We start from the raw sequence: 53,797 nt of genomic DNA, 5'->3' as shown, positions 1-53,797 counted from the left end.
CCCTCTCCCCAACGAGGGAGAGGGCCAGGGAGAGGGGGAGCGCCCGCAGGGCGCCATGGGGAAGCAGGAAGGGCTGACTGGCTAGCCGGCCATGGCCAGCTCGGCATCCAGGTCGATGCCGAAGTCCCGCATCTGGGCGAGCTTGTAGCGCAGGGTCCGGGGGCTGATGCCCAACTGTTCCGCGGCACGGTTGCGGCGGCCCCGCTCACGCTTGAGGGTGTCGATGATAATGCGGAACTCCCGGCGGCGGATTTCATCTCCCAGGGAGCCACCATCGTCCTCCAGTTCCGGCGGTGTTGCGGCGACTGTCTCCACAGGCGTCACGGAGCCCGTGTCGGCCACGTCGGTTCCGGCATGGGCCGGTTGTGACGGTGCCATGGCCGCCGAAGGCCGGGGCGAGCCACCAAGGCCGGTAATGCCCATCTCCAGGCACAGGTCCTCCGCCTGGATCTCCGCGCCCTGGTGCAGTACCAGGGCCCGCTGGATGGCATTATCCAGTTCCCGCACATTGCCAGGCCAGGAATGCTGCCGCAGTGCCTGGCGTGCATCTGCCCCCAGGCTGACGCCGGTGAGCTTCATCTTGCGGCTGTGCTGGCGCAACAGGTGTTCCGCCAGGGGCAGGATATCCCTCGGGCGGTCCCGCAGCGGGTGCCAATGCATGGGCAGCACGCTCAGGCGATAGTACAGGTCCTCCCGGAACTTGCCCTCTCGCACGTACTCCGCCAGGTCACGGTTGGTGGTGGCCAGGACACGGACATCCAGGTTGATGGTGCGGCGTCCGCCGACCCGCTCCACTTCACGTTCCTGCAGCACCCGCAGCAGTTTCGACTGCAGGCCCAGGTCCATCTCCGAAATCTCGTCCAGCAGGATGGTGCCACCATTGGCCTGCTCGAACTTGCCCGGTGACGAGGCATGGGCGCCGGTAAACGCCCCCTTCTCGTGACCGAACAGGATGGCCTCCAGCATGTTCTCCGGAATGGCCGCGCAGTTGATGGCCACGAACGGCTGATCATCACGGCTGGAGTTCTGGTGGATAAACCGCGCCAGCACTTCCTTGCCGGTGCCGCTCTCCCCGGAGATCATCACCGTGGAGTCGCTGGCGGCCACCTTCTTCGCCAACTGGAACAGACGCTTGCTGATGGGATCTTCCGCCACCGGGTCGTCGCTCCGACGGTTACGGCGGGCACCGGCACCGATCACCTTCTCCACCGCGTCCACCAGCACCTGGGGTTCGAACGGCTTGACCAGGTAATCGATGGCACCGGTCTGCATGGCGTTGACGGCATCACTGATCTGACCGTAGGCGGTGATCAGCATCATCGGCAGGCCGGGATAATGCCGCAGCACTTCCGCCAGCAGATCATGGCCGGACATGCCCGGCATGTTGACGTCGCTGACCACCATATCCACCGGCCCGCGGGCCAGTTCTTCCAGGGCCTTTTCACCGGTGGCGGCTTCCCGCACCCGGAAACGGGCCAGCTCAAGGGTGGTGACCAGCGCTTCACGCAGGTCGTGGTCGTCTTCAACGATAAGAATCTGGGGTCGGGCCATGACGTCCTCCGACTATCCTTCCTGTCAGGAATGTGTGGTCTGGTTATTGGGCGCGGTAGTGGTACGGGCCGCCGGCAGCCGGATCGACGCACAGGCGCCTCCCCGGGGCATGGCAGCCAGGCTGAACTGCCCGTTGTGGGCCTTGACCACTGCCTGCACCACGGCCAGCCCAAGGCCGGTGCCGTGGGACTTGGTGGTGTAGAAGGCTTCCATCAGTTCGTTGACCTTGTCCCCGGGAAAGCCCGGGCCATCGTCCACCACGGCAATCTCCAGCTCGTCCCGGGTACCCACCAGGGTCAGGGCCACCTGCTTCGCGCCGGCTTCCAGGCTGTTGTTCACCAGGTTGATGCAGGCCCCCACCAGGGCCTCGCGGTTGCACATCAGGGGGACCTCCGGACCGTCGGCGCTGACCATGACCTGTTGATCATCGGCCAGTTTCAGCCCATCCACCGCTGCCTGCAGACCTTCCGCCACCTGCCCTGAGGACAGTGCCTCCGCAAGACGGGTCTCACCCCGGGCAAAGGTCAGCATGTCCCGCACCTGGGACTCCAGGTGGGTAAGCCGGGACATCAGGCGGTCGGCACAGCGCTGGCGCAATTCCTCGTCCAGGTCCGGCTGGGACAGGTGTCCACCGTAGAGGATCGCCGCCGACAGTGGAGTACGGATCTGGTGGGCCAGGGAGGCGACCATGCGGCCCATGGCCGACAGTCGCTGGGCATGGGCAAGCTGGGCCTGCAGCTGGCGGGTTTCGGTCAGGTCGGTCAGCAGGATCAACTGGCCCGGCTCATTCTCCATGGTCCGGATCTCGATGCTGACGCGACGGCCATCCTTGAGGGACACCTCATGGCCATCGTCCCGCCGGGGGGCAAAGCAGCGCTGGATAACGCTCACCCAGCGTTCGCCTTCCAGCGGCTCCCCCAACAGCGCCACCGCTGCGGGATTGCACTGGGCCACGGCGCCCTGGCTGTCCAGCACAATCACACCGGCGGGCAGTGCGGAAAGCAGCGTCGACAGGCGATCCGCCAGCCGCTCCTTCTCCTCCAGTTCGTGCTGGCGCTGGCGGGTCTCCGCGGTCAGTTCACCGGAAAGCTGGTTCACCCGGGACTCCAGGGTGCGGTAGGAGTCGGTAATCTGCCGTGACATCTGGTTGAACAGGTCCAGAGCCGTATCGACGGCGGCATCCTCATTCTGCGATGGAAACAGCGCGGTTACCTTGTCATTGGCTTCGGCCGCCGCGTTGGTCGCCGAGCCGGACTCCCCGGAACGGGAGGCAGGTATTGCCGTCTGGAACTGTCTCATGCTTCCCCCTGACCATAATGTAATGAATCAGGGGCGAATTAGCAGGAGCCGTGCCAGGTAATATTTCTTCTTTATTTACAATGGGTAAGAAGAGAAAAATAGAATTGGAACCGGATTGAGAGAGGAAGCTGACAAAAAACCGTCAGCCCTCTTCTTCCTCCCGGAGACCGTACTTGCGAACCTTTTCCACCAGCGTGGTCCGTCGGATACGCAACTTCTCCGCAGCCCGGGCGACCACCCCGTTGGTCTCGTCCAGGGCCTGCTGGATCAACTGCTTTTCCAGGTTCGACAGGTAGTCCTTCAGGTCAATGCCGTTGACCGGCAGCAGCGCCGGGGCGTCCAGGCCCACCAGGCCCGGCACGCCCGATGGCATGGTGCTGTCCTCCATGACCGGCGTCTCGTCATAGTCATCCACGTAGCGGAACTTCTTCGGCAGCTCCTGCACACCGATCACGCCAAAGGGATGCATGATGGCGAGGCGCTCCACCAGGTTGGCCAGCTCCCGCACGTTGCCGGGCCAGTCATGGCGACACAGGCTCAGGATGGCGGCGGAGTTGAGTCGAAGGGAGCCCCGCTTTTCCTTTTCCATGCGGGCAATCAGTTCGTTGATCAGTAGCGGAATGTCCTCCGCCCGTTCCCGTAACGCCGGCATCTCGATGGGAAAGACATTGAGCCGGTAGTAGAGGTCCTCCCGGAAATCCCCCTTCTCGATCATGTCCTCAAGGTTCTTGTGGGTGGCGGCAACAATCCGCACATCGGCACTCTGGGTACGGTTGCTGCCCACCTTCTCGAAGGTGCGCTCCTGCAGGACGCGGAGGATCTTCACCTGCATGTTCAGGGGCATGTCGCCGATTTCATCCAGGAACAGGGTGCCCCCTTCCGCCAACTCGAAACGCCCGACCCGGGCAGTGATGGCGCCGGTGAATGCCCCTTTCTCGTGGCCAAACAGCTCGCTCTCCAGCAGTTCCGCCGGTATCGCGCCACAATTGACCGGGACAAAGGGCTTTTCGCGGCGGGGGGAGTGGTAGTGCAGGTTGCGGGCCACCACTTCCTTGCCGGTACCGGACTCGCCGGTGATCAGCACGCTGACGTCCTTGTCCGCCACCTGCGCCATCAGTTCCCGCACGCCCTTGACGCTGCGGGAGGTTCCCACCAGGCTGCGGAACAGCATGATGCCCCTTTGCTGCCCGGGGCCGCGACCACGGCTGCGCAGGTACTGGTCACGGAAAATCTGGGCGCGGTACAGGGAATCCACGAACTTGGTGTAGTTGGGTGGCCACTCAAGGCGCGCAATGACCCGCTCCCGGCAATCGTCGTCCAGGGCCTCCAGGTCCGGATTACCCACCACCAGGATCGGCAGGCCAGGTTCCGCACTGCACACCATGCCGATGTCATCAACAACATCCGCCGGCTCCTCGCTGGCAATAATCGCCACCCCAAGGTCGGCCCGGGCCTGCTCATCATCGGTGGTCAGTAAATCGCGGGAAGGCCCGTCATCCAGGACGGTTTCCTCGCCCACAAATTCAAGAATGGTCTTCAGATCTCTGGCTCGTGACGCGTCCTTGCTCAATACCAGCACAGTATCGGTCATCGACATGCAGATGAAATCTCTTGGTCAGCGCAGCGTTGTGGTTCCGTGCGGGTACACCTGTCGGGGACGGCAGTTTCCGCACGCTCTTCTTCCGGCGCCTGTGAGGCTACGGAGTCTTGATTATTTGTGCGGTATTTAAGACGTTAACGGAGAGAGAGTCAATTTTATGACGCAAAGGACCAGTGCGGATCTGTCACCGCTCCCATCCCGACGGGTACCCGACCTCGCCAAGGAATGCGGATCACCGGTTACGGCTCGACACCCTGGCATAGGCATTGGCCGCCTTGCGGTTCTGGCCCGCCTGCTCCAGCGCATCCCGGGCTTCGTCCCGGGCCTCCCGGGCGGCGGCATCGGCTTCCCGGACAAAGCCGTCCAGTTCGGAGAGCCGCTGCTGGACCGCCTCCAGCGGCAACTGCTCCCGCTCCAGGGCCTTCATCACCGGATCAACGAGATTGCGGACATCACGATTCAGATCCGCCAACCGGTCCCAGTCACTGGCCTGCAATGCCTCCCAGAGGTCGGCAATACGCTGATCAAGGCGCGCCAGCGCCTGATTGGCTTCATCGGACATGACATCTCCCCTTGCTGGTTCTGGAATCCGGTTATATCCGCGAGTATACAGGCCGGCCTCCGCAAAAGTCCTGACCTTTCGACCGTACAATAACACCCGATAACGAAGAAATTCCCTCCACGTTCTGGTAAACTTGGACGTTTATTCCGCATCCAGGTCACACGACAGACACACGAGGGTTGGTACGTCATGTCATCACAGTGGCAGTCCCTGGTATCCCAGAAAATCTACCTGGCCACGCAGTTGGCCCGGTCCGCCCGGAATCAGGCTTCCACCACTGAGCGGGAGGCCTGTATCCAGGGGGCGATCGAACTGTCCCTGCGCGCACGGCAGTTGCTGCTTGCCCTGGTAGCCCGCTATCACCAGGACAAGCACGCCATGCCGAGCTCCCTGGCAGAACTGTCCACGCTGATCGCGGATACACCGGACGCCGAGGTCCTGGGCGAGCTGTCCCGTACCCCCGATAGCTGGTGGCACCACCTGGATCAACTGGAACTGTCCCAGAACCAGCCGCCAAAGCAGCAGAAGAACGTATCGGAGGATAACGTCATCGCGATATCCGCGGCCACCGGCCCGGATCGTTCCGCGGAGGGCTTGCTGGACACCCTGGCAGCCATGAAAACACTTGTTAACGACCTGGGTGAGCGGCACGCCGAGTGGTAACCGCCATCCAAGCCTGAAGTAAGGATTCTATGTCACCTTCATTCTTTGAAATCGTACAACTGAACAACGGCGACTACGCCCTCAAGCGCGTGGATGACGACTCAGCGCCCCTGGTCCGGATATCCTTCTCCCAGGAGGCCCGTGAGTTGATGGAAAACCGGGATATGACCGTTGCCCGCGCCATGATCGACGCCGGCATCCAGGCGGTGGGACAGATCAACGACGCCGTCGAGTGGGAGGATGCCGATCCGGAAGATTTCGAGCCTCACGCCCACCATACCCTTCACTGAATGGCAGGCGCCCGGGGCGCGGTCGGGCCATGCTACATCCTGACGCCCCGAGGCACGCTGCTTCCCCGCAACGCAACGGCTACCGGGTCCGGAGGATGACTCCGTGGCTCTGCCCCTGCGCCGACGCCTGCTCCAGGGCGCCGAAATCATGACTGGACAGGCGGCTGGTCCACATCACCACGGCGTGGCAGGTGCCGGCGCCCAGGGCCCGTTCCGCCAACTCAAAGGCTGAATAGTCACGGGAGGACCTCAGTACCAGCAGCTCACTGGCGACAATGCCGTGCATGGTCTGCCATTTGCTGACCAGCTCCTGAGGTGGATCAATCCATGCCAGCCACCGACGCTCCTGGTTCAGTTGCGTCAGCATTGGCAGCAGCAACTGGAAGTTCTCCACCTGACCCGGCGGCAGGATGACTTCCGTCACATTCGCCCGGGGCGTGCCGGTTGCCGGAGCCTGACCGGACGCCTCGACCCGGGCCGGACCGGAAGAAACCGGTGACCCATCGGCATGCAACCGCCGGGGCCGCACCGCCGCCTGCGGCGCCATCGCGCCGGTTGCAGGCATGGCGGCCATATTCATGCTCAAACCCAACTGTTCCATGAGATCCTCCCGGATTCGCTGCGGCCCCTTGCCCGGGGCCACTGTTTTATTCGTCTGGTGCAGGTTTAATCGTCTAGTGCAGGTCGGAACGGCGAATCACGCCGACCCCGAGCCCTTCAATCACCAATTCCTGCTCACGCAGGTCCACCACAATCGGCTCGAATTCCTCGTTCTCGGCGATGAGCTGCACCTGGGGGCCTTCGCGGCGGAAACGCTTGACCGTCACCTCTTCCCCCACCCGGGCGACCACCACCTGACCGTTGTGGACGTCCTGGGTGCGATGCACCGCCAGCAGGTCACCGTCCAGGATGCCGATATCCTTCATGCTCATCCCCCTGACCCGCAGCAGGTAATCCGCTGACGGATGGAAGAACTCCGGCTGCAGGCTGCAGTAGTCCTCGATGTTCTCCTGGGCGAGGATCGGGTTACCCGCCGCCACCTGGCCGACCACCGGCAGGCCGGGGTCTTCCTCCTCCTCGGGCAGGCGAATGCCACGGCTGGTGCCGGGTACCATCTCGATGGCACCCTTGCGGGCCAGTGCCCGCAGGTGTTCCTCGGCGGCGTTGGCGGAACGGAAACCCAGTTCCAGGGCAATTTCCGCCCGGGTCGGCGGATAGCCGGTCTCATCCACGTAGCGGCGAATGATATCCAGTACCTGGCTCTGTCTTGCAGTCAGTTTCATGGCGCTTTCTCTCCTGTGGCAGTTCCCTGCCCCGGCCTTCCTCCGGCACAATCTCCGGTACCATTTCTGGCACAATGGCAGGACTGGTGTCCGCCGATGCTGGGGTTATATACAGTAACCAAGACTTTATACAGTATTTTATCCAGTGTAAACCCCTGTATGCTCGAAGCCGGCATGTCCTTCACGGCGGAGCGTCTTTCAAAGCAACAGACCACCCCGGCCACCGGGATGGACAGACTAACCACCATCAACCCAAACTGGGGAGCAATGCCCATGGCCAGTCGCTGCAGGATGCCCGACGTGATGACCACTCGGGACGGAAAGACCAGAAGAGTGGGAGTGGAGATCGAAATCTCGGGCCTGGGCTACGAGAAGCTGGTATCCCTGACCGCGGACATCCTGGATGGAACCGCCCGCAACAGCGGCCGGTACGTGAGCAAGGTGGACACGCCGCTGGGGGAATTCACCGTTGAGCTGGACTCCGACCCCATCAAGGACCTGGACCTGCGGGATGAACGGGTGCCGGAGTCCCTGCGGGAGCTTGGCGGCCATGCCATGGAAATGATCGACTACGCCGCCGAACGCCTGGTACCCCTGGAGATCGTCTCGCCGCCGGTGCCCTTTGACCAGCTCGATACCATCGAGGTGCTGTCGGACCGGTTGCGGGAAGCCGGAGCCGTCGGCAGCCGGGAGGCCATCCTCTACGCCTTCGGCCTCCAGCTCAACCCCGAGCTGCCGAACCTGGATGCGGATACCCTGCGCCGCTACCTGCAGACCTTCGCCGCCCTCTACGACTGGCTCAAGGGCCGCCACCAGCTGGATTTCAGCCGCAAGCTCACCAACTATATCGAACCCTGGGCCGGCAGTTATGTGGACCGCCTGATCGCGGAGGACTATTCGCCGGACCTTGAGGGCCTGATGCGTGACTACCTGGAGGACAACCCCACCCGCAACCGGGCCCTGGACCTGCTGCCACTGTTCGCCCACCTGGATGCGGACCTGCTTGCGGAGTACGTGGACGACCCCCGGATCAAGTCCAGGCCAACGCTTCATTATCGGCTGCCGGACTGTGATATCGACAACCCGGCCTGGCACTTCTCCACGGTCTGGAACGACTGGGTGGTGCTGGAGCAGATCGTGTCGCACCCCAAACAGCAGAAGGAACTGAACGACCTGTTCCGTGAGGGCCGGACCCTGTCCTTCAGGAACCTGACCAGCACCTGGCGCAGCCGCTGTCAGCAATGGCTGGAGAACCGGGGCTATGTCTGACCCTCATACCGACGACGACCGGGAGGTGCCGGGGCTGACCATTGGCATCAGTGGCCCCGCCCGCCGGCGCACCTCGGACCGGCTGATCAGCCTGGGGCTGCGGCTTTACGGGGCCCATACCCATTTCATCCGCCCGGGACGCGACATTGACGTGTCCCTGCTGGATGGCATCGTGCTGTCCGGCGGCACCCATATCCACCCCGACCTGTATGGCCAGCAGCCCCAGGTTAAGGCCCGGTACGACCGCAAGCGGGACCGCACTGACCAGATGCTGCTACGGGAAGCAGAACGACTGCATCTGCCGGTACTGGGGATATGTCGTGGCGCACAACTGATCAACGTGTATCGGGGCGGCTCCCTGTGCCAGGACGTGACCCCGCTAAGGGTTCATACCCGCCATCGACCACTGCTGCTACCCTTGCAAAGGATTCGCGTGGTGGAACCAACCCGGCTTGGCAGGATCATAAGGTCGCGAAGTATCGGCGCCAACCGCATCCACAGCCAGGCCATCCAGTGGCTTGGCCGTGGGCTCAGGGTCAGCGCCCTGGACGACGACCTGTTTGTCCAGGCGTTTGAGAACACCCACGGGCAATGGCTGATGGGGGTGCAATGGCACCCGGAATACCTGCTCTACCACGGCCCCCATCGGCGCATTTTTTCGGACTTCGTGCATACCGCCGAGCAACTCAAACTTGCCCGCCTGGTCCGGGAAGACTTGCCCGAACCGACGGACTGATTGTCGACATCATTAAGGAGAAACCGATGACCCGCAGTATCACCCGCCTGATTGGCACCCCAGCCCTGGCCGCCCTCCTGGTCCTGCCGGTGGCACCCGCCCTGGCCGCCCCCGCCGAGGTCAGCCTGACCGGCGAGGGAAAGGTAAGGTACATACCCGACAGCGCCCGTCTAAGTTTCACCGTCACCGCGGAGCACGAGGATTCCGACAAGGCTATCAGCGAGGTGCGGGCCGTGATGGAACGCTGGCGTGAGAGCATTACCGATATCCGCGACCAGTTGGTGGACTACAGCGACGCCTCGGCCCACCTCTACCAGCGGCAGCACCATCCCCGCAATGGCGAATCGGAGGAACCGAAGACCATCGCCGTCGCCAGTCAGACCGTGAGCTTTGAGGTCCATGACCTGACCCTGCTGAACCCGGTGCTTACCAGGGCTCAGGACCTGGGTATGAACTACAACCTGGGCCAGCACCAGTTCTTCCATTCCGACGAGGAGCAGCTCCAGCAGGATGCACTGGCCAAGGCCATCAGCAACGCCCGGGACCGCTGCCAGTTTGCGGCGGAACAGCTCGGCATGGACTGTGGGGAGGTCAAGTCCCTGAACCTGCAATCGTCCGGTGGCGGCCCCATCATGATGCGCATGCAGGAGGCCTCGGCAACGGCGGATACGGTCAGCGAAGTCGGGCCCCGGGACATCAATGCCACGGTCCAGGCCACCTTCACCATGGAATGAGCCGGGCTCAGAAGTCCCGGTTGTAGAAGATGTCCAGTGAGGCCGCCAGTCCGCTGGCGGCCTCGATGTAGAAATAGCGCCCGAGGTCATAGCGCAGAGCCACGGTCGTCACCGGCTCGAACAGCCCCACCCCGTAGCGGATACTCAGGTCCTCGGTCAGGTAGCCGCTGGCCACCACCGCCGAATCCTCGCCTGACCCCTCCGCCTCCAGGGTCAGGTCCTTGATGCCGAACGCCTCACCGAGACCCCGGGTGATTCCGCTGGCACGGTTCAGGCCCAGGGCCAGCGCCATGCGGCTGACCTGGTTCTGGTCTCCCTGGCTCTGCAGGGGGCGCCCCAGGATCAGGTACGACAGGGCCTCGTTCTGGGACATGGCCGGTTCCGAGAACACCTCGGTCTCCGGCTCCCGGGCCGGGCCGGACAGGCGGATGCCGGCCACCACATCGTCCACCTCGCGAATGGCTTCAATATCCAGGTAGGGCTCGCTCACCGGCCCCAGGAACACCAGGCGCGCCCGTCGTATCTCCAGCTCCTGGCCGAAGGCCTCGTACTGCCCATCCACCAGTTGCAGGGAACCCCGGGTGTCCATGTCGTTGCCGATATTCAGTTCCCCCTCCAGGTCCCCGGTCACACCGAAGCCCTCGAAGCTGACCTTTTCCTCCCCCACAACCACGGTCACGTCCATATTCAGCGACAGACCGCCTTCGGATTCCGCTTCATCGCCGACGATCACTTCATCATCGGATACCGCGACCGCCTGCTCGGGCAACTCCCGGACCTCGATACGCCCCCTGGGGATGGCAATCCGGCCGGCAACACTCAGTCCGCCGTCAGCCATTCGGATCTCCAGGTCCGGGGAGACCTCCAGGTCCGCGTAGGGTTCGTAGTGCAGGGGCAACCTCTCGCCGTTCAGGGTCACGGTGAACCGGGGCTCGCCGGACCAGTCCACGCTGCCACCAATCTCGCCCCGCCCGGTGCCATTGCTCTGCCAGCTTCCCTCCAGGTCCGCCTGACTGCCGTTGAAGTTGGCCTGGAGGTTCAGGTCCTCCACCGGGATGGGCACCTTCTCATCGATCAGCCGCCCCCCGGTGAGGGACACCTGCCCATATACCTGGGGAGCCATCAGCGGCCCTTCCAGACGACCGGAGCCGGCGATCTGGCCGCCGATGTCCTCCAGGTCAACGAAGGCCCCCAGCATCTCCAGGTCAACCCCCTCAAGGTCATAGGAGCCGGTGGCCGGCAGGTCCTCCGCGGTGGGGTCCACCGACAGGTCCACCGACAGCCTGCCCACATCCTGGCCATCGAACCGCAGTGTCACCCTGGCCACCCGGGGCTCCATATCCAGCGTCACGTCCAGGGTCTGGTAGTCCAGGGTTTCCTGGTCCTCCCCCAGGGTCACCACCACGTCGCCGGGGCCCGCTCCCAACTGGACGGTGCCACGGGGGCCATCCTCCGCCAGTTCAACATCCAGGGAACCGTTGATCATGGCGTTCCAGCTCACCGTTTCCGGCAGCAGTGGCGCCAGGGTGGCGGTGGGAAAATCATTGATCTCCAGTGCCAGCGCGGTATCCGGAAACAGCGTCTGCTCGCCGGCGCAGAGTGTGCTGTCCTGCCATCGCCAGCAGTGGGCCCCCAGGGTCAGTGTCTGGTCGACAAAGTCGATGGTGGCCGGCTCCTCCAGCCGCCAGGTCTGATCCGGCCCGGTCAGGTCCACCTCGCCGCTGGCAAGCTGCCCCCGCCACTGGCCACCGTCCGCGGACTGCCAGGCACCGGACAGGGCGGCCTCCACCACCGCCTCCGGATGCTGTACCGACAGCGCCAGGCGGTGATCATCCAGGGTGCCCTGCAGGTCGGCCTCGGCCTGTTCCACGGTCTGTCCACCCGACTGCAGGGAGGATAACGTCAAGCCCGCTTCCAGTGACTGTGACTCATCAAGCCGGGCCTGCAGGTCCAGGCTCCCGATACTGACCTGGTCCTGCCAGGCCAGTCCGCTGGCAGAGAGATCCAGGTTGCCCCGGGGCAGCCGGATGGGCCCCGACAGGGAGACGGTTCCGTTCAGGGTGCCGGACAGGCCAGGCACAATCAGGCCCGGCTCCGGCAGCTCCAGGGCGCCCTCCACGGACAGCTCCCCCGACGGCCCCAGCGGGTCCTGTAGCTGCCCCGAGGCGGTGACACGGTTCTCGCCGATGCTCGCCAGCACCTCGGGAATCCGCCACTGCCCGGCGGAGGCCTCCACCTGTCCCTGACTGGCCAGTGGTGCCTCCTGCCATTGCCCGTCCAGGTCCCAGTTGGCGGTGAAATCCGGCCGGCCTTCCGCATCCAGTTGACCCCGGGAATCCACGGAACCACTGATGCTTGCGGTGGCCTGAGGCACCCAGAACCCCGGGTTGAAATCCTGCAGGGTCAGGTCCGCCTGCCAGTCCAGGCGATCAGCGAAGCCCACCTCGGCCTCGCCCTGCAGACTTCCCGCACCGGTCGTCATCATCAGTTCGGTCAGTTTCACGGATTGCAGGTCACCGTCGATCCGGGTGTCCAGGGTGCTGTCTCCCATGGGGCCGGTCGCCTTCAGGTTCAGGGTGGCCTGATACTGCTCTTCGGCATACCCGGCACTGGCCTCCAGGGACTGGATGGTGACTGGCGGTGGCTGCACGTCGGGCAACAGCGAATACCAGGGGAAGGCCCCCATGGCCACCCGGGCCTCCGCCGTCAGTTGATCCTCCCAGGACACCTGCCCGTCCACCGACAGCTCGGCCTGGCCTTCCCCGGTCACCGAGGGGCCGCTCAGGGTCAGTTGCAACTGATCCGCCTCCGACTGGGTCACCCGGCCGGAGATATCGAGACCGATATCCCCCTGCTGGCCCGGCAGGTTGGCCCGGGTTTTGAGCCGATAGCCGTTCTCCAGGTTGCCCCGGGCGGTCAGGGTCCAGTCCTCAAGCGTGAGGGTTTCCGGCAGGGTTTCCAGGGCATGGAAGCGGTCCGACCGGAACTCCAGGGAGGCCGGCAGCGACGGGTCGAGGGGAGACAGTTCGCCGTCCAGGCGGCCATCCAGGTAGCCGGACGAAACCAGGCTGGTGCGCAGGTCCCGCACACTGCCCCGGAACTCGCCGCTTACCCGCCACTGGTCTCCGGAGGGTGGCGGCAACTGCAGGTCCAGGTTCACCGCCAGCGGCCAGTCACCGCGGGTTTCAATACGACCATCCAGCGCCGCCGAGAGGTCGTCCCGCACCAGGGTGAGTTCCCGGATGTGGAAGTCGGAACCGCCACCCTCGGCACCCAGGGTCAGTCGATCCCAGACCAGGGTGTCGTTCAGGTGGAAGGGGCCCAGCTCAACGGAGCCGACATCGAGGTTCACCGGCAGGGCGATGTCCGGCAGTTCGATCAGGCCGCCCTCCTCCTGGGGCTCTTCCGCCCCGGTATCGGACAGGGTGACGTCCAGGGCATCCGCCTCCAGGCGCTCCAGGCAGACCCGTTGGCGCAACAGGCAGGCCGGCCGCCAGCGGATCAGTGGTGATTCGGCCTCCACACTCACACCGTAGCCCTGCCAGGTGAGTTGGCCGGCCTGCCACTCCCCCAGGATGGAACCACGGGCGTCTGTGGTTTCCAGCCCGGGAATCCGCTCCAGTACCCAGGCGGTGCCAGGGTCGGAACGCAAGGCAGCCAGGATCGCCCCGATCAGCACTACCACCAGCAGCAGGATCACCAGCAGGGTGATCAGCAGCCACTTGAGCCCGGTTTTCAGCGCTGATGTCACCCTGCTCATAGCTCCGGCCCCATGGAAAAGTGCAGTCGCCAGCCACCGCCGAATTCCTCATCCAGCCCCTTGGCGATGTCCAGCCGCAGGGGGCCCACCGGACTGATCCAGCGCACCCCGACACCAACACCGGTGGCCAGCGGATCCGCCAGGTTGTCGATAGCGTTACCCCTGTCCACAAAGGTGGCAATCCGCCAGTTGTCCGCCACTTCGTACTGGTACTCCACACTGCCCACCAGTTTGTAGCGCCCACCAACGCCGGCGCCGTCCGAATCCTCCGGTGTCAGGGTCTCGTAGCCGTACCCACGGACACTCTGGTCGCCACCGGTAAAGAAACGCAGGGACGGCGGTATGGCGGAGTAATCATTGGTGGCAACGGCGCCAACGTCAACCCGGCCCAGGAAACGATGGTTATCGGCCAGGGTGATCAGCCCCTTGGCCTGGGTGGTGACCTGCAGGACATCAACGGTTGAAAAGAATTCCCTCAGTCCGCCGGTGACGTCGAGCCCCAGCCGGTACCCCCGGGAAGGATCAATCGGTGAGTCGGATTCCAGCTTCGAGAAAGACACACCCGGCAGCAGCAGCCGCGTGGTGCCGGACTCGGAATCGCCGATGTTGAAACGCTCCCGCTCCCAACGCAGCGAAAGCACCCGCGTCCAGTCGTTGTCCATTTCATGTTTCCACTGGGTGCCCACACTGAACCGCTCGGATTCGACGTCCTCGATATCCTCTCGCTGATAGCCCACCCCGAAACGCAACGAATCCGTCATCGGCGGATCCAGTGGGATCTCATACCAGCCGGTGAGGTTCTGCCGCGGCGCCGACAGTTCCGTGTCCGCGCCCCGCCGGTGGCCCTCGGCATTGATCCAGTGCTCTTCCCAGTTGCCCCGGAAACGGGGGCCCACGTCCGTCGAGTAGCCGACACCGACCCCGACGGAACGGGGTTCCCGCTCACTCACTTTGGCGGACACCGGAATCACGCGGTCAACCGCCTCGTTGGGGGGCGCCGTCACCAGGGACTGGGAGAAATAACCGCTGTTGGACAGATTGGAACTCAACTCGGCCACCTTGTCGGCGTGGTACGGGATGCCGGGTTCGAACTCGACAAACCGCCGCAGGAACGAGGGTTCGAATACGTGGTCCTCGTTGAAGGTGACTTCCCCCAGTCGATAACGCTCACCACTGGCAAACCGCAGCCGAATCTCCGCCTCCCGGGTTTGCGGGTTCACCGCCAGCCTGCGCTCCTCAAACTTGCCGTCGAAGTATCCCAGACGGGAAGCACGGCTGCTGATGGCCTGGCGGAGCGATTCATACTGGCCGTGATTCAGCACATCCCCTACTGCGGGCCGCTGGGGAAAGGGGGCGCTGAATTCGGGATCGTCGCTGGCCGGACCGGTAATCGTTACCTCCCGGGAGACCACCCGCACCGGTTCACCAGGGGTGACGGTCATCACCAGCATCGGTGGATCGCCCTCCTGAATTTCACGGGCAATGGCGGGGTTGTAATAGCCGAGGGCACGCAGAGCCTGCTGGATACGCTCTTCCACGGTGTCCCCATAACGGCGGAGGGAGGACCGGTCATGGCCCTCCACCTCGCCGACAAACGCCCGGGCATTCTGCAGCAGGTCCGGGTAATCGCCCTCCATACGAATATCCACCTGGTTGGCGGAACCGACCACCGGCACCAGGGCCAGGGCTACCCGAAAAAGTAACTTGAGGAGGACACTCAAGCTCCGGTATCTTCCTGATAATTGTTTGATTAGCAAATTCCACTCCGGTCGCCGACGGCCTGTGGTGTTGAATGGGCCGGTATGGGGACAATGTCGGCTGCGTGACAGGTTCGTCGTGAACGTCCAAATACGCTAGTCTGTTACGGAGCGTCTGACAACAGCACCCAAGGGCTACAACCCGCTGATGTCAGTCGCTTTCTGAGTATACCTGCACACTACGGTTAAACGACCAGGCCGTTTACGGGAGTTACCACCTGCGGATGTTCACCATCAATCGGGAGAATCTCAAGAAAAGCCACCAGACCATCTGGTTTGCCATCGACTTCCTGATGCTCGGGCTGCTCATCCTCAACCTGTCGCTGATTGTCTTCGATTCCCTCTATCACTTTGAGGCCATTCAGGATTTCTTTCGGGAATCGCTGCCGGCATTCTACAACGTCTATCAGCCGGTTCACCGCAATTTCATCTTCTACGACCTGATTTTTGTCAGCATCTTCCTGACCGAGTTTTTCGTACGCTGGATCTATGCGGTATGGCATGGAATCTACCAGCGATGGTATTTCTACCCCTTTATCCACTGGTATGACGTCCTCGGCTGCATACCTACCAGTGGCATGAGGTTCCTGAGGGTGCTGCGCGTGATCAGCATTGTCTACCGGCTGCACCGCTACGGCATCATTGATTTTACCCGGACCCGCCTGTTCCAGTTTCTCGCCTTCTATTACGAGGCGTTCATGGAGGAGCTGTCCGACCGCATCGTGCTCAAGGTGCTGTCCGGCGTTCAGGATGAAGTTCGCCGGGGCTCTCCGCTGATGGACAGGGTCCAGAGCGACATCATCTACCCACGCAAGGACGTGCTGATCGGATGGATTTCCGACCGGGTGGCGGACCTGGCCTCCCAGGGCTATGTCCCGAACCGCGACGCCCTGCGCCAATACCTGGAGAGCTGTATCAACGAAGCGATTCGCCAGAATCCGGAAATGGCGCGCCTGAAGCTGCTGCCCATTTTTGGCAACCAGGTGCGGGGCACCCTGGAAGAAGTCGTCGGTGACATTACCGCCCATGTCCTCAACCAGGTGATGGAAGATCTCTCCAGCAGCCGCAACCACGACTTCATCAACGACCTGGTGGACGTCCTGCTGCCGGATCCGTCCCAACTGACGACACAACAAGGCACCGGGGATACAGAATTGGGCCAGCGCCAGGGAAATGAGGTATTGATCAACCTGACGCTGGAGGTCATTGACGTTATAAAGGATCAGGTACACCACAAACGCTGGCGCGAGCAGTTATAGCCACGCCCCGGATTGGCGGAGGGACGCTCATGGATCACCCATTGCACTACTGTACAGCCCAGGAGCTGGCACGGAGGATAGACGCCGGCCAGCTGACCAGCGAGGACCTGATCCGGGCACTGCTGGACCGCATCAAGACCCACAACCCGGCCCTGAACGCCGTGGTCGCCTTGAACGAGGAGCAGGCCCTGGCCGAAGCCCGGGAAGCCGACCGCCTCCGCCAGTCCGGCACTCCGGGCGGTGCCCTGCGGGGCGTGCCCCTGACCCTCAAGGACAGCTGGCAGGTACCGGGCATGACCTGCACTTCCGGTGCCCCCGTGCTGGCCGGCCACTACCCGGAGCACCCAGCGGATATCGTGCAGCGGCTGCGGGATGCAGGTGCCATCATCATCGGCAAGACCAATGTGCCGTTCTTCACCTCTGACATCCAGACCTACAACGAGGTATACGGCACCACCAACAATCCCTGGAACCGGGAACGCACGCCTGGGGGTTCCTCCGGTGGCGCCGCGGCAGCCCTGGCGGCGGGCATGACACCCCTGGAGGTGGGCAGCGACCTGGCCGGCTCTATCCGCACCCCGACCCACTTCTGCGGGGTATTCGGCCACAAACCCAGCCGGACGCTGGTGTCCTTCCGGGGCCATATTCCCGGACCACCCGGCACGGTCAGCCAGCCCGACCTGGCGGAAGGTGGCCCCATGGCCCGCTCGGCCCGGGACCTGGAAACCCTGCTGACCGTGATTGCCGGCCCACGGCCACAACAGGCCCGGAGCTGGCAACTGGCCATGGAGCCGGCCACCCTGGACTCCCTGGCCCAGGCCCGGGTCGGCCTCTGGTTCGAGGACCCCGTGTGCCCGGTGGATCATGAGCTGAGCAATGGCTTCCGGCGGCTGTCCGACAACCTGGCGGAACGGGGCACCCTGGTCACCCCGCTGCACCATCCCCTGCTCTCCCTCAAGCGCATCATGCCGGTCTACTTCAACCTGCTGGGCAGCCTGCTGAGCGTCGACATGAGCAGCCAGCAGAAACGCCGCCTGAAGCTGTTTGCCCTGGCCGAGAAACCCCTGCGCAAGATGGGTCCCATGACCCACGGCATGGCGGAATTCGCCCGGGGCACCAGCCAGGAGCATGGCCGATGGATACAATGGAACGAAACCCGGGAGAAGATGCGGGAACAGGTGGAAGAGGTCTTCCGGGACGTGGACGTGATCCTGGCCCCGGTCAACCCGGTCACCGCCATCCGCCATGACCAGCGCGATCCCCAGTACCGCCGCCAGATCCGGGTCAACGGTGAAACCCGGCCCTACCACGACCAGTTCTGCTGGATAGCCCTGGCCACCCTGCTGGGCCTGCCGGCCACTTCAGTGCCTGTGGGTGTTACCCGCGAAGGCCTGCCCTACAACGTGCAGGTCATTGGCGCCCCGGGGCGGGACCTGACCACCCTGGCGTTTGCGCGCTTGCTGGAAGAGGAAGGACTGGCGGGGTTTCAGGTGCCGCCGGGGTATTGAGGGGCCGGGGCGAAAATTCCGTCGAAAGTCGTTACTATAGAGCCATTAATGACGGCCTGTACTCTGGCTAAGGAAACGACCACTATGCGAATTCAGGAACTGATAGACGAGGCAAGCGCCCTGCCGGTTGATGAGCGGGCGCATGTCGTTGAATCATTGCTGCAAAGCCTTAACCCAACCGATAGCGCTATCGACGAGAAATGGGCAGACGTTGCCAAAGCCCGCCTTGCCGAATTGGAGTCCGGAGAAGTTGCAGCAGTGCCCGGCGAAGATGTTTTCAGAAGAATCAGGAGCAGGCTGCAAAAGTAATGGAGTACACCTTTCACCCCGCAGCGGAAGCGGAGCTTAACGAAGCAGTCGACTATTACGAGTCCATACAACCCGGACTGGGCATAGATTTTTCGCAAGAAGCCTATAAAGCTACGATCAGGGCGGTGGAACATCCGAAAGCGTGGAGTATTATTCGCGAACCAATCCGCCGATCTCTGTTAAAGCGGTTCCCGTATGGCATCCTCTACTCCGAAACGACAGCCGGTATTCACATACTTGCCGTAATGAATCTTCACCGGGAACCGTTCTATTGGCTGAGTCGCCAATGAGGTCAAGCACTACCAGCGCCCGGACCGGATTACGGCGCCGTCCGACACATCAGGATTGTAGATATACACCCAGGCCTGCCCATATGGAGTATCCAACCTCACACGGTCATACAATCCCATTTTCGGCGCCCGAGCATTGTAGTCTTCAAGCTGATCCAGCCGGGTGAAGGTCCGCAGCCCCACCTCATACACCTCCACCTGCACGCCGTTACTGGCCTCCAGCTTTGCGCCCGGAAACGGGCCCAGGTCGTAGAGAACGATCGAGGTAAGGGAGCACGCGCCCAGGCGGACGGAAGCCGCGAGGATGTGATGATTCGGTTCGCCTCGCTTGAGGGTGCCGTAGACGGCTACGCGGTGGTTTCGATCGGTCATCATCGCGCCTCCCGAATGTCGCTCAGCCAGAGTTTGCCCAATGGGTGTACCTATCCGCCAGCTGGTTCAGTACTCACACATCCAACACCACCGGTGCATTCACCGGCCGATAGCGCTCATCACAGGTGCTGGCATTGATAAATCGCGTGGTCCCCGGAACAGACTCGCCGTAGCCCTCGTGGATGTGCCCGAATATATGGGCTTTCAGGCGCAGGTGCCGGACACGCTCCAGCAGCGCTTCGCAGCCTACGCTCTCGAACTGAAAGCCCGTGTCCACCGCATCGCCGATACCATGGGGAGGACCGTGGGTAATCAGTACATCGGTATCGTCGGGAATGCGTTGCCAGTGCCGGTTGATCGGTTCGCCCCGGTCCTCCATGAACGCCCAGTCCATAAAGGTGGGCGTCCAGGGAGAGCCCCAGAAACGGACACCGTCGATCTCGATACCACTGTCCTGCAGGTAAATAGCGTTGGTCAGCAGTTCCCTGGCGTGCTCCGGGGTTTCCTGGAAGGCCCAGTCGTGATTGCCGGCGATGACAATCTTGTGGCGGTGGGGCAACTCACCCAGCCAGTCGTTCAGGTCCGCCACATTATCCAGGGTGCCCGCGCCCAGGCAGTCACCGGCGTGTATGAGCACGTCCCCGTCCGGGACGTGTGGAATCTGGCGATGCAGGCTGTGGGTATCGGAGATGCAGACGAGTTTCATGGGAATCCTGCCTGTCGGCCACAGAGGATTTTCTCAAGGTAGTCGCTCAACAGCACACCCCACAACCACTCTGAACAGCGCTTTTGAACGTATGTCCGGCAATTAGTGTAGCGCTATCAGACGCCTACTGTATCGGGGACTTTTGATTCAGAATGATACCCTGAGTCTTGGCAAAGCGATTGAAGGTAAACCAATGAACGACACGCACAGTACCAGCCACGGCAACCCTGCCCTGGTTACGTTCAACCGTCAGGGCAAGCCATTGGAGTGGCGCTCCCTCGGTGACCAGGTGATGGGCGGGCAGTCGGACGGCCAGCTCGTCAACTCAGCGGAAGGCGTCGGCCTCTTCCACGGCACCGTGCGACTGGATAACGGCGGCGGCTTTGCCTCTGTCAAAGCAGACTTGCCGGAACCCGTTGATGCCAGCCAATGGACGGGTATTGAATTACTCGCCCAAGGCGACGGCAAAACCTACAAGATCGGCCTTCGCAACAGCACGGACCGGCGCAGCATTGTGTACCAGCATGCGTTCACACCCGATACGGAAGACTGGAGCCGCATCCGGCTGCCGTTCGATGAGTTCATACCGACCTGGCGAGGCAAGACCGTCACCGATGCGGAGCCACTGGATATCAGCCACCTGGCGTCATTAAGTCTGTTCGTATCCGGGCGGCAGGTGGGTGAATTTCACTTGAAAATGCAGGATTGGAGTTTGATGCCATGACCAAGCTGGCGATCCAGGCATTAACCTTCGAGTCAATGGATGAAGCTTGCCACCCTGACTGGATTTACACGCCCAACCATTCTAAAACGTATTCTTTGTGAAAAGTTCATAAACAACGACAGGGAAATGTCATGACGGAACAACAAGTCAGAATCTTCACCTCAACCGACGGGCAGGCCCAGCTGGAAGTGGCGCTTGAGCAGGAAACGGTTTGGCTGAGCCAGGCACAGATGGGCCAGCTCTTCGATACCAGCCCTGAGAACGTGCTGATGCACCTTCAAAACATCTTCAAGGACGATGAATTGGACGAACCGGCAACTACTAAGGAATTCTTAGTAGTTCGCCAGGAAGGCAAGCGCCAGGTGCGGCGCCGCATCAAACATTACAGTTTGGATGCCATTATTTCAGTGGGCTACCGGGTAAGTTCCAAGCGCGCCACCCAGTTTCGCCAGTGGGCAACGAACGTTCTCAAAGACCACCTGGTAAAAGGCTACACCCTGAATCAACGCCGTCTGGCAGAACGCGGCATCGAGTTTGAGCAGGCCGTTGACCTGCTGAGCCGCACCCTCACCCATCAGGGTCTGGTATCCAATGAGGGCGAAGCTGTCGCCCAGGTGATCAGCGACTACGCCCGCTCCTGGAGCTTACTTCAGGGCTACGATGAGCAGCAGCTGGCCGAGGTAGGCATCAAGCAGCCGGATATGCAGCCGCTGGAGCTGAAAGAGGCTCTAAAAGCCATTGGGGAGCTCAAGCAGACCCTGATGGCCAAAGGCGAAGCCACCGAACTGTTCGGCCAGTTACGGGGCGATGGCCTGGCCTCTTCGCTGGCCACCATTGAGCAGGGTTTCGGGGATGAACTGTTTTACCCCAACGTCGCCACCCGCGCCGCGCACCTGCTGTACTTCGTGATCAAGAATCACCCCCTGGCCGATGGCAACAAGCGCTGCGGCTCGTTTCTGTTCTTGTGGTATTTGCGCCGTAACGCCGCTTTACTGGCCCGGCCGGTGGAACAACTGATCAATGACAACACCCTGGTGGCCTTGGCCCTACTGGTGGCGGAAAGCCTGCCGGATCAGAAAACCCTGATGATCCGGCTGATCGAGCATTTCCTGCTGCTAAAGGAGCCCACCGACGTTAGAGGTGAAGATGAACACACAGCTCAGGACTGAATCGAGATTGGCGCATCGTAATTGGCTGGCGGGTGGCGTTCATCTCCGCGTTCATTGGAACTTTCAGCCATGTGCTGCTGGATAGCATCATGCATGCGGATGTTGAGCCGTTTTTCCCGGTCACAACTGACAATGCGATCCAAGGGGTGATTTCAATCGAGGCACTGCATCAGCTTTGTCTGTATAGCGGGGTTGGTGGTGTGGTGTATTTTGCGGTTCAGTTTTGGCGTCGGCGTGGAGCAAACATGGACGTAACCCGAAACGGCACCGCCCGATAGAGAGTCGCTGATCAGCAATAGAATGGGATTTCCGCACTAAAACCGAGCTCTATAGTTTTGTGGCAACAACTCTACATGCTGCTCAATCGACCCCGGTAGAATGAAAAATCTCGGAGCCGTGGTAAATTCGTAAACCCGGTACAAGCGGAACGCGTCCGAGTAATCATTGGAAAACGCCCGCTCATTCTCGCTAATGAAAAATGGCAGATATTTGCCAGAGTTGGTCGCCTTAACCTCCAGGAAGCGCTCTTGATCGCCAGTTGAGTCGAAAGAGCGAATATCAAAACCCAATCCGTCCCCCCGTTCCTTACTGGACCACTCAACCTCGGCCGCCAGGTCATGCCTGCCTTGTGCAGTGAGCCTCTGCCTTTCCATGCGAAGCACAAATTCTTCAGCACGTTCGCCCAGCTGGCGATTGCGGCGCTCCCTCTCCGAAAAGTCAATATGTTTCGCTAGGTAGCTGGGCCTGCCTTCAGCCACATGAGGAATACGCTCTGGCGGTTCTGGGTCAAACACCGAGTCCCAGCCACGATCATAATATTCCGGCTCATCAGCAACTTTATCAGCGACCCGGTTTACGTCATCAACGACACTCTGATGGCCGGCAAGATAAGACAGAACCACCTGTTTGAGCTGTTGCTGATAATTGAACGAGGGTTTGTAGCCGGGAATATACGGGAGCCCCAATTCCAATAGGACAGCAGTGACATTCCGGTGTTTGTATTCGATAGCGCCTTTGGAACGGTTATTTAGGCACGGCTGCAGCGCCCTTATGTGTGCTGCTTTGCTATAGGGTGCACCGACGAGGTGTTTCTCCAACATCGACACGTAATCATTGACCAAAAACTCGCATTCCAGCCAGTCCCAGCCGCCACGTTCTGGTTGAAGAAGGTCACGAATCGACTTCTCGTCGAGGCTAGTCAGCAGCGCAGATCTCAGAAGCTCGCGGGCAATCCGGTTACCCAGCAGTTCGAACAGCTCATCGTCTAGAAACGCATGATCGATTTGGGCATCGATAACCCCCTGCGATGTCGCCGTTGTCAGTTGCTGATATAGCTCTTGCTGACCGGGTTTGATCTTATGATGCCAAAACCCTTCACTCCGGAGGTGGAAGAACGGTAAATGGGGATTGTTCCGATCCGAAGGAGACGCCAGTGCCTGGAAACGCTCGGTAAAATGGCGCTTGAGAGCATCGTCAAAATAAAACCGATTATTCGAAACTTCGCCCGACTCGACGAGGTCCATGATCGCCTGCAACATAGCCACTTTGTGAGGGCTCTTATTAGCACCACCACTGTTCACTCGAAGCGTTGAGAAGCGTTTCTCGTAATCCAGCAAACTCATCGGCCACTCCAATAATCCGCTTTCTCCGGGATGACCCATCGCACGCCACCCCGGGGATCTTGCTGATCGCCCGCATACCTTGGAATCAGATGACAGTGCATGTGCAGGACCGTCTGCCCTGCTGCCGCTCCACAGTTCATACCGATATTGTAGCCATCCGGTTGGTAATGTGCTTCAAGCCACTGTTTGCCTTGCTCAATCAGCTCCATGACAGCTTGTTGTTCAGCAGCGGTGAGGTCAAACCAATCTGCGGCATGGCGATTGGGAACAATCAACAAGTGACCTTTAGAAACCGGAAAGCCGTCCAGACGAATATGAGCCAACGTGTTGGACGGCAAAGAACCCTGTTCTGATGCTTCACTGACAGCGCAAAATGGGCAGTCATGTTCCATTGCGCATTCCCTTCCTTGCCTGAATATCCACAGGCGCCACCCCCAGGTCCTGCCACTTCTCCGGATGGCAGGTGAACAGCAGTATCTGATGCCGGCTGGCCGCATCAAACAGGATGCGTTTCATGTCTTCGAGGCGGTCGCTATCACTGTGCACCAGGGTGTCGTCCAGTATCACCAGTGTTGGCCTTCCAGCTTCCCGCAGCAGATCGGCGTAGGCCAGGCGGCTGATCAGTCCCATCTGCTCCCGGGCACCGAAGCTGAGTTCGGTGATCTGCCCCAGTTCGTTGCCCCGACTGAAGGTGCCGGGGCGGAGCTGTTCGTCGACTTCCAGGGACGCTTCCGGGAAAAGCACTGACAGATAATGGTTGAGGTGCTTTTGCAGCGGGGCCTGCAGGCGGCGTGTGAGGGCCTGACGTTTTTCCGTGAGCAGGGTCAGCAGCAGGTCCAGTGCCTGGGCGCGACGGTGCAATTCCTGGTAGCGGCGGTTGCATTGGTCCAGCTCTGCTTCTTTCTCGTTGAGCTGTTCTTCCAGCCCCTCCGCACCCCAGGCTTCCAGCCTGACTTTTATATCCCTGAGTTCACGCCCCCGGTTTTCCTGGGTTTGGCGCAGGTTATTAACCGCGTTCTGATAGCGTTCGATATCCTGCCTGAGAAAGTCCGGGCGGGCGTCCCGGATTTCCCGTTCGCGGCGTTCCAGGCTGGCTTGCAGTTCGGTCTGCTGTTTTTCGATGTTCGCCAGGTCGGCAGTTATCTGTTGCAGTTGCTGCTGCCGTTCCGGGCTCTTTTCTTCATCCGCCAGACGCTGCCATTCGGTTTTGGCGTTGTCCCGGGCCTGTTTCAGTGCCGACAGCGTCGCCTGATGCTCACGGTCATCGGCTTCCGCCTTATCCAGCGCGGTGCCCGCCTGAACGAATGCCGCCTCTGCTTCTTCCAGGGCGGGTACGTTCTCTTTCTGATCCGGTTCTGGCGTGGCCTGCAACTGGCTTCTGGCTTTCTCCAGTTCGCTTTCTGCTTCGCCCTGTTCGGCGACGAGCTGCTCTATGCCGGCCGGGGCCACGGATTTGAACAGCTCTTCGGCGTGCTTCAGGGTTCTTCCGGCACTTTCAAAGGCTGATAGGCGGTCCTCCGCCTGCTCCACCGATGTCACACCCACGGCCTTCAGCTGTTCTGCAAAGCTGTCCTGGAGGGTTTTGAGCTTTCTCCGTGTGCTGGCCAGTTCTTCGCCACCGGGCGTTATGCCCAAGGTACCCACGCCGGGGATAACCAGGGTGGATTCTTCCAGTAGCTGTTGCTCGCCTTGTCCGGTGAGTTGCTCGTTGTTCAGCGTTAATGACGCGCTGGCATCCAGCTGCCAGCTCAACCGGGTGGCGATGGTTCGTGAACGGATGGTTTCTTCGTTCAGCTGGTTCGCGGTCGCTTTCAGGTTTTTGACCGCGGCGGAATCAATCCGGTTGTCTCTGGCCTGCTGCCTGGCCTGCTCCAGCTGCTGGTGGTAATCCTTCGCTTTGGCGAGGTTCTGGGTCAGCACCTGTTTGTGCTGCTCAAGCCGCCGGACATCCTGCTCCAGCCGTTCCCGGGTTTGCAGTAAACCCGCCAGCTTGCGTTGCTTTTCCGCCTGTTCATAGGCGTTTCGGGCTTTGGCCAATCGGTCGGTAACCGCCGGGGTCTGGGCTTCCGCCATGCTGAAATCGCGCTCGGCGCGTTCCAGCTCGGCTTTGCGGCCCTGCAACTGGCGGCTCAGTCCTTCCAGGTGCTCCTTGTTCTGCTGCAACAACCGGTGGTTCTGCTGCAGCTGGGTGAGCGTGGCTTTTTCCTGGTTTTGCTGTTGTTCCAGCCGCTCGACCTGCTGATAGCGGGTGCGGGCTTCCTCAAGCTGCCGCTGGACCTCTTCCCAGGGGCGCTCGGCCTCCGCCTGGTTGTAGTCCTGGGTGAGTTTGCCGAGTCGGTCGACCTGTTCCTGGTATTGGTGCACCCGTTCCTTCAGTTCTTCGATGTCACGCTCATACAGGGCCCGGTCTTTTTCCAGCTGCAGGTAGTCGCCACGGGGCTTGCCGGTTCCGGTCAGCAGGGTGTCCCGTTGGCTGCGAACCGCGTCAATCAGGTCATCACCCCCGGAACTGGCTACCTCTCCGACCATGGCGTTCAGGGCGGACTTCAGGTGATCCCCGGCATGCTCTATGGCCTGCTCGATGTCCTGCCCGGTGCCCTGCTCCACCCACAGCAGCCCCGGTATGCCCCAGTGCCTGGCTTTGCTGATGCCTTTTTGCGGGTACTGGTAGCCCAGCAATTCGGCCAGCTTTTCTTCCGCGTCGTCTTCGCTGTAGGTCTCGGTGTCGATGGTCAGGTCACAGCGTTTGCGCTGCAGGAAGCTTTTGGTCAGGTGCCAGTTGCGGTTGTCGTGCTCAAAATCCAGCTCAATGGTGGGTGCGGCGGCGGAGTCGCCCCAAGGGCGCAGGTCCTCAACGGCGGTTGAGCGGTAGCGCTCGAAAAAGGCCGCCCGGATCGACCGCACCAGGGTGCTTTTGCCGGATTCATTGGGGCCGTGAATCAGGTTGAGGCCGGACTGCAGATTGTCCAGAACAAAGGGTTTGCGGAACTGGCGTAGCTGCTCAATGCGCAGGCGCTGCAGTTTCATTGGCTGGCCTCCTGTTCCCGCTCCCTGAGCAATCCGGCCAGAATCGCCAGCGCATCCCGGGCGGCATCGTCCTGTGCGTCTTCCTGACGTTGCCGCAGGCTCTCAATTACTTCGCCCACATACCCATCGGCTTTCAGGGCGGCAATGTCCTCATCGGTGGGAGCAAGCTGTAAGCCACTGCGCTCACACCGGAGACTGCGAAAACGGGCTTCCGCGATGGACAAAGCCTTCAACAGGGTTTCCTCGCCGGCCAGGGTGATCGAGCCTTCAAGCCGCAGCTCGACGACGGCGGATTCAGGCAAGGCGTCCAGACGCTCCAGCAGTTGCTCAAGGTCCGACTGGACCGCCAGGGTTTGCCGCCACTGGTGCCATTGATAACGCCCCGTTGGTAATTGGGTGACCTTGGGGGTTGCGCCTGGCTCAGACACCTCAACGATCAGGGCATTGCCCGCTTCGTTGTTCCGAAACCGTTCCGGCTCGGGGGTGCCGCTGTACCAGGTGCGGTCGTTGATCTGTTTGGTGCCGTGCCAGTCACCCAGCGCCAGGTAATCGAGCCGGCTGGCTTCGGCACGGTCTGGCGCGATGGGGTTGGTGGAGTCAATCTCGTCCGGCAACAGGCCCTCAACGCTGCCGTGGGCCAGGCCGATCCTGGGGAAGCCTTGCGGCGACTCGTAACCGCTGAAGGGTTCGGTCAGATCGCCATAGGTATTGCGCTGGGTCAGGGGCGCGCAGAGTATGCTCAGGTTCTGCGCTTCCAGATTGATGACGCCGGGCTGAAGTGCAAGGTGCACGTTCTCAGGCACCGCACCCAGGCGCTGGGCTCGCGTCCAGACGCTTTCTGCCAGGGCGGCATCGTGATTGCCGGGAAGCATGACCCAGGTGCCGGTAAAACCCTTGGTGGCGTTGAACACCCTGCGAATGGTTCGATCGGAGACCGTTTGTGCGTCAAAGACGTCACCGGCCACCAGTACCGCATCGCAATGATGCTCATTGGCCAGTTGAGCAAGCTTTTCAATGGCCTCAAACCGGGCCTCGACCAGGGCCGCGCCGTCTTCTGTCTCGAAGCGGCTGTACGACCGCCCCATCTGCCAGTCTGCCGTGTGCAGGAACCTTGGCATATACATTGTCCTCGGATAAAACGGAATCTGTCGGCTACTTTACCGATCCGGGGCATCGGACCAAACCTTTATTGTCCGAATCCATCAGTCGGCCTCAGCCCTCCGGGATGTGCGGAATCTGGCAATGCAGGCTGTGGGTGTTCGGAGAGGCAGACGGGTTTCATGGGGCTCCGGCCAGGTGTGTTGATGGGTGCCACTGGTCAGGTTATCAGCGCGCAGGCATCACGAAAGCGTTGATCCCAGTCTGCAGCGCTGATTTCGGTGTAGTCCAGTTCCAACGACTTTAGCCTGTCTTTCAGGCGGGCGTGAAACCACTGCCGGGTCCGGGTCCTGCTGTCGTATCGGGTGCCATCATCCACCCAGGGTACATCGGGGCCCAGCAGCAGGTACCGGTTGGCCGGCTGCCAGTCGTTCAGCCTCTCTTCCAGGCGGGCCGGGCGATAGCCCAGCAGGTATTCGGCCCAGACCAGGGTCTGCAGCAGGTCAGTGTCTTCAAAGTACAGGTGCCCTGCCCGTCTGGCAACGGCGTTCCGGCTGCGGATGTGGCCACTGGCAAGCTCGATGAACTCATCCTCCGTCCAGGTCTCGCCCTGGTTCCGCATGGCATCGTAGGTGCGACCGAACTCCGGCACCCACAGGGCGTTGAAATGGGCAGACAAGCGTTTGCAGAGCTCGGTCTTGCCGGTGCTTTCAGCCCCCAGGAGGCACACCCTGTTCTGGTACCAGGGGCGGACACTGGCGGGCAGGTAGCACCAGTTGTCCCGCGGGTTTTCCCGGATCATGGTCGCCGACACCGGCACGGCTTCCCGGGGCTGGTCCACCACGAACGGAGCAGCGCCAAGCTCCTCGGCCAGGCGGTGCACGTAGGCTTCGGAACCGAATACCCGGTCTATAGGCTGCGGATGAAACTCCCGTATGGTGATGCGCCAGATGTCCCAGAACCGGGGATGGTCCTTTGGCTCCTGTGGAATGTCCCTGTGCAGGTGAAGCACCCGCACATTCGCTGGCATGTTCGACCTCACCCACTGAAAACGCAGCTGGCCCGGGATGGGTTCGCAGTCCCGCGTGCAGACCATCACCGTGAGCTGATCAACCAGTCCGGCGGCCACTTCACACAGGTAGGCATGCCCTTCGTGGAAGGGCATGAACTTGCCCAGCAGGAAGCCGCGGGTTACCGGGACTTTTGCCATCGTCAGACCGCCGCTGTTGCCTGTTGGAGGTGCTGCTGGCGCCATTGCAGCCACCCGGTAATGGCCAGCGCCAGGAATACGCCATAGAGGGCGGCGGTCGGATAAAGCCCTTTCACCGAGAACAGGCCGATGGCCAGCACGTCAACGATGACCCAGAACATCCAGCTTTCAATATAGCGACGGGAAAGCAGCAACTGCGCCAGCATGCTCAGGGCGGCAATGGCGGCATCCCAGTACGGCAGCGAGGCATCGGTGAAGCGATGCATCAGCACGCTCAGAACCAGCCAGCCGGCTGCCGTGACCACCAGCCAGGATCGCAACCGCTGGGCGTCGATCGACTGGACCTCTACCCGGCCATCATCGCCCCGGCCCCGGAGCCAGCAATAAAGGCCGTAGAACTGGATGCCGAAGAAGTAGATCTGCAGCAGCGCATCGCTGTACAACTGGTAGTCGTAGAAGATGCGGGCATAGAGCAGCACCATCACAAACCCGAACGGGTAGTTCCAGATGGACCGCCGTACGATAAGAATCACGTTGATCAGGCCGCAGGTTACCGCGGCGATTTCGATGGGGCTGGTGCCCACCATCCGGATGATAAAGTCGAGCATTGCTTTCTACTGCCCCGGGACGCAAAACCGTAACTTACGGATTTTTGCCGTCTGATGGTAGTCAGTAACGCTCAAACTTCAGGTGTAGTCACAGCCGGCGACAGGGCAACTTCGACCAGCGAAGCGATTCCGGTCTGGCAGCCAGCTGGACACTGGTTGCTGTTCGATACACGGGTTTGACTGCAGCGCTGAGCCACCCTGAGGGATATGGCGTATAGTCAGGGAGTGGCGTTAAGGGAGGCCCGATTATGAAAGCTCACAGGCTACACCTGAACATTGCAGCGCTTGTCTCTGGATTGATGATCGCCTCTTCGGCGGTGGCCGAGAGCTGCCCGGCCTTCCTTGATCACGACCAGCGCAAACTCCATTCCAGCGAAACCGTAAATCTCTGCGAGATTGCCAACGGCAAGCCCATGCTGGTCGTCAACACCGCCAGCCATTGCGGCTACACCGACCAGTTCGGGGGTCTGGAAACCCTGCACAAACGCTATGCCGATGACGGACTCGTCGTTGTGGGATTTGCCAGTGACGATTTCAGCCAGGAAGCGGATTCCGAAGAAGAAGCGGCGACCATCTGTTACAAGAACTTTGGTATCACTTTCACAATGATCGCGCCGGGCGCGGTAACCGGGGCCGATGCCAATCCGGTTTTCCAGGAAATAAACCGGCAGAGCTCACCACCGAGCTGGAATTTCACCAAGTATGTGGTCGATGCCGAGGGGAACGTCACCAACGCCTTCCCAAGCCGGGTGACCCCGGATGATCCCGAGTTGATCAAGGCCGTGGAGTCCGTGCTTTGAGGGCTGGATCTATGGTAGCAGGGAGCAGGCGCGGTGGAGCGTCTGCGGCAGCAACCTGGCCGCACGCAGTGCGGATGAAAAGGTGCTGACTCATAGAGCCCCCTGCTAAAACGAAAAAAGCCGGTCAAAGACCGGCTTTTTTCAAAGTGGTAGCGGGGGCTGGATTCGAACCAACGACCTTCGGGTTATGAGCCCGACGAGCTACCAGACTGCTCCACCCCGCATCAAACTTGTTGTCGAACCAAAAGCTACTGGTAAGCTTTTGTTTTGGAAGCGTTTTTTCTTTGCTTCGCCGTTCAACGTGGTGCGTATATTAAGGATTCGTTGCTAGGCTGTCAACGGGTATTTTCAAAAAGATCTTCCGGCCAGTGCAAATCGTCATAGGGGGTTTCCGCAACCGCTCCCTGCCACTCACCCACCAGGGTCAGCGCCTCCTGCACCGGACGGAATGAACGCCGGTGGATCGGGGTGACGCCCTGGCGGTTGAGGGCCTCCACATGGACCGGTGTCGGGTAGCCTTTGTGACCGCCCAGGCCGTAGCCCGGATAAGTCTCGTCCAGGGCCACCATCTCCCGGTCACGGGTCACCTTGGCCAGCACGGAGGCGGCACTGATCGCCGCCACCCGGCCGTCGCCCTTGATGACCGGCTCCGAGGGCCAGTGCCAGCGCGGGCAGCGGTTGCCGTCCACCAGCACATACTCTGGCGCAATGGCCAGCCCGGCCACCGCCCTCGTCATGGCCAGCAGCGTGGCCTGGTAGATATTGAGCCGGTCGATCTCATCCGCCTCACAACGGCCCAGGCTCCAGGCGGCGGCCTTGTCGATGATCTCGTCGTACAGGGCTTCACGACGTTTCTCCGTCAGGGCCTTGGAATCCGCCAGTCCCTCAATGGGGCGATCCGGATCCAGGATCACGGCGGCGGTCACCACCGGCCCGGCCAGGGGGCCACGGCCCACCTCGTCCACACCGGCCAGCTTCCAACCCTGGTATTGACACTCAAACGGGGGGAGAATCGTCTTGCCGGCCATCATTGCCCTCCCTTTTGCACAAGTCCGCTGACCGCCTCAGCCGCCCGTTCATCGGCATTGCGCCGAAGGGTTTCATGGAGCTCCGTGAAGGCCTGTTTCAGGTGATCCCGCTCCGCCGTATTATCCAGTTGTTCCAGCACGGCCCCGGCAAGACGTTCCGGCGTGGCATCGTCCTGCAGCAATTCAGGCACCAGCGCCTTGCCGGCCAGCAGGTTGGGCAACGACACCCAGGAAACCTTCACCAGTCTCGACACCAGGGCAAAGGTCAGCCGGTTCAGTCGATAGCTTACAACCATGGGCTTCTTGAGCAGCATGGCCTCCAGCGTGGCGGTACCGGAGGCCAGCAGGACCACGTCCGCGGATGCCATGACTTCCCGGGAGCGGCCACGGACCAGGGTAAGCGGCAGCTTGACCTCCAGGGCCTCCGCCAGCGCCCTCACCTGCGCCTCCCGGTCGCGATTCACGCACGGCACCACCAGCTGCAGGTCCGGGTGCTCCGCCTGCAGCCTCTGGGCGGTTTGCAGGAACAGGGTACCCAGCTTTTCCACCTCGCCGCCACGGCTTCCGGGCAGGATGGCCAGGACCGGCCGGTCCCGGTCCAGTCCCAGGTTATCCCGGGCGCCAGCGGTGTCCGTCTCCATGGGAATCCGGTCCGCCAGGGGGTGCCCCACGAACGAGACGGGCACACCGTGGTCTTCGTAGAATTGCGCCTCGAAGGGCAACAGGGTCAGCATCAGGTCCACGGACCGGGCAATGCCCACGATGCGCTTCTGGCGCCAGGCCCATACCGAGGGGCTGACGTAGTGAACGGTGGGAATACCGGCCTTGCGGCACCGCTCCTCGACGCCCAGGGTGAAATCCGGGGAATCGATCCCGATGACCACATCCGGCGGCGTGGTCAGCAGGTAGTCCATCAGTCGGGCGCGAATGGAAAACAGCTCCCGCAGGCGCCCAAGGACCTCCACCAGCCCCATCACCGACAGTCGCTCCATGGGGATCAGGGAGTGGAAGCCCTCGGCAATCATGTCCTCACCGCCAATGCCCACAAAGCGGGCGTTGGGATAGCGTTTGCGAAGGGAACGAATAAGGCCCGAACCGAGGATATCGCCGGAGACCTCGCCGGCCACCAGGGCAAAAGTCAGCCGATCATGACTGATCACGCCGGAGGAATCTGTCTCTACAGGTGACGGAACGACGGAACTCACCACCGACCCTAACGGACAATGCCACGTTCCGCGATCCGGAGGGACTCCATCAGCGGCTGCATTTCCGGCAGGTCCGGCCAGTTCTTCCGGAGCTCCTCAAGGGCCTGGGCCGTGGTCAGCCCCTGGCGGTAGATGACCTTATAGGCCCGACGAAGCGCGGTCAGCACCTCTTTACTGAAGCCCCGGCGGCGCAACCCTTCAACGTTGATGCCGTGAGGGCTCGCGGACTGGCCACTGGCCATGACGTAGGCGGGTATGTCCTTGAGAACGATACTTCCGCCGCCGCTCATGCTGTGGGGCCCGATATGACAGAACTGGTGCACCATGGTGCCACCCCCCAGGATGGCCCAGTCACCAATAAAGACGTGCCCCGCCAGCGTGGCACAGTTGGCCAGGATGGTATTGTCACCGATCACGCAATCGTGGGCCACGTGGACGTAGGCCATCAACAGGTTGTGGTTGCCGATGCGGGTCTCGCCCCGATCCTGGACGGTGCCCCGGTGAATGGTGCAGTTCTCGCGGATAACGTTGTTGTCGCCGATCACCAGGGTGGTGGGTTCGCCCGCGTACTTCTTGTCCTGGCAGTCCTCGCCGACACTGGCGAACTGGAAGATACGGTTATTGCAACCAATAACCGTCGGGCCCTTGATCACTACATGGGAGAGCACTTCGGTGCCCTCACCGATCTCGACCTCAGGTCCGATGTAGCTCCATGGCCCCACAGTCACGCCATCCGCCAGTTTTGCGGACGGATCAACGATGGCCTGGGGATGGACACCGGTCCAGTTCTTTTCGGTCATCAAGCGTCTCTCTCAGCGGACATGACTTCAGCAACGCAGACCACCTCACCGTCCACCAGGGCGCGACAGTCGAACTTCCATATACCATGTTTGTTGGAAAGCAGCCGGGATTCAAGTCGAAGTTGGTCCCCCGGCACCACCGGCCGCTTGAAACGGGCCTTGTTGGAACCGGCCAGCAGGTGGATGGAACCGTCGGCGGCGGAGCGCCCCGCGGTCACATATCCAAGAATACCGGAGACCTGGGCCATGGCTTCAATGATCAACACCCCGGGCATGATCGGCTTGCCTGGGAAATGCCCGGTAAAGAAGGGTTCATTGATGGTCACATTCTTGTAACCGGCAATCGATTGTCCTTTTTCCACTTCAACGATCCGATCCACCAGCAGAAAGGGGTATCGGTGTGGCAGGAAGTCCATTATTTCATCAATTTTCATCATCGGGTTCTGGCCTCAGCCCTCAATTTTCTTTTCCAGTTCCTTCAACCGGCGCGCCATGGCATCCAGCTGTCTGAAGCGAGCAGCGTTCTTGCGCCATTCGCGGTTATTCATGTGTCCGGTGCCGGAAGAATACACGCCCGGCTCGCGGATATCACCCGTGACCATGGTCATACCCGTCACCTGGACCCCATCGGTAATGGTCAGATGGCCACTGACACCGGACGCCCCCCCAAACATACAGTGGCTGCCGATACGGGTACTGCCGGCAATACCCACCTTGCCCGCCAGGGCACTGTGGTCACCGATCTGTACGTTATGGGCCACCTGCACCAGGTTATCGATCTTCACACCATTGCCCAGGCGGGTGTCCTCAAGCGCCCCCCGGTCAATGGCGGTATTGGCGCCCACTTCCACATCGTCCCCCAGGGTAACGCCACCTATCTGGGCAATACGGTGCCATTCGCCCTTGTGTACCGCGAAACCAAAACCATCGGAGCCAATGACGGCACCGCTGAGAATGTGGCAGCGGTGCCCCATGGTGACGCCATGGGCCAGGGTGACCCTCGGTCTCAGGACACAGTCATCCCCGAGCGAACAGTCGGCACCAATCACCGAGTGGGCACCAATCACCACCCGCTGGCCCAGGGTGACGCCGGCCTCGATCACCACATAGGGGCCTATGCTGGCGCTGTCCGGCACCACCACCGAGGGGGCAATCACCGCCGTGGCATGCACTCCCGCTGCCGGTGCCGGCGAGGTATCGAAGTAACGGCTGATGCGAGCATAACCAAGGTAGGGGTCGTCCAGTAACAGGACATTGGTCTGGGTTGGCTCCGCCATGGCTGGCGAGATCAACACGGCGCCGGCCTGGCTCTCTCCCAGGTACCGGCTGTAGGCAGGGTTCGACAGAAAGCTCAACTGGTCCGGGCCGGCGGCCTCCAGGGTGGCCAGACCGGTGATTTCCAGGTCGGGGTCGCCCCGCAACTCCGCTCCCAGGGCGCTGGCGATCTCCGCCAGTGTCATGCGTTTGGTGGCCATGTTACTGGTTCAACTTCTCCAGGAGTTCGTCGGTCAGGTTAAGCTCCGGTTTCACAGTGACCACGGTCTCCGACGGCAGGATGATGTCCAGGTCGTGCTCTTCCATCAGTTCCTTCACCGCCGCATCCACTTCCGGACGGGCGTCGTCCAGGAACGTCTGCTTGCGGCTGTTGAGGGTCTGGTCCAGTTGCTGCTTCTTCTGGGCGAATTCCTGGGCCTTGCGCTGGAACTCCTGCGTAAGCTGCTCCCGCTCGCTCTCATTCATCATGGCGCCGTCCTTCTGCAGACGCTCCTGCAGATCCCGGGCCTCCTGCTGGGCCTTGCGGACCTCCTCCTCGGTTCCGGCAAAGTCCCGCTGCAATTGCTCGCTGAACGCCCGGGCATCTTCCGACGAGAACAGCGCCTGGCGCAGATCAACAACACCGATACGGGTATCGGCCGCCACGGGAACAGCGACCAGCAGAGCGGATACCATGGCCAGTGCGCGTGGACTGACTACCTGTTTGAAGGTTTCCTTTAAACCAACCATCGTATTATCTCCTTGATTACACAAGGGTTCCGGTCACATTATACCGAAACCCACCCTGCCCTGAGGTGACGCTATTCACCACCTCGACCAACACCTCAGAAACTCTGTCCCAGGGAAAACTGGAACATCTGGGTGTCGTCGCCACTCTGGTCCGTGAGGGGCTGGGCCAGACTGAAGGCAAGCGGGCCAACCACGGTCACCCACTGGAACCCGATACCAACAGACGTCCGGATTTCGCCGATGTCCGGATCAAAACCGCGGGTCGTGTCGAATACCTGACCGGCATCCAGGAAGAACGAGGTCCGCATGCTGCGGGTATCCCCCGCAAATGGCGTGGGCACGATCAGTTCCAGGCTGGCCTCGGTCAGGACGTTACCACCGAAAGGATCGTCATCATCACTGTCGTTCGGGTTATTGTTGTCGACCCGGTTACCCAGGGAATTGGCCCGGTAGCCCCGGACAGAGCCATAACCGCCGGCATAGAAATGCTCATAGAACGGCATCTGGGAACGATCCCCATATCCATTACCATAGCCCAGTTCCGCCCGGGTGCGGATAATCCAGGATTCATCCTCGTCCAGGGGCCAGAAACTGTCACCCTTGTAACGCAACTTGTAAAAGGTCAGGTCACTGCCCGGCACGGCGATATCCGCCGACAGGCTGTTGCTGTAACCATCCGTGGGCAGCACGCCCCGGTTGAGGGTACTGCGACGCCAGGATCCCGTCAGGAAATAGTTACCAAAGCTATCACCCTCATCCTCGATAAACTCTACGACTTCATCCGACGTATAGGACCCCTGCTGGATCTTGGAAAGCGTATAGCCAATCCCGAAATTGAGGCGGGTATAGCTGTCAATGGGGTAACCGAAGTTCAGGCTGCCGCCGTATTCATCCAGCAGGTAGGATGAAATGTCCTGCTCCTCGAAGTCGGTCTCCCGGGCGAACAGGCTGAACCCGCGGCTGACGCCATCCACCGTGTAGTAGGGATCCTCGTAGGAGAAATTCGCACTCTTGATGGAGTCGCTGAAGTTGGCGCCGATGGACACGCGCTTGCCGGTCCCGAAGAAGTTGTTCTCGGAAATATTGGCCCCCAGGATCACGCCGGACACCTGGGAGAAACCAATGGACGCGGACAGGCTGCCCGTGGGTTGCTCCGTTACCGTATAGGTCACATCCACCAGGTCTTCGGAACCGGGCACCGGCGTAGTGTCCACGGTGACCGTCTGGAAGAAACCCAGCCGCTCAAGCTGGGCCTTGGAGAATTCGATCCGGTCGGTGGACGCCACCCCACCCTCCATCTGGGTCATCTCCTGGCGCAACACCTCGTCCTTGGTGGTGACGTTACCCTCGAAGTTGATACGACGCACATAGGTTCGGTTGCCCGGCTCCACGAAGAAGGTCACCGCGGCCGTATCCTCGGAATCGGATTCGGGAATGGCATTCACGTTGGCGAAGGTATAACCCTCGCGGCCAAGGCGTCGGGACAGGCGTTCGGAGGTGGCGGTGAGCGCCGACTGTGACAGGATGTCCCCCGGCTCAAGCTCGATCAGCTCCCGCAACTCCTCCTCCGGCACGATCAGCTCGCCCCGCAGCTGGATATCGGAGATGGTGTACTGGTTGCCCTCGTTGACGGACACCGCCACGAAGACATCCCGCTTGTCCGGTGAGATGGACACCTGGCTGGATTCGATGTTGAAATCCAGGTAGCCCTGATCCAGGTAGTGGGAGCGTAGCGACTCCAGGTCACCACTGAGCCGCTCACGGGCGTACTTGTCCTTGCTGGTCAGGGAATTCCACCAACTGCTCTCGCGCAGTTCGAGCAGCTCCAGGAGTTCCTCGTCGTCGAAGGCCTCGTTACCAACGATATTGATATGGCGGATCGCCGCCACGTCCCCCTCATTGATATCCAGTCGCACCGCCACGCGATTGCGGGGCAACTCCTCGGCCGTGGCGGTAACCCGCGCATTGTAGCGGCCCTGGCCGACGTAGGACCGGAGGATCTCCAGCTCCAGCCGCTCCAGGGTGGCCCGGCGGAAGACCTGGCCTTCCTGCATACCGGCACCGGCAAGGGCGTCCATCAACATCTCGGTTTCGATGTTCTTGTTGCCCTCAATCTCAATGGATGCAATGGCCGGACGTTCCTGCACCGCCAGTATCAGGGTGCCCTCGTCCCGGTATGCCTCGATATCGGTAAACAGGCCGGTCCGGAACAGGGCGCGGATGGCCTCGGCCAGTTCCTGTTCACTGAGGGACTCACCGATGCCCACCGGAAAAGCAGAGAAAACATTGCCGGCTGAGACCCTTTGCAGGCCCTCGACCTCGATATCCGCTACCGTAAACTCTTCTGCTGCGGCCGGTTGACTGGCAATACCAGCCAGTACGAGGCCAATCGCTGCACCCAGTAAAGAACGTCTCATTAAGTTAAATCGCCTGTTTAATGCGCGTAAGGAGCTCGCAATTCTCACAACCGCATCAGGTCGTTGTAAAGAGCAAACACCATTAATGTCAGAATCATGGCCATACCGATACGTAATCCTAGCGCCTGAACCTGTTCAGACAGCGGGCGCCGGCGGATGGCCTCGATGGTGTAATAAACGATGTGCCCGCCGTCCAGGACGGGGATGGGCAACAGGTTGAGGATGCCCAGGCTCACGCTCAGGTAGGCCAGGAAACGGACAAAGTCCTCGAATCCGGAGCTGACGCTGGCCTCCGCTACCCGGGCAATGGTAATCGGCCCGCTAAGGTTGGTCGGCGACAACAGACCGGTAATCATCTTTTGAATAGCCACCAGGGTCAACCGCGTATCGGACCAGGTCTCCGAGACGGCATTGGGAATCGCCGCCAGGGGGCCATACCGGACCTCCCTAAGCATGTGGTCCGGCCAGTCCACAGCGGCCACGCCGGCACCCACATAGCCCTGCTCCTTGCCATCCACCTGGCGGATGTCAGGGGTCACATCAAGGGAACGCTGATCGCCACCCCGCTCCACCAGCCACTGCTGGGTCTGCCCCGGAGACTGCTGGATGCGCTCCACCAGGGCATACCAGTCGGACACCGGCTCCCCGTCGACGGCGATTACCCGGTCCCCTTCCTGCAAGCCACCGGCTTCCGCCCGGCCGCCCGCAACCACCTCGCCGATCACCGCGGGCACATCGGGCCGCATCGGTGTCAGCCCGAACTGGGTGAGCGGGGCCGGATTCTCGTCCGGCAACTGCCAGCCATCAAGGTCGGCACTCAGGGTACGACGCCCCTGGCCGTCACTGACGGTGATGGACACCATGCTGTCCTCGCCCGCACGCTCCAGCAGACGCATATTAATGTCGCGCCAGGAGGTCACATCGCGGTCATCCACCTGAAGGATCTCCATGCCCGAACGCAGACCCATGTTGTCGGCAATGGAGCCGTCGGTGATCTCGCCGGTGATGGGAGCCACGGTGGTGAAACCCACCACGCTGAGCAGCCAGTAGGCCGCAATGGCGAAGAGGAAGTTGGCGGCGGGGCCGGCCGCGGCAATGGCAATCCGCTGGCCGGGCGGCTTGGAGGTGAAGGCTTCGTGGCGCTGGTCTTCCGGTACCGGACCTTCGCGCTCGTCCAGCATCTTGACGTAACCGCCCAGGGGGATGGCCGCCACGGCGAACTCGGTACCATGCCGGTCGTAACGGGAGAAGATCGGATTACCAAACCCCACCGAAAACCGCAGAACGCGGACCCCGCAACGGCGGGCTACCCAGAAATGCCCATACTCGTGGATGGTCACCAGGATACCCAGGGTGACGATCAGGGCCAGTACTGTCTGGAGAAAATCTAGCATGCAATCAGGGTCCCATCCGGCCGTTGTTGCTTCTGGACTGACATCAGGTCGCCAGTGATCGTCGGGCGAGGCGGTCAATCTCGCCCCTGGCCCATTCACGGGCACGGGCGTCGGCCGCCATGATACCGTCAAAACTGTCCGCCGGCTGGACAGTCACCGATGCCAGGGTCTGCTCTATGATAACCGGGATATCGGCAAAACAAAGCTCCCCGGAGAGGAAAGCGGTGACTGCCTGCTCATTGGCCGCATTCAGGATCGCCGGGGCTGTGCCCCCCGTACGGAAGGCCTCGGCCGCCAGCCGCAGGCAGGGAAAGCGCTCCGTGTCCGGGCGCTCGAAATGGAAGCGCCCCAGGGCAAACAGGTCCAGGGGCTCGGCCCCGGATTCCACCCGCTCCGGCCAGGCCATACCGTTGGCGATGGGGGTGCGCATATCGGGGCTGCCAAGCTGCGCCAGCACCGAGCCATCCACGTATTCCACCATGGAGTGGATGATGCTTTCCGGGTGTACATGGACCTCGATATGCTCCGGCGTGGTATTGAACAGCCAGCAGGCCTCAATCAGCTCCAGCCCCTTGTTCATCAGGGTGGCGGAATCCACGGAGATCTTCTGGCCCATGGACCAGTTGGGGTGTTTGCAGGCCTGGGCCGGGGTGACATCCCTCAGCATCTCCGGGGAATGGGTCCGGAAAGGGCCGCCCGAGGCGGTGAGCAGGATACGCCTTACCCCCGCCCCCGGCAGGTCCCGCACCCGCTCCGGTGGCAGGCACTGGAAGATGGCGTTGTGTTCCGAATCGATGGGCAGAAGCTCGGCACCGGAACGGGCCACCGCGTCCATGAACAGCCGGCCGGACATGACCAGCGATTCCTTGTTGGCCAGTAATACCCGCTTGCCCGCCTCCACGGCGGCCAGGGTGGGCGCAAGGCCGGCGGCACCAACAATGGCCGCCATAACGGTATCCGCAGCCGGGCTGGCTGCCACCTCCGCCAGCCCCGCCTCACCGGTGCGCACATTCACCTCCGGCAGGTCCCGCAGGGCCTCGGCCAGTTGCCCGGCGGCGTCGCCGTCGGCCATCACCGCCACGGCCGGCCGGAACTCCCGACACAGGCGCTCCATATCAGCAACACTGGTGGCGGCGGTCAGCGCGTGGATACCAAAGCGATCCGGATGACGCCGGACCACATCCAGCGTACTCAGGCCTATGGATCCGGTCGCACCGAGAATCGTCAGGTGACGTTTCTGTGGCATGGTCATCACAACATTGCCCCTGAAGTCAGCCAGCCAGTCAGCGTGATCAGCAACGCAAACACCGGGATGGCGGCGGTCAGGCTGTCGATCCTGTCCATGATACCGCCATGCCCCGGCAATAGCTGACTGCTGTCCTTGATACCGCGAAAACGCTTGAGCATGCTCTCCAGCAGGTCACCCACCACGGAGATCCCCGCCACCAGCATGCTCGCCAGCAGCAGCAGCAGGGTATCCGCCATGGCGGCACCGGCCACCAGGCCCGCTGCCACCGCCAACAGCGCCACCGCCGCCAGGCCACCCCAGACACCGGCCCAGGACTTGCCCGGGCTGACCCTGGGCGCCAGCTTGGCGCGACCGAAGGCGCGACCGGCGAAATAGGCGCCGATATCGGCCACCCACACCACCAGGAACACGTAGAGGATAGCCACCAGGCCGCTGGTCAACTCACCAAACAGCAGGCTGCCGTTGCGCAGGTGGTTGAGCCCGACCCAGGCCGGCACCAGCACCAGCAACCCCATGACTGCCCGGACCGGCGGACTACCCCAGACCGAGGTTCCACCGGGGTAGCTGCGAACCATCAACAGCGCCAGTATCCACCAGGCCACCCCCAGCCATAACAGGTTCAGGGTGGGTAGCTGGAATACCGCGACCAGCACCAGGGCCACCAGGGCCGCATAGCCCATACGGGCGGGACTGGAGGTGTAACCAGCCATGTTCGCCCACTCCCAGGCGCCCAGGGTGATGGCCACCCCGGTAAAAATCGCAAACCCCAGCGGCGGCAGGAAGAAAATGCCAATGATGGCAATGGGCGCCAGGATCAGCGCCGTGAGAATTCGGGTTTTGAGCACGTCGCTTTTCGCTCTTGTGTAAGCTCTGGGTTGTTCTTGTTCTGGTGCGAGCTGTTAATGCTGAGCGGCCAACCGTCGATCCACCTGATCGTCCGTCTGGCCAAACCGGCGTTTTCGTCGCGAATAGGCCGCCAGGGCCTTACGCATCTCATCGGCCCGGAAGTCCGGCCAGTACACCTCGGAGAAGTAGAACTCAGTATAGGCCAGGTGCCACAGCAGGAAATTGCTGATGCGCTGCTCCCCGGCGGTACGGATCATCAGGTCCGGCATCGGCAGGTCACCGATGCTGAGGTGCTGCTGGATAAGGTCCTCGGTGATATCGGACGCGGTCAGTTCACCAGCGGCCACCCGGGCAGCCACCTGCCGCGTTGCCTGGGCGATATCCCAGTGGCCACCGTAGTTGGCGGCGATCACCAGCGTCATCAGGGTGTTGTCCCGGGTCAGCTCCTCGGCTTTGGCCATGTGCTCCTGCAGGGAGGGGCTGAAGGCGCTCCGGTCACCAATGATCCGCAGGCGGATGTTGTTCCTGTGCAGCTTCTTCACCTCGCGCTCCAGCGCAAAGAGGAAAAGCCTCATCAGGGCAGACACCTCTTCTTCGGGACGGCGCCAGTTCTCGCTGGAAAAGGCAAACAGCGTGAGTACTTCCACCCCTTCCCTGGCGCAGGTCTCCACCACCGACCTGACTGAATTCACACCCGCCTTGTGGCCGGCGACGCCGTTCAGGCGCCGGGCCTTGGCCCAGCGGTTGTTGCCGTCCATGATGATGGCGACGTGACGCGGAACCTTGCCGGCTTCCACCGGAATATCCGCTGTTACTTTGTCCGTCATGCAATCCCCTAATACCCGCAGGGTGTTCCGCCTGGCGATCAGATCGCCATCAGGTCATCTTCCTTGCCTTTAAGCGTCTTGTCGACATCAGCGATATAACGATCCGTGAGCTTCTGGACCTCTTCCTCACCGCGACGCTGGTCGTCCTCGGTGATTTCCTTTTCCTTCTCGAGTTCCTTGAGGTCGTTATTGGCATCACGACGGGCGTTGCGGATGGAAACGCGGGCATGCTCGGCGTCGGCCTTGGCCTGCTTGACCATTTCGCGACGGGTCTCCTCCGTCAGCATCGGCATCGGCACGCGGATGAGATCGCCACTGGTGGCGGGGTTGAGGCCCAGGTCGGAGGCCATGATGGCCTTCTCGATGGTGGGAATCAGGCTCTTTTCCCACGGTGAGATGGTCAGGGTGCGGTTGTCTTCCACATTGACGCTGGCCACCTGTTTCAGGGGTGTCTCCTGGCCGTAATAGTTGACGTGCACACTGTCCAGGATGGCCGGGTGGGCCCGACCGGTACGAATCTTGTTGAAGGCAGCCGACAGGGCCTCCAGGCTCTTTTTCATGCGTTTCTCAGCATCGGCTTTAATGTCGTCAATCACTTCAGCGTCCTCGCTTGTCTGCATGTCTCTGCCCGCCCCTGCTCCGGGACGGACCTGAATTCGTCGTTCGCCGGGTTATTCCACCAGGGTGCCTTCGGGCTCGCCGGTCACGATCCGGGTCAATACGCCGGGCTCGTTCATGTTGAATACCCGCAGCGGCATGCCATGGTCCCGCGCCAGGCAGATGGCGGTCAGGTCCATCACACCCAGCTTCTTGTCCAGTACTTCATCATAGGTCAGCCGGTCGTATTTCACCGCCGTGGGATCGGTCATCGGGTCCGCGGAGTAGACGCCATCCACCTTGGTGGCCTTCAGCACCGCATCCGCCTCGATCTCGATACCCCGCAGGCAGGCGGAGGAATCGGTGGTGAAGAAGGGGTTGCCGGTGCCGGCGCAGAAGATCACCACATCACCGTCCTTGAGGTCACGGACCGCCCGGCGGCGGTCATAATGCTCCACGATACCACTCATGGGGATGGCCGACATAACCCGGGTGCGGATGTTGGAGCGCTCCAGGGCGTCCCGCATGGCCAGGCCGTTCATGACGGTGGCCAGCATGCCCATATGGTCGCCGGTCACCCGGTCCATGCCCGCCTCGTTCAGGGCCGCGCCCCGGAACAGGTTACCACCACCAATCACCAGCCCCACCTGCACGCCAATCCCGATCAGGGCGCCAATCTCCAGCGCCATGCGGTCAAGTACCTTGGGATCAATGCCGAACTCATGCTCGCCCATCAGGGCCTCACCACTGAGCTTGAGCAGGACGCGCTTGTATCTGGGCTGGGTCTTGGAAGATGTCGGCATGCTATTCCCCTCGTCTGTGAACCTGGATCCAGGCACCGGTTGCGGTACCTGAACGGAAATACCCGGATTACCCTACTGACTATGCGTACCAGTGGGCTATCCGTGGTTTCCCGATGGACTTGTATCTGACATGCTCCTCATTCAAAAAGGGGCATCTCAGATACAAGCCCGCCACGGCAGCCCGGGCGAACCCGAACTGGCGTGGCAGACTGAGGGAGCCTTCCCGGGGCTGGCATAGCGCCCCGGAAGGCCCCGCCGGCGTGGCAATGCCACCCCGGGGATCAGCAGACTCAGGCCTTGCCGGTGCCGGCAGCGGCAGCCACCTCGGCAGCGAAGTCCACTTCTTCCTTTTCGATACCCTCGCCCACTTCCAGACGAACGAAACCGACCAGCTCGGCACCGTTGTCCTTCAGCAGCTCACCCACGGTCTGGTCCGGGTTCTTCACGAAAGGCTGCTCCACAAGGCTGTTCTCCTTGAGGAACTTCTTGATCCGGCCACCCATCATCTTCTCGACGATTTCGGCGGGCTTGCCTTCCATGTCCGGCTGGGCCTTGATGATGTCCTTCTCTTTCTCGACTTCCTCGGCGGGCATGTCTTCCGGCTTGCCGACGCGGGGGTTGACGGCAGCGGCGTGCATGGCCACGTCGCGGGCCACTTCCGCGTCACCGGCGGTAATGGCAACCACGGAGGCAATCTTGTTGTTGCTGTGGACATAGCCACCCACAACCGGGCCTTCAACGCGGACAATGCGACGCACGGTGATGTTCTCACCGATCTTCTGGACCAGCGCCTCGCGCTTGGCTTCCAGGTCGCCTTCCATCAGCTTGGCCACGTCGGTTTCGCCCTTCTCGAAGGCAACATCCAGTACGTCGTTGGCGAAACCAAGGAAGTTGTCGTCACGAGCCACGAAGTCGGTCTCGGAATTCACTTCCAGGATGTAGGCAACGGTATTGTCGTCGGAGATGCGGATCAGGGAGGCGCCTTCAGCAGCGGTACGGCCTGCCTTCTTGGCGGCCTTCAGGCCGGATGACTTGCGCAGCTCTTCGATTGCGGCATCAACACTGCCTTCAGCTTCCACCAGTGCCTTCTTGCACTCCATCATGCCAAGGCCGGTGCGCTCACGGAGCTCCTTGACCATTGCAGCGGTAATAGCAGCCATGTTCAATCCTCTTAACAGTTAGAACCGGCCGGGCGCGATCGGTGGCCCGGCGGTTGAATCCAGCGAAAGGAGGCGACGTTGTCCTCGCCCCCATTCCAACGGGTCAACGTGATAGGCGTATGACCGGCAGCGTTACTCGGCTGCGGGTGCTTCGCCGGCGGCAGCTTCTTCGCTGACTTCAACAAACTCGTCAGCGCCACCGCCTGCCTGGGCAGCTTCGATGCAGGTGTCTGCAACGGCCTTCACGTAGATCTGGATGGCGCGGATGGCGTCATCGTTGCCCGGAATCACATAGTCAACGCCGTCCGGATCACTGTTGGTATCGACCACACCAATCACGGGAATGCCCAGCTTGTTGGCTTCCTTGATGGCGATACGCTCGTGGTCCACATCGATCACGAACATGGCGTCCGGCAGGCCGCCCATGTCCTTGATACCACCGATGGACCGCTCCAGACGCTCCATTTCACGGGTGCGGTCCAGGGCTTCCTTCTTGGTCAGCTTGTCGAAGGTACCGTCCTGGCTCTGGGTTTCCAGGTCACGGTAGCGACGGATGGACTGACGGATGGTCTTGTAGTTGGTCAGCATGCCGCCCAACCAGCGATGGTTGACGTACGGCTGACCGGCACGGTCGGCTTCTTCCTTGATGATCTTGGCCGCGGCACGCTTGGTGCCAACGAACAGGATCTTGTTCTTGTTACCGGCCAGCTGCTCGATGAACTGCAGCGCGTCGTTCATGGCCGGAACAGTCTGTTCCAGGTTGATGATATGGATCTTGTTGCGGGCGCCGAAGATGAACTTCGACATTTTCGGGTTCCAGTAACGGGTCTGGTGACCGAAGTGAGCACCTGCCTTGAGCAGGTCACGCATGTTTACCTGAGCCATGATAAATACCTTGTAGCTTCGGGTTAGTCCTCCACACGTCCGATTGCTCCAACCCGAGCGGCCTCTGGCCATGGTTCGGGCACCCTGGAACAACGTGCTGACGCGTGTGTGAATTTGCCGGCGCCCCCAACACAGGTCGAGGTTCGCATTTCGGCGGCGCGTTTATACCATAAAACCCGCCCCCGGCGCCAGCTTTTCCGCACTTCCTTGTACCTGTACAGCCAGCCCCTTAAAATAGCCTATCCGCCCGGCAGTCGCCTTCCGGTGCCCGACTGGCACAAGCCTTATCCAAGACGACGGTATACGCCCGGGGCGACGCCATTCATTTACCAGGAAGTCCAATGACAGTAACCATCAAGACCCCGGAAGAAATCGAGAAGATGCGCGTGGCCGGTCGCCTGGCGGCTGAGGTGCTGGAAATGATCGACGCCCACATCAAGCCCGGTGTCACCACCGAGGAACTTGACCGGATCTGCCACGACTACATCGTCAATGAGCAGAAGGCCATTCCGGCCCCCCTGAACTACAAGGGGTTCCCCAAATCCATCTGCACCTCCATCAACCATGTGGTGTGCCATGGCATCCCCTCCGAGAAGAAGGTGCTCAAGGAGGGCGATATCATGAATATCGACGTCACCGTGATCAAGGACGGCTACCACGGCGACACCAGCAAGATGTGGATCGTCGGCAAGCCCAAGCCCGGCTCCGAGCGCCTGATCCGCATCACCCAGGAGTGCATGTACAAGGGCATCGAGCTGGTGAAGCCCGGCGCCCGTCTGGGGGATATCGGCCACGTCATCCAGGAGCACGCCGAGAAGCACCGCTACTCGGTGGTCCGTGACTTCTGCGGCCACGGCATCGGCAAGGTCTTCCACGAGGAGCCTCAGGTCATGCACTACGGTCGCCCGGGCACCGGTATGGAACTGAAGGAAGGCATGATCTTCACCATCGAGCCCATGATCAACCAGGGCAAGTACCACACCAAGGTGCTGGGGGATGGCTGGACCGCCGTCACCAAGGACCACAAGCTGTCCGCCCAGTGGGAACACACCATCCTGGTGACCGCCGACGGCCACGAAGTGCTGACCAGACGCCAAGAAGAGTCAATCTGAGTGGACACGACCGTACTCGCCAATGAGATCGCCAAGGCCCCCTCCCCCATCAAGGCGGCCAGGGAGCTTCTCAAGAAGGCCTATCTGGCCGACGCCGAAGCCTTCCGCAATGGTGCGGATGTCCGTGACCTGGTGAAGTCCCGGGCGGATACGGTCGACCTGGTACTGCGGGAAATCTGGAACCGCTACGACTTCGCACGCTCCGGTGACATCGCCCTGCTGGCCGTGGGCGGCTATGGCCGGGGCGAGCTCCACCCCCACTCGGATATCGACCTGCTGATCCTCACCCGTAACGGTATCGACGATGCCTGGCATGAGGACCTGGGCGCCTTTATCACCCTGCTGTGGGACCTGAGGCTGGATATCGGCCACAGCGTGCGCAGCCTGGAGGAATCCAAGCAGGCCGCCCGCGAGGATGTCACCATCCTCACCAACCTGCTGGAAACCCGTACCATCGCGGGCCCCGAGGAACTAACGACGGAACTGAGCCGGGCGGTGTATTCCGACGACGTCAGCAGCGACCGCAACTACTTCATCGCCAAACGCGAGGAACAGCTCAAGCGCCACCAGAAGTACGGCGACACCGAGTACAACCTGGAACCCAACATCAAGGCCTCGCCAGGCGGCCTGCGGGATATCCAGAACATCGGCTGGATCACCAAGCGCCATTTCGGCCTCGACACCATTGCCGACCTCACCCGGTTCAGCGTCCTGACCGAGGAAGAGCACGATGTGCTGCTGCAGGGCGAGAACTTCCTCTGGCGCCTGCGCTACGGCCTGCAACTGATCGCCGACCGCAACGAAAACCGGCTGCTGTTCGACCACCAGCGCGCCCTCGCCGACATGCTCGGCTACCGGGACAAAGGCCGCAAACTGGGTGTCGAGCAGATGATGCAGGCCTACTACCGCACGGTGCTGGCCCTGGCGGAGCTGACCGATGTGATCCTGCAGTACTACGACGAGGCCATCCTGCAACGGGACCAGGAGGCGAAGATCCAGCCCCTGAACCGACGCTTCCAGATCCGCGACCAGTACATCGAGGCCATCAACACCCAGGTGTTCGCCTACGCCCCCTACGCCATCATGGAAATCTTCCTGCTGATGGCCCAGCACCCGTCCATCCGGGGCATCCGGGCGTCCACCATCCGCGCCCTGCGGGCACACCGCCACCTGATCGACGACCAGTTCCGCAACGACCTGGCGGTGACCTCGCTGTTCATGGAACTGGTGAAGACCCCGCACCCGCTGGACGAAACCCTCGCCCATATGAAGAAGTACAGCGTACTGGGGCGCTACCTGCCGGAATTCGGCCAGATTATCGGCCAGATGCAGTACGACCTGTTCCACATCTACACCGTGGACACTCATACCCTGCGGGTGATCCGCAACATGGTGCGACTGGGCAACCCGGAGAGCCGCACGGAGTTCCCCCTGGCCTCACGCCTGGTCCACCAGCTCCCGAAGCCGGAAGTGCTCTACCTGGCCGGCCTCTACCACGACGTGGCCAAGGGCCGTGGCGGTGACCACTCGGAGCTGGGGGCGGAAGACGCGGAGGCCTTCTGCAAGCGCCACCACCTGGGCGAGCGGGACACCCAACTGATCGCCTGGCTGGTGGAAAACCACCTGCTGATGTCCATGACCGCCCAGCGCAAGGACATCTCCGACCCGGACATCATCAATGAGTTCGCCCGGGCCGTGCCCAGCCAGGTGCACCTGGACTACCTGTACGTACTGACCGCCTGCGATATCAGCGCCACCAACCCCAAGCTGTGGAACACCTGGCGGGCGTCGCTGCTGCGCCAGTTGTACGTGGAGACCAAGCGCGCCCTGCGCCGGGGCACGGAGACACCGTTTAACCGCGAGGAGTGGGTCAAGGCCACCCAGTCGGAAGCCCGGGAGATCCTCCACGCCCAAGGCATGACAGACGAGCAGATCGATGTCATCTGGGACACCCTGGACGAGGAATACTTCCTGCAGGATTCCACCATCGATATCGCCTGGCAGACCGCCGCCATCATCCGCCACGGCGACGACCCGGACCCGCTGGTACTGATCCGCGACACCCGGGGTGGCCCCACCGACGGCTACTCCCATATCGTGATCTACGTGAAGGACCGGGTGGCCCTGTTTGCCGCCACCACCGCAGTGCTTGAGCAGCTCAACCTGAACATCGTCGACGCCCGCATCAGCGTGGCCAGCAAGGGCCCCTGGTCCATCAGCTCCTACGTGGTGCTGGACGAGCAGGGCCAACCCCTGGGCAAGGATCCGGCCCGCAAGGAGCGGGTCCGCAAGCGGCTGGTGGAGGAACTGGACGACCCGGACGACTACCCGGACATCATCCAGCGCCGCACGCCCCGGCAACTGAAGCACTTCTCGTTTCCCACGGAAGTCACCCTGTCCAACGACACCTTCAATCAGCGCACGGTGATCGAGGTAATCACCCCCGACCGGCCGGGGCTGCTGGCCCGGGTTGGCCGGGTGCTGCTGGAACACCGGGTCCGCCTGACCAACGCCAAGATCGCCACCCTCGGTGAACGGGTGGAAGACGCCTTCTTCGTCACCGACGAGCACGGCTGGCCGATCCGCGACCCGGACGTCTGCCAGTCACTACAGGACGACCTGCGCAACATGCTGGATAACACCCAATGAATCCCAACCTGTCCCGACTACACCCCTACCCGTTTGAAAAGCTCGCCACACTCAAGGCCGATGTGGTGCCGCCGGCGCACCTGGACGCCATCTCCCTGGGCATCGGCGAGCCCAAGCACCCGTCGCCGGAATTCGTCAAACGGGTCATCGCCGACAACCTGGATCGCCTGGCCAACTACCCCACCACCGGGGGCATGCCGGAACTGCGCCAGGCCATCGCGGACTGGGCCACCCGGCGCTTCCGCCTCAACCCCGGTACCCTGAAGGCGGACGGCAACGTGGTGCCGGTGAATGGCACCCGGGAGGGGATCTTCTCGTTCGTGCAGGCCGCCGTGGACAACACACGACCGGCGACGGTGGTCAGCCCCAATCCCTTCTACCAGATCTACGAAGGGGCCGCCCTGCTGGCCGGCGCCACGCCCCACTACCTGCCCTGCGACGCAGGCAACGGTTTCATCCCGGATTTTGCGGCAGTGCCGGACGACGTCTGGCGGGACTGCCAGATCCTGTTCCTGTGCTCGCCGGGGAACCCCAGCGGCGCCGTCATCCCGAGGGACACCCTGAAGCAGGTAATCGAACTGGCGGACCGGCACGATTTCATCATCGCCTCGGACGAGTGCTACTCCGAACTCTACCCGGACGAGGCCAATCCCCCGGAGGGCCTGCTGCAGACCTGCGCCGCCCTGGGCCGGGACGACTACGCCCGCTGCGTGGTGTTCCACAGCCTGTCCAAGCGCAGCAACCTGCCGGGCCTGCGCTCCGGCTTCGTAGCCGGCGATGCCCGCATCCTGAAGGACTACCTGCGCTACCGCACCTACCACGGCTGCGCCATGCCCATCCACAACCAGCTGGCCAGCATCGCCGCCTGGCAGGATGAGGACCACGTAAAGGAAAACCGCGCCGCCTACCGCGCCAAGTTCGAGGCGGTCGTACCCATCCTGCAACAGGTCATGAACGTGGACTTCCCGGGCGCCGGCTTCTACCTGTGGCCCGAGACACCCATGAGCGACGAAACCTTCGCCCGGGATCTCTCCGCGCAGCAGAATGTGCACGTACTGCCGGGCCGCTACCTGTCCCGCACCGTCGACGGCTATAACCCAGGAGAGAATCGCGTGCGCATGGCCCTGGTGGCGCCGCTGGAAGAATGCGTTGAAGCAGCGGAGCGGATTGTGCGGTTTCTTCAGCGGTAATCCCCTGAGTTCGCGGCGTACATCCCCTCTCCCCTGGAGGGAGAGGACCAGGGAGAGGGGGAGCGCCCGCAGGGCGCCATAAGACAAATTGTGGAGTCAGTCGCCCCACCCTCTCCCCACCCCCTCTCCCGTCAAGGGAGAGGGGCTAAAACCGGAGTTCGCGGCGTACATCCCCTCTCCCCTGTGCGGGAGAGGGCCAGGGAGAGGGGGAGCGCCCGTAGGGCGCCAAAATCATACATTGGAGTTACCTACTCCCCCCTCTCCCCAACCCCTCTCCCTCCAGGGGGAGAGGGGCTTAGAAAGAAACAGGATTGAACCATGAAGCTCTACGGCATCAAAAACTGCGACACCGTCAAAAAAGCCCGCAAGTGGCTGGACGAGAACAACGTCGCCCATGAATTCCACGATTTCAGGAAGGACGGCCTGGATGAAACCCTGCTCTCCCGCTGGGAACAGGCCATCGGCTGGGAGACCCTGATCAACCGCCGGGGTACCACCTGGCGCAAGCTGCCGGAAGAGCTTCGTGATACCATTGGCGCCCAGACCGCCCACGAGATCATGCTGGACAACCCTTCCATCATTAGACGTCCGGTGGTGGAAAGTGGTGACAGCGTAAGTGTCGGCTTTAGCGCTGACGAATGGGCCGAAAGATACAAGGCTTGAGCGATACCAGAGGCCAGCACCTCATTCAGCGGCGAACATCCCCTCTCCCCTGTGCGGGAGAGGGTCAGGGAGAGGGGGAGCGCCCGCAGGGCGCCAAAAGGCAAATTGTGGAGTTAGCTGCCCCACCCTCTCCCCAACCCCTCTCCCGTCAAGGGAGAGGGGCTAAGCTTTCATCTTTACCAACGAGGAGCACCAGATGAGTTTTGCATTCGGAATTGGCATCGGCACCCAGAACCAGAAGAGCGAGTGGCTGGAAGTCTACTACCAGCAGCCGGTCCTGATGCCGGATAACGAGCTGATCGAAGTGGCCTCCAACACCCTGGGCTACCAGGGCGGCAACCAGGCCATCGAGGCGTCCGCCGATCAGCTCAAGGCCTTTGCCGAAGCCCTGGGCTCCACCTCTCAGACGGATCAGGCCACCCTGGCCCGCAAGGCGGCTGACAGCCGCAAGCCGGTATCCGTGACCATCCTGCAGACAGATGACTCCGCCACCAGCACGCCCGAGGTGTACCTGAAGCTTCACCTGCTCTCCCACCGGCTGGTCAAGCCCCACGGCGTCAAGCTGGACGGCATCTTCGGGCTGCTGCCCAACCTGGCGTGGACCAACGAAGGCGCCATCGACCTGGACGAGCTGCCCGAGCGCCAGCTCCAGGCCCGCCTGGAAGGCCGCATCCTGGAAGTGAAGTCCGTGGACAAGTTCCCGCAGATGACCGACTACGTGGTCCCCCGGGGCGTGCGCATCGCCGATACCGCCCGGGTACGCCTGGGCGCCTACGTGGGCGAAGGCACCACGGTCATGCATGAAGGCTTCATCAACTTCAACGCCGGCACCGAAGGCACCAGCATGATCGAGGGCCGCGTATCCGCCGGCGTGATGATCGGCAAGGGCTCTGACCTGGGCGGCAGCTGCTCCACCATGGGTACCCTGTCCGGTGGCGGCAACATCATCATCTCCGTGGGCGAGAACTGCCTGCTGGGCGCCAACGCCGGCATTGGCATTCCCCTGGGCGATCGCTGCACCGTGGAAGCCGGCCTGTACATCACTGCCGGCACCAAGGTGGCCCTGCTGGATGACCAGAACAACCTGGTGGAAGTGGTCAAGGCCCGGGACCTGGCCGGCAAGACCGACCTGCTCTTCCGCCGCAACAGCCAGACCGGCGCGGTGGAGTGCAAGACCAACAAGACCGCCATTGAACTGAACGACCAGTTGCACGCCAATAACTGAAGCCTCAGCCAATGCACTGCTTAGCCCCCTCTCCCTTCACGGGAGAGGGTTGGGGAGAGGGTGGAGCAGACGACTCCTCCGTTTGATCGTAGGCGCCCTTCGGGCGCTCCCCCTCTCCCTGGCCCTCTCCCTCCAGGGGAGAGGGGATGCAGGTCGAAACCTTGGCAAGACGCTATGAGAACCGTCATGACATTATCCCCCACTCTCGAACTCGCCATGGACCTGATCCGCCGCCAGTCCGTCACCCCGGACGATGCCGGCTGCCAGGAACTGATGATGTCCCGCCTGGCGCCCCTGGGCTTCGCGGGCGAAAACCTGCGTTTTGGCGACACCGACAACCTCTGGGCCCGCAAGGGCTCTGATGGCCCCCTGCTGGCCTTTGCCGGGCATACCGATGTGGTGCCCACCGGTCCCGAGAAGAACTGGACTCACCCGCCCTTCGAAGCAGACATCCACGATGGCTACCTCCACGGACGGGGCGCGGCAGACATGAAAGGCAGCCTGGCCGCCTTCGTCACCGCCTGCGAACGCTTCGTGGAAAAGTACCCGGATCACCGGGGCTCCATTGCCCTGCTGATCACCAGCGACGAGGAAGGCCCGGCCCACGACGGCACCGTCAAGGTGGTGGAAACCCTGGAGGCCCGGAACGAGAAGATCGACTGGTGCCTGATCGGCGAGCCCTCCAGCACCCATGAAGTGGGAGACATCATCAAGAATGGCCGTCGCGGCTCCCTGCACGGCTACCTCACGGTCCACGGCGTGCAGGGGCATGTGGCCTACCCCCATATGGCGGAAAACCCCGTACACACGGCTGCGCCGGCACTGGATGCCCTGGCCAACGAATTCTGGGACAGCGGCAACGACTTCTTCCCGCCCACCACCTTCCAGATCACGAAGATCGAGGCGGGCACCGGCAGCAACATCATCCCCGGCGAGCTGACAGTGCACTTCAACTTCCGCTACTGCACCGAAAACACCGCGGAAAGTCTGGAGGAACGGGTGGTCGCCATCCTGGACCGGCACAACCTGAAATACGACCTGGAATGGCACCTGAGCGGACGCCCCTTCCTGACGGACCGGGGTGCCCTGGTCACCGCCACCCAGAACGCCATCCGCCGGGTCACCGGTCGCGAGACGGAACTATCCACCTCCGGCGGCACCTCCGACGGTCGTTTTATCGCCCCCACGGGCGCGCAAGTAGTGGAACTGGGGCCGCTGAATGCGACCATCCACAAGGTGGACGAATGCGTGAAGGCGGAGGATCTCGATACGCTGTCCGAGATCTATGAGCAGGTGTTGGTGGAGTTGCTGGGGTAGAAGAAGGGGGGTGAGTAGCACGGAAACTGCGGTAAACATCCCCTCTCCTCATATGGGAAGGGCTTCAGCAAACTTGGCGGCGTAAATTCCCTCTCCCATACGGGAAGGGCTTCAGCATATTTGGCGACATACATCCCCTCTCCCCTGTGCGGGAGAGGGCCAGGGAGAGGGGGAGCGCCCGAAGGGCGCCAGAGACCGGATTCCGGAGTTGCCGGCTTGG

At 61.9% G+C, this 53,797-nt stretch carries 49 protein-coding genes and 1 tRNA gene; 18 read left to right on the top strand and 32 right to left on the bottom strand.

What is annotated here, in order from left to right; all coding sequences use genetic code 11:
• Positions 1 to 81: 81 nt before the first annotated feature.
• The 4 genes from RO069_RS12070 to RO069_RS12055 form a co-directional block, all read right to left on the bottom strand.
• The gene (locus RO069_RS12070) at positions 82 to 1,551 is read right to left on the bottom strand and encodes a sigma-54-dependent transcriptional regulator (protein ID WP_328187783.1); all 1,470 of its coding nucleotides are present in this window, start codon (positions 1,549 to 1,551) and stop codon (positions 82 to 84) included.
• A 24-nt stretch (positions 1,552 to 1,575) separates the two neighbouring features.
• Positions 1,576 to 2,850: a sensor histidine kinase gene (locus RO069_RS12065; protein WP_328187782.1), complete on the bottom strand. Its 1,275-nt coding sequence runs from the start codon at positions 2,848 to 2,850 to the stop codon at positions 1,576 to 1,578.
• 142 nt (positions 2,851 to 2,992) lie between these two features.
• Complete coding sequence (locus RO069_RS12060; protein WP_328187781.1) at positions 2,993 to 4,447, bottom strand: sigma-54 dependent transcriptional regulator; 1,455 nt, start codon at positions 4,445 to 4,447, stop codon at positions 2,993 to 2,995.
• 235 nt (positions 4,448 to 4,682) lie between these two features.
• Entirely contained in the window at positions 4,683 to 5,012 is a 330-nt protein-coding gene (locus RO069_RS12055) for an SOS cell division inhibitor (protein ID WP_328187779.1), read from the bottom strand.
• A 189-nt stretch (positions 5,013 to 5,201) separates the two neighbouring features.
• On the opposite strand from RO069_RS12055, the gene RO069_RS12050 reads away from it, so the two are divergent.
• Together RO069_RS12050 and RO069_RS12045 are read left to right on the top strand one after the other, a co-directional pair.
• Positions 5,202 to 5,675, top strand: coding sequence for a DUF6586 family protein (locus tag RO069_RS12050; protein WP_328187778.1), 474 nt, complete (start codon positions 5,202 to 5,204; stop codon positions 5,673 to 5,675).
• A 29-nt stretch (positions 5,676 to 5,704) separates the two neighbouring features.
• The gene (locus RO069_RS12045) at positions 5,705 to 5,965 is read left to right on the top strand and encodes a hypothetical protein (protein ID WP_328187776.1); all 261 of its coding nucleotides are present in this window, start codon (positions 5,705 to 5,707) and stop codon (positions 5,963 to 5,965) included.
• Between the two features lie 79 nt (positions 5,966 to 6,044).
• Here the strand turns inward: RO069_RS12045 and RO069_RS12040 are convergent, their stop codons facing one another.
• Both RO069_RS12040 and lexA read right to left on the bottom strand, forming a co-directional pair.
• Entirely contained in the window at positions 6,045 to 6,566 is a 522-nt protein-coding gene (locus RO069_RS12040) for a cell division inhibitor SulA (RefSeq protein ID WP_328187774.1), read from the bottom strand.
• A gap of 73 nt (positions 6,567 to 6,639) precedes the next feature.
• Complete coding sequence (gene lexA, locus RO069_RS12035) at positions 6,640 to 7,248, bottom strand: transcriptional repressor LexA (RefSeq protein WP_328187773.1); 609 nt, start codon at positions 7,246 to 7,248, stop codon at positions 6,640 to 6,642.
• A gap of 267 nt (positions 7,249 to 7,515) precedes the next feature.
• Between lexA and RO069_RS12030 the strand changes: the two genes are divergently transcribed.
• The 3 genes from RO069_RS12030 to RO069_RS12020 are packed head-to-tail and all read left to right on the top strand — an operon-like array spanning position 7,516 to position 9,987.
• On the top strand, positions 7,516 to 8,517 hold the full coding sequence (locus RO069_RS12030; RefSeq protein WP_328187789.1) for an amidoligase family protein: 1,002 nt from the start codon (positions 7,516 to 7,518) through the stop codon (positions 8,515 to 8,517).
• Positions 8,510 to 9,253, top strand: a complete 744-nt coding sequence (locus tag RO069_RS12025) for a gamma-glutamyl-gamma-aminobutyrate hydrolase family protein (RefSeq protein WP_328187772.1) — start codon at positions 8,510 to 8,512, stop codon at positions 9,251 to 9,253. The genes RO069_RS12030 and RO069_RS12025 overlap by 8 nt, the downstream gene beginning before the upstream one ends.
• Before the next feature lie 26 nt (positions 9,254 to 9,279).
• On the top strand, positions 9,280 to 9,987 hold the full coding sequence (locus tag RO069_RS12020; protein WP_328187771.1) for an SIMPL domain-containing protein: 708 nt from the start codon (positions 9,280 to 9,282) through the stop codon (positions 9,985 to 9,987).
• Positions 9,988 to 9,994: 7 nt separating this feature from the next.
• Here the strand turns inward: RO069_RS12020 and RO069_RS12015 are convergent, their stop codons facing one another.
• Positions 9,995 to 13,747, bottom strand: a complete 3,753-nt coding sequence (locus tag RO069_RS12015; RefSeq protein ID WP_328187770.1) for a translocation/assembly module TamB domain-containing protein — start codon at positions 13,745 to 13,747, stop codon at positions 9,995 to 9,997.
• Positions 13,744 to 15,468, bottom strand: a complete 1,725-nt coding sequence (locus tag RO069_RS12010) for an autotransporter assembly complex protein TamA (RefSeq protein WP_328187769.1) — start codon at positions 15,466 to 15,468, stop codon at positions 13,744 to 13,746. The genes RO069_RS12015 and RO069_RS12010 overlap by 4 nt, the downstream gene beginning before the upstream one ends.
• Positions 15,469 to 15,728: 260 nt before the next feature.
• Between RO069_RS12010 and RO069_RS12005 the strand changes: the two genes are divergently transcribed.
• From RO069_RS12005 to RO069_RS11990, 4 genes are all read left to right on the top strand, one after another.
• The gene (locus tag RO069_RS12005) at positions 15,729 to 16,763 is read left to right on the top strand and encodes a hypothetical protein (protein WP_328187767.1); all 1,035 of its coding nucleotides are present in this window, start codon (positions 15,729 to 15,731) and stop codon (positions 16,761 to 16,763) included.
• A 29-nt stretch (positions 16,764 to 16,792) separates the two neighbouring features.
• Positions 16,793 to 18,271: an amidase gene (locus RO069_RS12000; protein WP_328187765.1), complete on the top strand. Its 1,479-nt coding sequence runs from the start codon at positions 16,793 to 16,795 to the stop codon at positions 18,269 to 18,271.
• An 84-nt stretch (positions 18,272 to 18,355) separates the two neighbouring features.
• Positions 18,356 to 18,580 carry an addiction module protein gene (locus tag RO069_RS11995; protein WP_328187764.1) on the top strand — a complete coding sequence of 75 codons (225 nt, stop codon included), beginning with the start codon at positions 18,356 to 18,358 and terminating at the stop codon, positions 18,578 to 18,580.
• The gene (locus RO069_RS11990; protein ID WP_328187762.1) at positions 18,580 to 18,870 is read left to right on the top strand and encodes a type II toxin-antitoxin system RelE/ParE family toxin; all 291 of its coding nucleotides are present in this window, start codon (positions 18,580 to 18,582) and stop codon (positions 18,868 to 18,870) included. Before RO069_RS11995 ends, RO069_RS11990 begins: the two co-directional genes overlap by 1 nt.
• Before the next feature lie 9 nt (positions 18,871 to 18,879).
• Here the strand turns inward: RO069_RS11990 and RO069_RS11985 are convergent, their stop codons facing one another.
• Positions 18,880 to 19,242, bottom strand: coding sequence for a gamma-glutamylcyclotransferase family protein (locus RO069_RS11985; RefSeq protein ID WP_328187761.1), 363 nt, complete (start codon positions 19,240 to 19,242; stop codon positions 18,880 to 18,882).
• Positions 19,243 to 19,315: 73 nt separating this feature from the next.
• Complete coding sequence (locus RO069_RS11980; RefSeq protein ID WP_328187760.1) at positions 19,316 to 19,948, bottom strand: metallophosphatase domain-containing protein; 633 nt, start codon at positions 19,946 to 19,948, stop codon at positions 19,316 to 19,318.
• Positions 19,949 to 20,141: 193 nt separating this feature from the next.
• Here RO069_RS11980 and RO069_RS11975 point away from each other — a divergent pair, with 193 nt between their 5' ends.
• Together RO069_RS11975 and RO069_RS11970 are read left to right on the top strand one after the other, a co-directional pair.
• Entirely contained in the window at positions 20,142 to 20,672 is a 531-nt protein-coding gene (locus tag RO069_RS11975) for a CIA30 family protein (protein WP_328187759.1), read from the top strand.
• A 131-nt stretch (positions 20,673 to 20,803) separates the two neighbouring features.
• The gene (locus RO069_RS11970) at positions 20,804 to 21,841 is read left to right on the top strand and encodes a virulence protein RhuM/Fic/DOC family protein (RefSeq protein WP_328187758.1); all 1,038 of its coding nucleotides are present in this window, start codon (positions 20,804 to 20,806) and stop codon (positions 21,839 to 21,841) included.
• Positions 21,842 to 22,155: 314 nt separating this feature from the next.
• On the opposite strand, the gene RO069_RS11965 is transcribed toward RO069_RS11970, so the two are convergent.
• The 6 genes from RO069_RS11965 to pnuC all read right to left on the bottom strand — a co-directional run bounded on the left by RO069_RS11965 (position 22,156) and on the right by pnuC (position 29,406).
• Positions 22,156 to 23,463: a DUF3883 domain-containing protein gene (locus tag RO069_RS11965; protein WP_328187757.1), complete on the bottom strand. Its 1,308-nt coding sequence runs from the start codon at positions 23,461 to 23,463 to the stop codon at positions 22,156 to 22,158.
• Positions 23,460 to 23,855: an HIT family protein gene (locus RO069_RS11960; RefSeq protein WP_328187756.1), complete on the bottom strand. Its 396-nt coding sequence runs from the start codon at positions 23,853 to 23,855 to the stop codon at positions 23,460 to 23,462. Before RO069_RS11960 ends, RO069_RS11965 begins: the two co-directional genes overlap by 4 nt.
• On the bottom strand, positions 23,845 to 26,490 hold the full coding sequence (locus RO069_RS11955; RefSeq protein ID WP_328187755.1) for an AAA family ATPase: 2,646 nt from the start codon (positions 26,488 to 26,490) through the stop codon (positions 23,845 to 23,847). The genes RO069_RS11960 and RO069_RS11955 overlap by 11 nt, the downstream gene beginning before the upstream one ends.
• On the bottom strand, positions 26,487 to 27,608 hold the full coding sequence (locus RO069_RS11950; protein WP_328187753.1) for a metallophosphoesterase family protein: 1,122 nt from the start codon (positions 27,606 to 27,608) through the stop codon (positions 26,487 to 26,489). The genes RO069_RS11955 and RO069_RS11950 overlap by 4 nt, the downstream gene beginning before the upstream one ends.
• Before the next feature lie 200 nt (positions 27,609 to 27,808).
• Positions 27,809 to 28,798: an AAA family ATPase gene (locus RO069_RS11945; RefSeq protein ID WP_328187751.1), complete on the bottom strand. Its 990-nt coding sequence runs from the start codon at positions 28,796 to 28,798 to the stop codon at positions 27,809 to 27,811.
• Between the two features lie 2 nt (positions 28,799 to 28,800).
• Positions 28,801 to 29,406 (bottom strand): nicotinamide riboside transporter PnuC, encoded by a 606-nt coding sequence (gene pnuC / locus RO069_RS11940; RefSeq protein ID WP_328187750.1) that lies wholly within the window; start codon positions 29,404 to 29,406, stop codon positions 28,801 to 28,803.
• Positions 29,407 to 29,705: 299 nt separating this feature from the next.
• On the opposite strand from pnuC, the gene RO069_RS11935 reads away from it, so the two are divergent.
• Positions 29,706 to 30,206, top strand: a complete 501-nt coding sequence (locus RO069_RS11935; protein WP_328187788.1) for a glutathione peroxidase — start codon at positions 29,706 to 29,708, stop codon at positions 30,204 to 30,206.
• Positions 30,207 to 30,353: 147 nt separating this feature from the next.
• Here RO069_RS11935 and RO069_RS11930 read toward each other — a convergent pair.
• The 16 genes from RO069_RS11930 to rpsB all read right to left on the bottom strand — a co-directional run bounded on the left by RO069_RS11930 (position 30,354) and on the right by rpsB (position 45,421).
• A tRNA-Met gene (locus tag RO069_RS11930) sits at positions 30,354 to 30,430 on the bottom strand.
• Positions 30,431 to 30,541: 111 nt separating this feature from the next.
• Positions 30,542 to 31,234 (bottom strand): ribonuclease HII, encoded by a 693-nt coding sequence (gene rnhB / locus RO069_RS11925; protein ID WP_328187748.1) that lies wholly within the window; start codon positions 31,232 to 31,234, stop codon positions 30,542 to 30,544.
• Entirely contained in the window at positions 31,234 to 32,394 is a 1,161-nt protein-coding gene (gene lpxB / locus RO069_RS11920) for a lipid-A-disaccharide synthase (RefSeq protein ID WP_328187746.1), read from the bottom strand. Before lpxB ends, rnhB begins: the two co-directional genes overlap by 1 nt.
• A gap of 53 nt (positions 32,395 to 32,447) precedes the next feature.
• The gene (gene lpxA, locus RO069_RS11915) at positions 32,448 to 33,239 is read right to left on the bottom strand and encodes an acyl-ACP--UDP-N-acetylglucosamine O-acyltransferase (RefSeq protein WP_328187745.1); all 792 of its coding nucleotides are present in this window, start codon (positions 33,237 to 33,239) and stop codon (positions 32,448 to 32,450) included.
• On the bottom strand, positions 33,239 to 33,676 hold the full coding sequence (fabZ, locus tag RO069_RS11910; RefSeq protein ID WP_328187744.1) for a 3-hydroxyacyl-ACP dehydratase FabZ: 438 nt from the start codon (positions 33,674 to 33,676) through the stop codon (positions 33,239 to 33,241). The genes lpxA and fabZ overlap by 1 nt, the downstream gene beginning before the upstream one ends.
• A gap of 12 nt (positions 33,677 to 33,688) precedes the next feature.
• Complete coding sequence (gene lpxD / locus RO069_RS11905) at positions 33,689 to 34,714, bottom strand: UDP-3-O-(3-hydroxymyristoyl)glucosamine N-acyltransferase (protein ID WP_328187743.1); 1,026 nt, start codon at positions 34,712 to 34,714, stop codon at positions 33,689 to 33,691.
• Position 34,715: 1 nt separating this feature from the next.
• Positions 34,716 to 35,189: an OmpH family outer membrane protein gene (locus RO069_RS11900; protein WP_442915368.1), complete on the bottom strand. Its 474-nt coding sequence runs from the start codon at positions 35,187 to 35,189 to the stop codon at positions 34,716 to 34,718.
• 149 nt (positions 35,190 to 35,338) lie between these two features.
• Complete coding sequence (bamA, locus tag RO069_RS11895) at positions 35,339 to 37,660, bottom strand: outer membrane protein assembly factor BamA (protein WP_328187741.1); 2,322 nt, start codon at positions 37,658 to 37,660, stop codon at positions 35,339 to 35,341.
• A gap of 44 nt (positions 37,661 to 37,704) precedes the next feature.
• Complete coding sequence (gene rseP / locus RO069_RS11890; RefSeq protein WP_328187739.1) at positions 37,705 to 39,054, bottom strand: RIP metalloprotease RseP; 1,350 nt, start codon at positions 39,052 to 39,054, stop codon at positions 37,705 to 37,707.
• Positions 39,055 to 39,097: 43 nt separating this feature from the next.
• A complete protein-coding gene (gene ispC / locus RO069_RS11885; protein ID WP_328187786.1) occupies positions 39,098 to 40,300 on the bottom strand; it encodes a 1-deoxy-D-xylulose-5-phosphate reductoisomerase in 1,203 nt (400 codons plus the stop codon).
• A 5-nt stretch (positions 40,301 to 40,305) separates the two neighbouring features.
• Positions 40,306 to 41,148 carry a phosphatidate cytidylyltransferase gene (locus RO069_RS11880; RefSeq protein ID WP_328187738.1) on the bottom strand — a complete coding sequence of 281 codons (843 nt, stop codon included), beginning with the start codon at positions 41,146 to 41,148 and terminating at the stop codon, positions 40,306 to 40,308.
• A 54-nt stretch (positions 41,149 to 41,202) separates the two neighbouring features.
• Positions 41,203 to 41,976, bottom strand: a complete 774-nt coding sequence (gene uppS, locus RO069_RS11875; protein ID WP_328187736.1) for a polyprenyl diphosphate synthase — start codon at positions 41,974 to 41,976, stop codon at positions 41,203 to 41,205.
• Between the two features lie 38 nt (positions 41,977 to 42,014).
• Positions 42,015 to 42,572 carry a ribosome recycling factor gene (frr, locus tag RO069_RS11870; RefSeq protein ID WP_328187784.1) on the bottom strand — a complete coding sequence of 186 codons (558 nt, stop codon included), beginning with the start codon at positions 42,570 to 42,572 and terminating at the stop codon, positions 42,015 to 42,017.
• 75 nt (positions 42,573 to 42,647) lie between these two features.
• Positions 42,648 to 43,376 carry a UMP kinase gene (gene pyrH / locus RO069_RS11865; RefSeq protein ID WP_328187735.1) on the bottom strand — a complete coding sequence of 243 codons (729 nt, stop codon included), beginning with the start codon at positions 43,374 to 43,376 and terminating at the stop codon, positions 42,648 to 42,650.
• A gap of 290 nt (positions 43,377 to 43,666) precedes the next feature.
• Positions 43,667 to 44,536 carry a translation elongation factor Ts gene (tsf, locus tag RO069_RS11860; protein WP_328187734.1) on the bottom strand — a complete coding sequence of 290 codons (870 nt, stop codon included), beginning with the start codon at positions 44,534 to 44,536 and terminating at the stop codon, positions 43,667 to 43,669.
• 132 nt (positions 44,537 to 44,668) lie between these two features.
• Complete coding sequence (gene rpsB / locus RO069_RS11855) at positions 44,669 to 45,421, bottom strand: 30S ribosomal protein S2 (RefSeq protein WP_328187733.1); 753 nt, start codon at positions 45,419 to 45,421, stop codon at positions 44,669 to 44,671.
• Between the two features lie 341 nt (positions 45,422 to 45,762).
• Between rpsB and map the strand changes: the two genes are divergently transcribed.
• The 6 genes from map (at position 45,763) to dapE (ending at position 53,577) form a co-directional block, all read left to right on the top strand.
• On the top strand, positions 45,763 to 46,533 hold the full coding sequence (gene map, locus RO069_RS11850; RefSeq protein ID WP_328187731.1) for a type I methionyl aminopeptidase: 771 nt from the start codon (positions 45,763 to 45,765) through the stop codon (positions 46,531 to 46,533).
• On the top strand, positions 46,534 to 49,182 hold the full coding sequence (locus RO069_RS11845; protein WP_328187730.1) for a [protein-PII] uridylyltransferase: 2,649 nt from the start codon (positions 46,534 to 46,536) through the stop codon (positions 49,180 to 49,182). It abuts the gene before it with no gap.
• Complete coding sequence (gene dapC / locus RO069_RS11840; protein WP_328187728.1) at positions 49,179 to 50,372, top strand: succinyldiaminopimelate transaminase; 1,194 nt, start codon at positions 49,179 to 49,181, stop codon at positions 50,370 to 50,372. The genes RO069_RS11845 and dapC overlap by 4 nt, the downstream gene beginning before the upstream one ends.
• 318 nt (positions 50,373 to 50,690) lie before the next feature.
• Positions 50,691 to 51,035, top strand: coding sequence for an ArsC family reductase (locus tag RO069_RS11835; protein WP_328187727.1), 345 nt, complete (start codon positions 50,691 to 50,693; stop codon positions 51,033 to 51,035).
• 196 nt (positions 51,036 to 51,231) lie between these two features.
• Complete coding sequence (gene dapD, locus RO069_RS11830) at positions 51,232 to 52,260, top strand: 2,3,4,5-tetrahydropyridine-2,6-dicarboxylate N-succinyltransferase (protein WP_328187726.1); 1,029 nt, start codon at positions 51,232 to 51,234, stop codon at positions 52,258 to 52,260.
• Positions 52,261 to 52,446: 186 nt separating this feature from the next.
• The gene (gene dapE / locus RO069_RS11825) at positions 52,447 to 53,577 is read left to right on the top strand and encodes a succinyl-diaminopimelate desuccinylase (protein WP_328187725.1); all 1,131 of its coding nucleotides are present in this window, start codon (positions 52,447 to 52,449) and stop codon (positions 53,575 to 53,577) included.
• Positions 53,578 to 53,797: the final 220 nt, after the last annotated feature.

This window comes from Marinobacter sp. OP 3.4, from assembly GCF_036224885.1.
Classification (GTDB): Bacteria; Pseudomonadota; Gammaproteobacteria; order Pseudomonadales; family Oleiphilaceae; genus Marinobacter.
The sequence above is the reverse complement of the archived record's forward strand: the minus strand, read 5'-3'. Positions and strand labels throughout refer to the sequence as shown.

Bases quoted from the DNA above. Each gene is read 5' to 3' on its own strand.
- RO069_RS11835 (WP_328187727.1), top strand. From the start codon at position 50,691: ATGAAGCTCTACGGCATCAAAAACTGCGACACCGTCAAAAAAGCCCGC.
- RO069_RS12025 (WP_328187772.1), top strand. From the start codon at position 8,510: ATGTCTGACCCTCATACCGACGACGACCGGGAGGTGCCGGGGCTGACC.
- uppS (WP_328187736.1), bottom strand. From the start codon at position 41,976: ATGACGGACAAAGTAACAGCGGATATTCCGGTGGAAGCCGGCAAGGTT.
- pyrH (WP_328187735.1), bottom strand. From the start codon at position 43,376: ATGCCGACATCTTCCAAGACCCAGCCCAGATACAAGCGCGTCCTGCTC.
- rnhB (WP_328187748.1), bottom strand. From the start codon at position 31,234: ATGGCCGGCAAGACGATTCTCCCCCCGTTTGAGTGTCAATACCAGGGT.
- RO069_RS12005 (WP_328187767.1), top strand. From the start codon at position 15,729: ATGTTCACCATCAATCGGGAGAATCTCAAGAAAAGCCACCAGACCATC.
- RO069_RS11960 (WP_328187756.1), bottom strand. From the start codon at position 23,855: ATGGAACATGACTGCCCATTTTGCGCTGTCAGTGAAGCATCAGAACAG.
- RO069_RS12060 (WP_328187781.1), bottom strand. From the start codon at position 4,447: ATGTCGATGACCGATACTGTGCTGGTATTGAGCAAGGACGCGTCACGA.
- RO069_RS11975 (WP_328187759.1), top strand. From the start codon at position 20,142: ATGAACGACACGCACAGTACCAGCCACGGCAACCCTGCCCTGGTTACG.
- RO069_RS12045 (WP_328187776.1), top strand. From the start codon at position 5,705: ATGTCACCTTCATTCTTTGAAATCGTACAACTGAACAACGGCGACTAC.
- RO069_RS12015 (WP_328187770.1), bottom strand. From the start codon at position 13,747: ATGAGCAGGGTGACATCAGCGCTGAAAACCGGGCTCAAGTGGCTGCTG.
- dapE (WP_328187725.1), top strand. From the start codon at position 52,447: ATGACATTATCCCCCACTCTCGAACTCGCCATGGACCTGATCCGCCGC.
- fabZ (WP_328187744.1), bottom strand. From the start codon at position 33,676: ATGATGAAAATTGATGAAATAATGGACTTCCTGCCACACCGATACCCC.
- RO069_RS12040 (WP_328187774.1), bottom strand. From the start codon at position 6,566: ATGGAACAGTTGGGTTTGAGCATGAATATGGCCGCCATGCCTGCAACC.
- dapD (WP_328187726.1), top strand. From the start codon at position 51,232: ATGAGTTTTGCATTCGGAATTGGCATCGGCACCCAGAACCAGAAGAGC.
- RO069_RS11980 (WP_328187760.1), bottom strand. From the start codon at position 19,948: ATGAAACTCGTCTGCATCTCCGATACCCACAGCCTGCATCGCCAGATT.
- RO069_RS11955 (WP_328187755.1), bottom strand. From the start codon at position 26,490: ATGAAACTGCAGCGCCTGCGCATTGAGCAGCTACGCCAGTTCCGCAAA.
- RO069_RS12000 (WP_328187765.1), top strand. From the start codon at position 16,793: ATGGATCACCCATTGCACTACTGTACAGCCCAGGAGCTGGCACGGAGG.
- bamA (WP_328187741.1), bottom strand. From the start codon at position 37,660: ATGAGACGTTCTTTACTGGGTGCAGCGATTGGCCTCGTACTGGCTGGT.
- tsf (WP_328187734.1), bottom strand. From the start codon at position 44,536: ATGGCTGCTATTACCGCTGCAATGGTCAAGGAGCTCCGTGAGCGCACC.
- RO069_RS12050 (WP_328187778.1), top strand. From the start codon at position 5,202: ATGTCATCACAGTGGCAGTCCCTGGTATCCCAGAAAATCTACCTGGCC.
- RO069_RS11985 (WP_328187761.1), bottom strand. From the start codon at position 19,242: ATGACCGATCGAAACCACCGCGTAGCCGTCTACGGCACCCTCAAGCGA.
- pnuC (WP_328187750.1), bottom strand. From the start codon at position 29,406: ATGCTCGACTTTATCATCCGGATGGTGGGCACCAGCCCCATCGAAATC.
- lpxD (WP_328187743.1), bottom strand. From the start codon at position 34,714: ATGGCCACCAAACGCATGACACTGGCGGAGATCGCCAGCGCCCTGGGA.
- RO069_RS11990 (WP_328187762.1), top strand. From the start codon at position 18,580: ATGGAGTACACCTTTCACCCCGCAGCGGAAGCGGAGCTTAACGAAGCA.
- RO069_RS12070 (WP_328187783.1), bottom strand. From the start codon at position 1,551: ATGGCCCGACCCCAGATTCTTATCGTTGAAGACGACCACGACCTGCGT.
- RO069_RS11965 (WP_328187757.1), bottom strand. From the start codon at position 23,463: ATGAGTTTGCTGGATTACGAGAAACGCTTCTCAACGCTTCGAGTGAAC.
- lpxA (WP_328187745.1), bottom strand. From the start codon at position 33,239: ATGACCGAAAAGAACTGGACCGGTGTCCATCCCCAGGCCATCGTTGAT.
- RO069_RS11935 (WP_328187788.1), top strand. From the start codon at position 29,706: ATGATCGCCTCTTCGGCGGTGGCCGAGAGCTGCCCGGCCTTCCTTGAT.
- RO069_RS11995 (WP_328187764.1), top strand. From the start codon at position 18,356: ATGCGAATTCAGGAACTGATAGACGAGGCAAGCGCCCTGCCGGTTGAT.
- rseP (WP_328187739.1), bottom strand. From the start codon at position 39,054: ATGCTAGATTTTCTCCAGACAGTACTGGCCCTGATCGTCACCCTGGGT.
- RO069_RS11900 (WP_442915368.1), bottom strand. From the start codon at position 35,189: ATGGTATCCGCTCTGCTGGTCGCTGTTCCCGTGGCGGCCGATACCCGT.
- dapC (WP_328187728.1), top strand. From the start codon at position 49,179: ATGAATCCCAACCTGTCCCGACTACACCCCTACCCGTTTGAAAAGCTC.
- RO069_RS12030 (WP_328187789.1), top strand. From the start codon at position 7,516: ATGCCCATGGCCAGTCGCTGCAGGATGCCCGACGTGATGACCACTCGG.
- RO069_RS12020 (WP_328187771.1), top strand. From the start codon at position 9,280: ATGACCCGCAGTATCACCCGCCTGATTGGCACCCCAGCCCTGGCCGCC.
- RO069_RS11970 (WP_328187758.1), top strand. From the start codon at position 20,804: ATGACGGAACAACAAGTCAGAATCTTCACCTCAACCGACGGGCAGGCC.
- lexA (WP_328187773.1), bottom strand. From the start codon at position 7,248: ATGAAACTGACTGCAAGACAGAGCCAGGTACTGGATATCATTCGCCGC.
- RO069_RS12065 (WP_328187782.1), bottom strand. From the start codon at position 2,850: ATGAGACAGTTCCAGACGGCAATACCTGCCTCCCGTTCCGGGGAGTCC.
- map (WP_328187731.1), top strand. From the start codon at position 45,763: ATGACAGTAACCATCAAGACCCCGGAAGAAATCGAGAAGATGCGCGTG.
- RO069_RS12055 (WP_328187779.1), bottom strand. From the start codon at position 5,012: ATGTCCGATGAAGCCAATCAGGCGCTGGCGCGCCTTGATCAGCGTATT.
- RO069_RS11945 (WP_328187751.1), bottom strand. From the start codon at position 28,798: ATGGCAAAAGTCCCGGTAACCCGCGGCTTCCTGCTGGGCAAGTTCATG.
- rpsB (WP_328187733.1), bottom strand. From the start codon at position 45,421: ATGGCTCAGGTAAACATGCGTGACCTGCTCAAGGCAGGTGCTCACTTC.
- ispC (WP_328187786.1), bottom strand. From the start codon at position 40,300: ATGCCACAGAAACGTCACCTGACGATTCTCGGTGCGACCGGATCCATA.
- RO069_RS11950 (WP_328187753.1), bottom strand. From the start codon at position 27,608: ATGCCAAGGTTCCTGCACACGGCAGACTGGCAGATGGGGCGGTCGTAC.